This window comes from Paraburkholderia sp. SIMBA_054, from assembly GCF_046534875.1.
Lineage (GTDB): Bacteria > Pseudomonadota > Gammaproteobacteria > Burkholderiales > Burkholderiaceae > Paraburkholderia > Paraburkholderia hospita.
This window is the reverse complement of the sequence record NZ_JAWRXV010000033.1, coordinates 55150-112820: the sequence shown is the minus strand read 5'-3', so window position 1 is coordinate 112820 and position 57671 is coordinate 55150. Positions and strand designations below refer to the sequence as shown.

Annotated in this window: 52 protein-coding genes and 1 tRNA gene (2 of these 53 only partly in view); 23 read left to right on the top strand and 30 right to left on the bottom strand. The window is 62.0% G+C overall.

Annotated features, from left to right (window positions below):
- Positions 1-2523, bottom strand: the 5' portion of a protein-coding gene (locus SB822_RS33340) for an EAL domain-containing protein (protein WP_410856541.1). 312 nt of this gene lie to the left of the window's left edge; the window shows 2523 of its 2835 coding nt (coding positions 1-2523); its start codon is at positions 2521-2523; the stop codon falls past the left edge of the window.
- A gap of 262 nt (positions 2524-2785) precedes the next feature.
- Here SB822_RS33340 and SB822_RS33335 point away from each other — a divergent pair, with 262 nt between their 5' ends.
- Positions 2786-3328 (top strand): cupin, encoded by a 543-nt coding sequence (locus SB822_RS33335; protein WP_410856540.1) that lies wholly within the window; start codon positions 2786-2788, stop codon positions 3326-3328.
- A gap of 39 nt (positions 3329-3367) precedes the next feature.
- Here SB822_RS33335 and SB822_RS33330 read toward each other — a convergent pair whose 3' ends face one another.
- The 4 genes from SB822_RS33330 to SB822_RS33315 all read right to left on the bottom strand — a co-directional run bounded on the left by SB822_RS33330 (position 3368) and on the right by SB822_RS33315 (position 7310).
- Positions 3368-4246, bottom strand: coding sequence for an ABC transporter permease (locus SB822_RS33330; RefSeq protein ID WP_410856539.1), 879 nt, complete (start codon positions 4244-4246; stop codon positions 3368-3370).
- Positions 4243-5079: an ABC transporter ATP-binding protein gene (locus SB822_RS33325; RefSeq protein ID WP_007750326.1), complete on the bottom strand. Its 837-nt coding sequence runs from the start codon at positions 5077-5079 to the stop codon at positions 4243-4245. Before SB822_RS33325 ends, SB822_RS33330 begins: the two co-directional genes overlap by 4 nt.
- A 260-nt stretch (positions 5080-5339) precedes the next feature.
- Complete coding sequence (locus SB822_RS33320; protein WP_079501121.1) at positions 5340-6392, bottom strand: ABC transporter substrate-binding protein; 1053 nt, start codon at positions 6390-6392, stop codon at positions 5340-5342.
- Between the two features lie 45 nt (positions 6393-6437).
- Positions 6438-7310 carry a TauD/TfdA dioxygenase family protein gene (locus SB822_RS33315; RefSeq protein WP_007585267.1) on the bottom strand — a complete coding sequence of 291 codons (873 nt, stop codon included), beginning with the start codon at positions 7308-7310 and terminating at the stop codon, positions 6438-6440.
- A gap of 357 nt (positions 7311-7667) precedes the next feature.
- Here SB822_RS33315 and SB822_RS33310 point away from each other — a divergent pair, with 357 nt between their 5' ends.
- From SB822_RS33310 to SB822_RS33295, 4 genes are all read left to right on the top strand, one after another.
- A complete protein-coding gene (locus SB822_RS33310) occupies positions 7668-8114 on the top strand; it encodes a hypothetical protein (RefSeq protein ID WP_007585265.1) in 447 nt (148 codons plus the stop codon).
- Positions 8115-8380: 266 nt separating this feature from the next.
- Positions 8381-9532 carry a porin gene (locus SB822_RS33305; RefSeq protein WP_007585264.1) on the top strand — a complete coding sequence of 384 codons (1152 nt, stop codon included), beginning with the start codon at positions 8381-8383 and terminating at the stop codon, positions 9530-9532.
- 216 nt (positions 9533-9748) lie between these two features.
- Positions 9749-10048 (top strand): DUF4148 domain-containing protein, encoded by a 300-nt coding sequence (locus SB822_RS33300; protein WP_410856538.1) that lies wholly within the window; start codon positions 9749-9751, stop codon positions 10046-10048.
- A 422-nt stretch (positions 10049-10470) separates the two neighbouring features.
- Entirely contained in the window at positions 10471-10809 is a 339-nt protein-coding gene (locus SB822_RS33295; protein ID WP_007585255.1) for a hypothetical protein, read from the top strand.
- A gap of 17 nt (positions 10810-10826) precedes the next feature.
- Here SB822_RS33295 and SB822_RS33290 read toward each other — a convergent pair whose 3' ends face one another.
- Positions 10827-11651: a DUF72 domain-containing protein gene (locus SB822_RS33290; RefSeq protein WP_007585253.1), complete on the bottom strand. Its 825-nt coding sequence runs from the start codon at positions 11649-11651 to the stop codon at positions 10827-10829.
- Positions 11652-11810: 159 nt separating this feature from the next.
- Positions 11811-12599, bottom strand: coding sequence for an SDR family NAD(P)-dependent oxidoreductase (locus SB822_RS33285; RefSeq protein ID WP_007585252.1), 789 nt, complete (start codon positions 12597-12599; stop codon positions 11811-11813).
- A 321-nt stretch (positions 12600-12920) separates the two neighbouring features.
- Between SB822_RS33285 and SB822_RS33280 the strand changes: the two genes are divergently transcribed.
- Positions 12921-14033 carry a porin gene (locus SB822_RS33280; RefSeq protein WP_410856537.1) on the top strand — a complete coding sequence of 371 codons (1113 nt, stop codon included), beginning with the start codon at positions 12921-12923 and terminating at the stop codon, positions 14031-14033.
- 383 nt (positions 14034-14416) lie between these two features.
- Entirely contained in the window at positions 14417-14596 is a 180-nt protein-coding gene (locus SB822_RS33275; protein ID WP_007750290.1) for a hypothetical protein, read from the top strand.
- Positions 14597-14665: 69 nt separating this feature from the next.
- Here the strand turns inward: SB822_RS33275 and SB822_RS33270 are convergent, their stop codons facing one another.
- From SB822_RS33270 to SB822_RS33235, 8 genes are all read right to left on the bottom strand, one after another.
- On the bottom strand, positions 14666-15694 hold the full coding sequence (locus SB822_RS33270) for a 2-dehydropantoate 2-reductase (RefSeq protein ID WP_007585250.1): 1029 nt from the start codon (positions 15692-15694) through the stop codon (positions 14666-14668).
- Positions 15695-15849: 155 nt separating this feature from the next.
- Entirely contained in the window at positions 15850-16647 is a 798-nt protein-coding gene (locus SB822_RS33265) for a fumarylacetoacetate hydrolase family protein (protein WP_410856536.1), read from the bottom strand.
- Positions 16648-16715: 68 nt separating this feature from the next.
- Positions 16716-17963 carry a formyl-CoA transferase gene (frc, locus tag SB822_RS33260; protein WP_007585247.1) on the bottom strand — a complete coding sequence of 416 codons (1248 nt, stop codon included), beginning with the start codon at positions 17961-17963 and terminating at the stop codon, positions 16716-16718.
- A gap of 1004 nt (positions 17964-18967) precedes the next feature.
- Positions 18968-19204 carry a hypothetical protein gene (locus SB822_RS33255; protein ID WP_007585245.1) on the bottom strand — a complete coding sequence of 79 codons (237 nt, stop codon included), beginning with the start codon at positions 19202-19204 and terminating at the stop codon, positions 18968-18970.
- Positions 19205-19296: 92 nt separating this feature from the next.
- Positions 19297-19728: a PAS sensor domain-containing protein gene (locus SB822_RS33250; RefSeq protein WP_007746136.1), complete on the bottom strand. Its 432-nt coding sequence runs from the start codon at positions 19726-19728 to the stop codon at positions 19297-19299.
- 120 nt (positions 19729-19848) lie between these two features.
- A complete protein-coding gene (frc, locus tag SB822_RS33245; protein ID WP_007585242.1) occupies positions 19849-21099 on the bottom strand; it encodes a formyl-CoA transferase in 1251 nt (416 codons plus the stop codon).
- A 26-nt stretch (positions 21100-21125) separates the two neighbouring features.
- Positions 21126-22865 carry an oxalyl-CoA decarboxylase gene (gene oxc, locus SB822_RS33240; RefSeq protein WP_007585241.1) on the bottom strand — a complete coding sequence of 580 codons (1740 nt, stop codon included), beginning with the start codon at positions 22863-22865 and terminating at the stop codon, positions 21126-21128.
- Positions 22866-23096: 231 nt separating this feature from the next.
- Positions 23097-23816 carry a GntR family transcriptional regulator gene (locus tag SB822_RS33235; protein ID WP_079501116.1) on the bottom strand — a complete coding sequence of 240 codons (720 nt, stop codon included), beginning with the start codon at positions 23814-23816 and terminating at the stop codon, positions 23097-23099.
- A 279-nt stretch (positions 23817-24095) separates the two neighbouring features.
- Between SB822_RS33235 and SB822_RS33230 the strand changes: the two genes are divergently transcribed.
- A complete protein-coding gene (locus SB822_RS33230; protein ID WP_410856535.1) occupies positions 24096-24476 on the top strand; it encodes a hypothetical protein in 381 nt (126 codons plus the stop codon).
- A gap of 228 nt (positions 24477-24704) precedes the next feature.
- On the opposite strand, the gene oxlT is transcribed toward SB822_RS33230, so the two are convergent.
- From oxlT to SB822_RS33215, 3 genes are all read right to left on the bottom strand, one after another.
- Complete coding sequence (gene oxlT, locus SB822_RS33225) at positions 24705-26024, bottom strand: oxalate/formate MFS antiporter (RefSeq protein ID WP_410856534.1); 1320 nt, start codon at positions 26022-26024, stop codon at positions 24705-24707.
- A gap of 430 nt (positions 26025-26454) precedes the next feature.
- Complete coding sequence (locus SB822_RS33220) at positions 26455-27174, bottom strand: GntR family transcriptional regulator (protein WP_007585232.1); 720 nt, start codon at positions 27172-27174, stop codon at positions 26455-26457.
- A 226-nt stretch (positions 27175-27400) separates the two neighbouring features.
- Positions 27401-27700, bottom strand: a complete 300-nt coding sequence (locus tag SB822_RS33215; protein WP_007585231.1) for a hypothetical protein — start codon at positions 27698-27700, stop codon at positions 27401-27403.
- Between the two features lie 647 nt (positions 27701-28347).
- Here SB822_RS33215 and SB822_RS33210 point away from each other — a divergent pair.
- On the top strand, positions 28348-29694 hold the full coding sequence (locus tag SB822_RS33210) for a metallophosphoesterase family protein (RefSeq protein WP_007585230.1): 1347 nt from the start codon (positions 28348-28350) through the stop codon (positions 29692-29694).
- 16 nt (positions 29695-29710) lie between these two features.
- Here the strand turns inward: SB822_RS33210 and SB822_RS33205 are convergent, their stop codons facing one another.
- Positions 29711-30064 (bottom strand): DUF1428 domain-containing protein, encoded by a 354-nt coding sequence (locus SB822_RS33205; RefSeq protein WP_007585228.1) that lies wholly within the window; start codon positions 30062-30064, stop codon positions 29711-29713.
- A 191-nt stretch (positions 30065-30255) separates the two neighbouring features.
- On the opposite strand from SB822_RS33205, the gene SB822_RS33200 reads away from it, so the two are divergent.
- From SB822_RS33200 to SB822_RS33165, 8 genes are all read left to right on the top strand, one after another.
- Complete coding sequence (locus SB822_RS33200; RefSeq protein ID WP_410856533.1) at positions 30256-30642, top strand: DUF2946 domain-containing protein; 387 nt, start codon at positions 30256-30258, stop codon at positions 30640-30642.
- Positions 30643-30755: 113 nt separating this feature from the next.
- The gene (locus tag SB822_RS33195; RefSeq protein ID WP_007585219.1) at positions 30756-31637 is read left to right on the top strand and encodes a hypothetical protein; all 882 of its coding nucleotides are present in this window, start codon (positions 30756-30758) and stop codon (positions 31635-31637) included.
- Positions 31638-31650: 13 nt separating this feature from the next.
- Positions 31651-32010 carry a copper resistance protein CopC gene (locus SB822_RS33190; RefSeq protein WP_410856532.1) on the top strand — a complete coding sequence of 120 codons (360 nt, stop codon included), beginning with the start codon at positions 31651-31653 and terminating at the stop codon, positions 32008-32010.
- A 238-nt stretch (positions 32011-32248) separates the two neighbouring features.
- Positions 32249-33718 (top strand): mechanosensitive ion channel domain-containing protein, encoded by a 1470-nt coding sequence (locus SB822_RS33185; RefSeq protein ID WP_410856531.1) that lies wholly within the window; start codon positions 32249-32251, stop codon positions 33716-33718.
- 907 nt (positions 33719-34625) lie between these two features.
- The gene (locus tag SB822_RS33180; protein ID WP_410856547.1) at positions 34626-35336 is read left to right on the top strand and encodes an ABC transporter ATP-binding protein; all 711 of its coding nucleotides are present in this window, start codon (positions 34626-34628) and stop codon (positions 35334-35336) included.
- Positions 35329-37926: an FtsX-like permease family protein gene (locus SB822_RS33175; protein ID WP_410856530.1), complete on the top strand. Its 2598-nt coding sequence runs from the start codon at positions 35329-35331 to the stop codon at positions 37924-37926. The genes SB822_RS33180 and SB822_RS33175 overlap by 8 nt, the downstream gene beginning before the upstream one ends.
- The gene (locus tag SB822_RS33170; RefSeq protein WP_007737168.1) at positions 37926-39038 is read left to right on the top strand and encodes a lipocalin-like domain-containing protein; all 1113 of its coding nucleotides are present in this window, start codon (positions 37926-37928) and stop codon (positions 39036-39038) included. The genes SB822_RS33175 and SB822_RS33170 overlap by 1 nt, the downstream gene beginning before the upstream one ends.
- A 156-nt stretch (positions 39039-39194) precedes the next feature.
- Entirely contained in the window at positions 39195-39503 is a 309-nt protein-coding gene (locus tag SB822_RS33165) for a DUF4148 domain-containing protein (RefSeq protein WP_009770509.1), read from the top strand.
- 41 nt (positions 39504-39544) lie between these two features.
- Here the strand turns inward: SB822_RS33165 and SB822_RS33160 are convergent, their stop codons facing one another.
- Both SB822_RS33160 and SB822_RS33155 read right to left on the bottom strand, forming a co-directional pair.
- Positions 39545-40873, bottom strand: a complete 1329-nt coding sequence (locus SB822_RS33160) for a PQQ-dependent sugar dehydrogenase (RefSeq protein WP_410856529.1) — start codon at positions 40871-40873, stop codon at positions 39545-39547.
- A gap of 481 nt (positions 40874-41354) precedes the next feature.
- On the bottom strand, positions 41355-42713 hold the full coding sequence (locus SB822_RS33155; protein ID WP_009770507.1) for a TAXI family TRAP transporter solute-binding subunit: 1359 nt from the start codon (positions 42711-42713) through the stop codon (positions 41355-41357).
- A 191-nt stretch (positions 42714-42904) separates the two neighbouring features.
- Here SB822_RS33155 and SB822_RS33150 point away from each other — a divergent pair.
- Positions 42905-42981: transfer RNA gene (locus SB822_RS33150), tRNA-Val, on the top strand.
- Positions 42982-43141: 160 nt separating this feature from the next.
- Here SB822_RS33150 and cyoD read toward each other — a convergent pair.
- From cyoD to SB822_RS33125, 5 genes are all read right to left on the bottom strand, one after another.
- Positions 43142-43483, bottom strand: a complete 342-nt coding sequence (cyoD, locus tag SB822_RS33145) for a cytochrome o ubiquinol oxidase subunit IV (RefSeq protein ID WP_009770506.1) — start codon at positions 43481-43483, stop codon at positions 43142-43144.
- On the bottom strand, positions 43484-44098 hold the full coding sequence (gene cyoC, locus SB822_RS33140) for a cytochrome o ubiquinol oxidase subunit III (protein ID WP_007737175.1): 615 nt from the start codon (positions 44096-44098) through the stop codon (positions 43484-43486).
- Complete coding sequence (cyoB, locus tag SB822_RS33135; RefSeq protein WP_410856528.1) at positions 44098-46110, bottom strand: cytochrome o ubiquinol oxidase subunit I; 2013 nt, start codon at positions 46108-46110, stop codon at positions 44098-44100. The genes cyoC and cyoB overlap by 1 nt, the downstream gene beginning before the upstream one ends.
- Before the next feature lie 3 nt (positions 46111-46113).
- Entirely contained in the window at positions 46114-47013 is a 900-nt protein-coding gene (cyoA, locus tag SB822_RS33130) for a ubiquinol oxidase subunit II (protein ID WP_007737177.1), read from the bottom strand.
- A 304-nt stretch (positions 47014-47317) separates the two neighbouring features.
- Positions 47318-47707 (bottom strand): DUF3597 domain-containing protein, encoded by a 390-nt coding sequence (locus tag SB822_RS33125; RefSeq protein ID WP_079488120.1) that lies wholly within the window; start codon positions 47705-47707, stop codon positions 47318-47320.
- A 301-nt stretch (positions 47708-48008) separates the two neighbouring features.
- Here SB822_RS33125 and SB822_RS33120 point away from each other — a divergent pair, with 301 nt between their 5' ends.
- The 3 genes from SB822_RS33120 (at position 48009) to SB822_RS33110 (ending at position 49594) form a co-directional block, all read left to right on the top strand.
- Positions 48009-48509: an OmpA family protein gene (locus tag SB822_RS33120; protein ID WP_410856527.1), complete on the top strand. Its 501-nt coding sequence runs from the start codon at positions 48009-48011 to the stop codon at positions 48507-48509.
- A gap of 306 nt (positions 48510-48815) precedes the next feature.
- Positions 48816-49205, top strand: a complete 390-nt coding sequence (locus SB822_RS33115; RefSeq protein ID WP_410856526.1) for a septal ring lytic transglycosylase RlpA family protein — start codon at positions 48816-48818, stop codon at positions 49203-49205.
- On the top strand, positions 49202-49594 hold the full coding sequence (locus SB822_RS33110; protein WP_410856525.1) for a hypothetical protein: 393 nt from the start codon (positions 49202-49204) through the stop codon (positions 49592-49594). Before SB822_RS33115 ends, SB822_RS33110 begins: the two co-directional genes overlap by 4 nt.
- Before the next feature lie 23 nt (positions 49595-49617).
- Here SB822_RS33110 and SB822_RS33105 read toward each other — a convergent pair whose 3' ends face one another.
- The gene (locus tag SB822_RS33105) at positions 49618-50760 is read right to left on the bottom strand and encodes a branched-chain amino acid ABC transporter substrate-binding protein (RefSeq protein ID WP_410856546.1); all 1143 of its coding nucleotides are present in this window, start codon (positions 50758-50760) and stop codon (positions 49618-49620) included.
- 309 nt (positions 50761-51069) lie between these two features.
- On the opposite strand from SB822_RS33105, the gene SB822_RS33100 reads away from it, so the two are divergent.
- Positions 51070-51357, top strand: coding sequence for a hypothetical protein (locus tag SB822_RS33100; RefSeq protein ID WP_410856524.1), 288 nt, complete (start codon positions 51070-51072; stop codon positions 51355-51357).
- A gap of 74 nt (positions 51358-51431) precedes the next feature.
- Here the strand turns inward: SB822_RS33100 and ahpF are convergent, their stop codons facing one another.
- Together ahpF and ahpC are read right to left on the bottom strand one after the other, a co-directional pair.
- Positions 51432-53024 (bottom strand): alkyl hydroperoxide reductase subunit F, encoded by a 1593-nt coding sequence (ahpF, locus tag SB822_RS33095; protein ID WP_410856523.1) that lies wholly within the window; start codon positions 53022-53024, stop codon positions 51432-51434.
- A 192-nt stretch (positions 53025-53216) separates the two neighbouring features.
- Positions 53217-53780: an alkyl hydroperoxide reductase subunit C gene (gene ahpC, locus SB822_RS33090; protein ID WP_114221739.1), complete on the bottom strand. Its 564-nt coding sequence runs from the start codon at positions 53778-53780 to the stop codon at positions 53217-53219.
- A 241-nt stretch (positions 53781-54021) separates the two neighbouring features.
- On the opposite strand from ahpC, the gene SB822_RS33085 reads away from it, so the two are divergent.
- Entirely contained in the window at positions 54022-56406 is a 2385-nt protein-coding gene (locus SB822_RS33085) for a DNA polymerase II (protein ID WP_410856522.1), read from the top strand.
- 1079 nt (positions 56407-57485) lie between these two features.
- Here SB822_RS33085 and SB822_RS33080 read toward each other — a convergent pair.
- Positions 57486-57671, bottom strand: the 3' portion of a protein-coding gene (locus SB822_RS33080; protein ID WP_410856521.1) for a S1C family serine protease. Its footprint extends 840 nt past the window's final position; only the last 186 of its 1026 coding nucleotides appear in the window; its start codon lies beyond the right edge, outside the window — the gene reads right to left on this strand; it ends in the stop codon at positions 57486-57488.

The window sequence follows — 57671 nt, the reverse complement described above, 5'->3', positions numbered from 1 at the left end:
ATCGTCGAGCACGACGCACATGCCGTTATCCGCGAGGCTTTGCATCGTCGTGCGCGCAAGGTCCGGCTCGGCAACGAGTGCGCCCTCCGTCAGTTCGAGCGAAATGCGCGAAGGATGCACGCCATAGCGCTTCAACAGTTCGAGCAGTTCGTCCGCGAACTCAGGGCGCGTGATGCTATAGCTCGACAGATTCACCTGCACAGGCGGCCAGTCGACATGCTCCGGCTGCGCGAGAATCTCCGCCACGCGCGTGAGCATGTACATGTCCAGACGACCGATCAGCTTCAGCCCGTCCACCGCAGGCAGGAAACGCCCCGGCGCCCAGACCTCGCCGTTCGGCTGCTGCCAGCGGATCAACGCCTCCAGCGCGACGAGCTGGCCGCTGCCGATATCGACGATAGGCTGGAAATACGGCACCAGCTCGTCATCGCGCTTGAGCGCATTGCGCAGCGCGCCCTCCGTTTCGATCTGATCCGACAGCTCACGACGCATCTGGTGGTTGAACACCGCGAAGCTGTCGCGGCCGCGATTCTTCACGCGGTACATCGCGGCATCGGCGTCGCGCAGCAGGTCGGCGGGCTCGCGGTGATGCGCGCTGTCCGCGCTCACCACACCGACGCTGCATGACGTGAACACCGTCTGCTCGCCGATGTTGAACGGCGTATCGAAGGCCGAAAGAATGCGCTCCGCAAGCGACAGCACCGTTTGCAGGTTCGCGCCCGGCACGACGACGGCGAACTCGTCGCCGCCCAGACGCGCGAGCAGATCGTCGCGCCGCAAGCATTCGCGCAGACGCCCCGCCACGTCGACGAGCAATGCATCGCCGAACAGATGGCCGAGACTGTCGTTGACGACCTTGAAGCGATCGAGGTCGATGAACAGCACGGACAACGGATCGCCGCGCTTGCTGTAGCCATGCCACGCCGCTTCGAGCCGCTCGTACAGATGCGAGCGGTTCGGCAGGCCCGTCAGCGCGTCGTGATAGTTCTCGTGCAACAGCCGCGCGTTGGCCGCGTCGAGTTCCTGCGTGCGCGCCAGCACGCGCGCTTCGAGTTCGAGATTCGCCGCATGCTGCGCTTCCGCGACGCGCCGCCGCGACAGCGCCGTATCGATGTGGCGCGACACGAAGGTCAGCAGTTCCTGATCGCGCCTGTCGTAACGCACGCTCGACGAATAGCTCTGCACGACGAGCACGCCACGCACCACGCTGCCGTCGAAGAGCGGCACGCCAAGCCACGAGCGCAAGCGGATGTTCTCGGTGTCCAGCATGATCTCGCCCGCCTCGACGAGACGCACGGCGTCGCTGGTGTCGAGCAGGCAAGGCACGCGTTTGCGGATCACATACTCGGTCAGCCCGCGCTCGCGACGGCGCGGTACAGGCACATCGTGCTGCGTTTCGTCGATGTAATACGGAAACGACACTTCCGCCGTCGCGGGTTCGAACAACGCGATATAGAAGTTCTTCGCATACAGCAGCCCGCCGACGATCGCATGCAGGCTGCGAAAGAACTTGCCGATATCGACGGATTGACTCGACAGCTCGGCGATCTCAAACAACGCTGCCTGCAGGTGTTGCGCGCGCTCGCGCTCGGCGATTTCCGCGCGCAGCGTGTCGTTCAGCCGCGACAGCTCGGCCGTGCGGCGCGCCACTTCGGCTTCGAGGCCGACGCGGTGCAGAATGCGGTCGAGCGCCATCGCCACGTGCCGCGCTACAACGAGAAACAGCGCGCGGTCCTCGGCGCTATAAATGCGCGACGCATCGTAGACCTGCATCGTCACCATGCCGAACACTTCGTCCGAGGCGTTTTTCAGCGGCGCGCCCATCCAGAACTTCGGACGGTGCCCGACGCAGTAAAAGCGCCCCGTCGCGGCCGCGTCGATGATGCCCTTCTCGTCGATCAGCAACGGCTGGCCCGTGGTCAGGACGTAACCCGTGAGCGACAGGCGTTCGGGGTCGACCATGTCCATGTGATTCGTATCGACGGCTTCGGTGTCGATCAGGTCGATGTAATACGGATACGTGACGGCGCCCGTTTCGCCGTCGTAGAGCGCGAGATAGAAGTTCTCCGCGTCGATCAGCGTGCCGAGACGCTCGTGGATGGCCTGCAGGAACTCGCCGCGCTCGCTGATCGAACTCGCGAGATACGCGATGTCGTACAGCACGCGCTGCACGTTTTGCGCGCGCACCAGCGCATCGGCCTGCATCTGTTCGCCGATCGCGCGCGCGAGCGCGGTAAAGGCGGGATCCGATGCGAACGACGCGGGCGCGAGCAGCCAGCCGAGCGCGAGGTCGCTGCGGCCCGTCGGCCACGCGAACCAGCCGCGCTCGACGCAGGCGTCGTGCAGCATCGCGGGCACGATCGCGCGCGGCCAGTCGAAGCGCGTCGCGCCTTCGCGCACCAGTTCGAGATGCTGTCCCGCGCGATACCACGCCCACGGTACGCCGCGCGCCTCCACCGCGCGCGCCGCCTCGTCGATCGATTGCGACCTCGTCCCGCCTGCCGACAGATCGGCATTCCACATAAATCAGCCCTCGTGCCGTCCCGTGATTGTGTTGCGCCTTGAACCGTTATATCGACGTAAGCAACAGCAAACTTAATGTATCTGGCCCGCAAAAAAAATGCCTCAAGCACACGAAAACGTTTGCTTGAAGATTTTTCGGATGCGGTTTTGCCCTGATTGCTGCGGAAGGGGATTTGCTGTTTAGCTGACGTCCGCGCCGCTCACGCGAGGCGGTCTTTCGATTCGCATGCACAGCGCATCAGCATCAGTTCGAGGAGCAGACATGCAAGCACATACGAAGGGCGCGGTGCACGCGGACGTATTCCGGCTCGGCCCCCGCGACTGGGTGCCGAACAACGCGCATCTCCCCGTCATCCTGTATCGGGACGTGCTGGACGGCGACGGCTCAGCCGACGGCGAGCGGCTCGCCGACGCGTTCGAAGCGATGTTCCAGCGCAACGGCTGGCCGCCGAAATGGCGCAACGGCATCTTCGACTATCACCACTTCCATTCGTCGGCGCATGAAGTGCTCGGCATCGCCGGGGGCGCGGCGGATGTGATACTGGGCGGTCCGGGCGGCCGCGTCGTGCATCTGGAAGCGGGCGACGTGATCCTGTTGCCGGCGGGCACCGGGCATTGCCTCGAATCGTCGAGCGGGCCGCTCAATGTAATCGGCGCGTATCCGCCGGGCCAGCAATGGGACATCCGCCGCGACGCATTGACGGGGAAGGAACGCGCCGCGATGGAAGCCCTGCCGTTTCCGCACAGCGACCCTGTGCGCGGCGCACAGGGTCCGTTGATCGAGCACTGGCTGAACGAGGCGTAAGCGTTGTCAGCGCCGGCGTTGCATCGTCATGGTGCAGCGTCAGTGCTGCACGCCCCAGCGGCGCACGGTCACGCGCTCCAGCGTGTCGAACACCAGATGCTCGACGAGCAGGCCGATCGCGATGACGGCGGCGAGTCCCGCGAACACGCGGTCGGTGTAGAGCTCGTTGCGGTTCTGGAAGATGTACCAGCCAAGTCCGCCGTTGCCGCTGCTCGCGCCGAACACGAGTTCGGCGGCGATCAGCGTGCGCCATGCGAAGGCCCAGCCGACCCGCAGGCCCGCTAGGATGGACGGCAGCGCCGCGGGCACGAGTATCAGCACGACATGGCGCAAGCCCGTCAGCCCATAGTTGCGGCCCGCCATCCGCAAGGTCGCGGGCACGGCGCGAAAACCCGAATATGTGTTCAGCGCGAGCGGCCACAGCACGGCATGCACGAGCACGAACAACAGGCTGCCCGTACCGAGACCGAACCACAGCAGCGCGAGCGGCAGCAAGGCGATCGACGGCAACGGATTGAACATCGCGGTGAGCATCGACAGCAGATCGCGGCCGATGCGCGTCGACACGGCGAGCGATGTCAGCACGAACGCAAGCGCGACGCCGAGCAGGTAGCCGCGCAACAGCACCGACATCGACACGGCTGTTTTCTGCAGCAGTTCGCCCGACGCGATGCCTTGCACGAATGCCAGGAACGTCGCGCCGAAGGTCGGCAGCAGCAGGTCGTTGTCGATTGCGCGCGCAGCGATTTCCCAGATGGCGATCAGCACGATCGCGATGATCGTCTTGCTCAGCCACGACTGGTTCGCAAAGCGCCGCGCGAGCGGCAACGGCGCTTCGACGGCGAGATCGCCGACGGGTTCGAGCGGCCGCTCGTATTCGGCCCGCACGGGCGGCAACAAGGTGGAAGGCGTGCTCATCGGGCGGACTCCGTCTCTTCGAACAGCAGCCGATGGATCTGCGCGACGCGATGCTGGAAGTCGCTGCGGCCCAAGCTGTCCTGCGTGTACTGGTGGCTGTTGAGTTCGGCGCGCACGCGTCCCGGATGCGGCGACAGCAGCAAAATCCGGCTGCCGACAATCAGCGCTTCCTCGATCGAATGCGTGACGAACAGCAGCGTGAAGCGCACTTCTTCCCACAGGCGCAGCAACTCTTCCTGCATCTTGCGGCGCGTGAGCGCATCGAGCGCGGCGAACGGCTCATCCATCAGCAGCACGCGCGGCTGCATCGCGAGCGCGCGCGCAATCGCGACGCGCTGCTTCATGCCGCCCGACAGCGTGTGCGGATACGCATCGGCGAACTGCGCAAGGCCGACCTTGTCGAGATAGTGCTGTGCGCGCTCTTTCGCCTCGGCGCGGCTCAGTTTCTTTGCCGCGCGCAAGGGAAATGCAATGTTCTCCAGCACCGTCTTCCACGGCGGCAACTGATCGAACTCCTGGAACACGACGATGCGATCCGCGCCTGGTTCGCGCACCGTTTCGCCGTCGAGCGTGATCGTGCCCGAGGCCGGCTTGATGAATCCGCCGACGGCTTTCAGCAAGGTCGACTTGCCGCAGCCCGACGGGCCCAGCAGCACGAAACGGTCGCCGCCATACACGTCGAAGCTGACGTCGTGCGTGGCGCGCACCACGCGCTCGCGCGTGCGGTATTCGAGGCTCACGCGATCGACGGCAAGCAGGCGGCTCGAATGCGCCGGCTCGCTTGCCTGCGTCGCGGCCTGTTCAGGGAAAAGCACGGAAGGATTCGCGACCATTAGCGCGCTCCTTTGAGTTGAACTGCGTGCGAAATGACTTTCACAATGACGACACCGCATAAGCAAAACGACAACATACGGTGAGCCTCCGCAAAGACCAACCAATGAATGTAGATATTCAATGCGCTCTGATGCATAAGCGCCGTAAATCGCGCTATGACCGCCGTCGCGTCTTGTTTAGCAGCGTGATTTCACTTGCGCCAGAAACAGAAAAACCCGCTGAAATAGCGGGCTTTTTTGCGTATCGAACGTGGCAGCGGTCAGCTTCCGGCCGCCGTCGCCGGATCGTCGAAGAAGTAATCTTTCCACGACTTCGGTTCGTTGCGAATCGCGCCAACGCGATACATGAACTGCGCAAGCGCGAACGTGTTTTGCGGTGCGACCTTGAATTGCACTTGCGGATTGCGGATCACCGAGAGCAGCAGATTGCGATCCGTCTTCGCCTGATTCACGCGAATGTAGATATCGGCCGCGGCTTCCGGATTCGCGGTGATGAATTGCGCGGCATCGGCAAGTCCATTGACGAATGCGCGATACGTCTTCGGGTTCTCGCTACGGAATTTCTCCGTTGCATAGAGCACGGTCGCCGAACTCGGTCCGCCCAGTACATCGTATGAATTCAGCACGATGTGCGCTTTCGGATTCGCGGCCAGTTCCTGTTCCTGAAACGGCGGATTGCCGAAGTGCCCCGTGATTTCCGTGCCGCCTGCAATGATCGCAGCCGCAGCATCGGGATGCGGCACGGCCTGCGTGAGCTTGTCGAGACGGTTGTATTCCTTGTCGCCCCAACGCTTCGCGGCCGCGAACTGCAACACGCGCGACTGCACCGACACCGTAACGGCCGGCAGCGCGATGCGGTCCTTGTCGGTGAAGTCGGCAATCGTCTTCACGTTCGGGTTGTTCGACACGAGGTAATACGGCAGATTGCCGAGCGATGCGACGCCCTTCACATTCTGTTTGCCGTGCGTGCGATCCCAGATCGTGAGCAACGGGCCGACACCTGCGCCCGCGACGTCGACCGAGCCGGACAGCAGCGCGTCGTTCACGGCCGAACCGCCCGACAGTTTCACCCAGTCGACCTTGATGTCGAGCCCTTCCTTGCGCCCTTCTTTCTCGATGAACTGCTGATCGCGCGCGACGTTCAGCAACAGATAGACAATGCCGAACTGTTCGGCAACACGGATCTGGCCTTCAGCGTGCGCGTCGAGCGACATGCCCAGACTGGCTGCGCCGAGCGACACAGCAAGCATCGTCGAAACGAAACGGCGAGCGAAAGACGGCCGCGCTGCGGCCGGTCGAAATGAAAACGGCATCGGAACTCCGAGTGTCGGAAAACGGAAATGAGGACTGCGCGCGGATCAGAACGGCGCGTTGCCTTCGATCGTCGTGCGGTACAGCTTGCGGCGCAGATGATCGGGCGTGCCTGCGGCGAGATGCATCAGCGAGCGGTTGTCCCAGAACACGAGATCGTGCTCCGACCACTGATGACGATAGATATGTTCGTCACGCACGCTATGCGCAAACAGTGCTTCGAGCAACTCGCGGCTTTCGTCCTCGGGCAAGCCGACGATATGCGTCGTGAAATGCTCGCTGACGAACAGCGCCTTGCGGCCCGTTTCCGGATGCGTACGCACGATGGGATGCACGACGGGCTTCACTTCGGCGACCTGCTCGGCCGACAGATTCGGCCGCCACGGGCTGCGCTTTTGCAGTTCCGCGTATTTGGCGAGGTACGTGTGCTCGGCCGTGCGTCCCTCGACGGCCTTGCGCAAATGCTCGGGCAGCGTGTCCCACGCCAGATGCATGTTCGCGAACAGCGTGTCGCCGCCTTCCGAAGGCAGTTCCTGCGCGTGCAGCAGCGAGCCGAGACTCGGCTTCTCCTTGTACGACAGGTCCGAATGCCAGAAGTGGCCGGCGTCGCCGAGTCCGATCGGCTGGCCGTTCTCGCGAATGTTCGACACGATCAGCACTTCAGGATGACCGGGCAACTGGAACTGGTGCAGCACGTGAATCTGCAGCGGCCCAAAACGGCGGCTGAAGTCGATGTGCTGCGCGGGCGTGATCTGCTGATCGCGAAACACCAGCACGTGATGGTCGAGATGCGCGCGGTGAATGCGCGCGAAATCTTCGGCGGAAAGCGGCTGGTTCAGATCGAGGCCGAGCACTTCGGCGCCGACGGGCGCATTGAACGGAACGATTTCGAGCGGCCGGCGCGCGCCAGCCGATTGCACGCGCGGCGCGGCGTGTAGAGAGGACGAAACAGTGGTTGTCACGCTGAATATTCTTTGTAGGGTTGCAACGATGGAGTCAATCTACGGCCAGCGTACGGGTGCGTCAACGAAGCAAATCCCATACTCATATCTGCTTTAGCGATAAACGGCTGGCTAGCCTGGAGAACCGCACTTTTTGATTTCGTGCAATTTTGTACGGCCGCTTCGCCGTGCGCGCGCAACTTCCAGAGACCGTTGTGCCGCTTGGCCGCGCGGCGGCATCGCTCGCTAGCGCACAGACGTTCGCTGACGAGCGTGACAAGTTCGGGCTACCATCAGGGACCGGCCATTGCCGGCTCAGGGTCTCGCGCCAGTTCCATGACAAAGGATTGCATCCACTCGATTGCCGTGCTGGCCGCCCTGGGAGCGGGACTCTGTTGCACACCCGCGTGTGCGCTCGAACTCGACGAGCAACTCGTCTGCAAGTCCGACGCGCACACCTTCATTCAGCCGCTGCTCGACGATGAATACATCGACCCGAATCCGATGCGGGTCGAATCCAATTCGGTCAACGCATTCCGCCCGAAGCACGGCCGCGATCTCACAGCGTTCGGCTTTCACGTCTACGCCGTGCTCGGCTATCAGCGCGACGACGCGATCTTCCGGCAAGGCACCGGCAAGGCAGAAGCCGATTCGATCTATGGCGTGGTCGTGTCCGGTCCTTCGGAGTCGGTGCGCGTGCGTGTGCAACAGTCGGGCAGCGAAGCGACCGTCAAACAGGTGTTGCCTTTCATCCTGACTGCGATCGTGTGCAGCGCCGGCTGAGACTGTTGTAATTCGCCCAAACGGTGCACGCTGCCATCAAACGGAAATCCCCTTCCAGCTAATCTCATCCGCGCAATTCATGCGTAGCGGGTTGGTCGCGCGCCGCTTCACGGCGAACTTTCCAGCGATTGTTTCGATTTGATGACTCATTCATGCGATGTGACGCAAGAGTCTGCTGCAGCAACACGGCGTTAAATCGGACCCCGCGTTTTCCTATACTCGCCAGGCTGTTTTCACTCATTGTCTGGAATAGCTGGAGCTCAACCATGAAAAGAATTCCCGCCGCAGTTGCGGTGCTCGGCGCATTGGCCGCAACGGGCGCGCACGCGCAAAGCTCGGTCACGCTGTACGGCATCATCGACGCGGGCCTGATGTACACCAACAACGTGCAAAAGAGCGGCACGAGCGGCGCGCTGTTTCAGGCGACGAGCGGCACCATCAACGGCAGCCGCTTCGGCCTGCGCGGCGCTGAAGATCTGGGCGGCGGCTACAAGGCGATCTTCGTGCTCGAAAACGGCTTCAACGTGCAGAACGGCACGCTCGGCCAGCACAGCCGTCTGTTCGGCCGCCAGGCGTATGTGGGCCTCGCCAGCGCCAACTACGGCCAGATCACACTGGGCCGCCAGTACGATTCGCTGGTCGACTTCGTCGCGCCGCTGTCGGGCACGGCAGGCACGTTCGGCGACACGGGCTTCGCTCACCCGTTCGACAACGACAACCTCAACCATTCGATCCGGATGAGCAACGCCGTCAAGTACACGAGCAGCAACTACGCGGGCTTCAAGTTCGGCGCGTTGTACGCGTTCTCGAACAGCACGGACTTCGCGATGAACCGCGCGTACAGCGCGGGCGCGAGCTACCAGTGGGGTCCGTTGAACGTCGCGGCCGGCTATTTGCAGATCAACGGCTCGAACAGCACGACGAACACGGGCGGCGCGGTCGATACGGCTGAATCGGCGGCAAATGGGGTTGGCGGCTTCCAGGTCGGCGCGGGCGTCGAGCGCGTGTTCGGCGCGGGCATCAACTACGCGTTCGGTCCCGCGACGGTCGGCTTCGTCTACACGAACAGCCACTATCAGCAAACCAACGCGTTCGCGATGACGAACGGCTCGATGCACTTCGACAACTATGAACTGAACGCCAAGTATCAGTTCACGCCCGCCATCACGTTCGGTATCACCGACACCTACACCGACGGCCACATCAGCGGCTCGCCGACGTTCGGTTCCGATCCGAAGTTCAACCAGGTCAATGCGCAGGCCATCTACGCATTCTCGAAGCGCACGGACGTGTACGCCGAAGCGATGTATCAGCACGCCATCGGGCAGAACTATGTCGCGTTCATCAACACGTCGGGCGGCGCGTCGACGACGGCCAACCAGGTTGTCGCGACAATCGGCATGCGTCACCGCTTCTAAAGCGTCACGGCTTCAACTATCCGGGATTTGCGTTGCGAAGCCCGCCGCGTTCTGCGCGGCGGGCTTTTTTTGCGTGCGCGTCGCACCGCATCGTTCTGCGAGACGGAAGGCTGCCTTACAGATCCGGCCGTTTTTCTCTGCGCGGGCGATCCGTAGACTTGTTTTGCCGGCTCATGCATCACGGCCGGCATCCTCGGATCGCTATTGGAGAACGTCTTGAAGTCCACAGTTGCCGCCGCTGTCGCCATGTTGACTGCGGCCTTGCTCGCCGCCGCGCCCGCCCTCACGCAGGCCCAGGAATCCAGCACCCGCGTCACGCGCGCGCAGGTCCGTCAGGAACTCGCCGATCTCGCGTCCGTCGGCTACCAGGCTGGAGGCGGCGAAGATCCGACCTATCCGTCGAAGGTGCAGGACGCGATGCAGCGGCTCGCTGCCAAACGCGCGGCCCAATCCGCGTATGGCGCAGGCACGTCGGGTTCCTCGCAGACGGGCGCGGGGCATCCTGCCGCGCAGTGAGGTTTCGATTAGCGCAGTGCCGCGTGATTGCGCGGCATTTTCACGCGTTGCGGGCGCTGCATGACGTGCGCGCCCCGGCATCCTTATTGTACGAACGACCGTGCGCCAATATCGAAGCCGCACGGTCGTCGCTCGCAAGTTCAGCGAAATCTCACTATTTAGCGCGAAATCGCGCACTTCTTCTCGCTTTCGTCTAGCGCTTAACCACGCCACCGCCAACGGATTGACTCGAAAAACAACGATTAGACCGCAAACTCAATCCGGTTTTGTGCATCGCACCATAATTTTGTCTATAGTGGTGGGTGGAGATGTCTTTCGCATCCGCGAAAGCGCTGATTATTGACGGATTAGTCCGCCCGAAGCGGACACCAGCCCGCCGCGGCCCATCAGGCTCGCGGCCGCTCAGGCGAGGAGAAATCACGATGTTCGATGCCGAAATCGCCGCAAAACTGCTGAACCGGTGGACGGTCAGGCCGCCGGCCGCGCATTGCGACAGCTATCTGGATCTGCTTCGCGAGGGGAATCTCAACTTCACCCATCAACTGGGCCGCGCGACGCCGGGCGGCGTCGCTTCAGAGAGTCTCTTCGATCTCGAATCGCTCGTATTCGTCGACGGCTCGCGCGCACTTCGTCTGAAAGCGCCTGGCGCAACGCCCGACTGGACGCAGTGGGCCGCGTTCGAGCCGCCGCTGCGCCCTGTGGCGAGCGTGGCCGCGCCGATTGCCGACGAGTCCTACACGCTTGAGGCGCCCGAACGCTGAGTCATGCCTGTGCGCCGTTACTGCTCCGCCTTGATCCGCTCGATGAGCGCCATCGCGGCGGCGGGATTGTGCGCCTTGTGCCCGCTGATCACGAACAGGTAGACATCGCGCGCCTTCTTCGGCGCGGCGCGGGCATAGGTATCGAGATCGTCGGGCGCGCCGCCCGCGGCCCAGGTCTGGGCGCGCTCGGTCCACTTGTCGAGCGCCTTCTTTGCGTAGCCGTGCGGATTCGCCTCTTCCGTGCCCATGATGCGCGCGTAGACGAACGACGCCGTCGGATCGGCGATCTGCGGATACTTCGAATCGCCCGCTACGACAATCGCGACATCATGCTTGCGCGCAAGCGCGACGAACGCCTCGTCGCAGAAACTCTCGTGACGCACTTCGACGGCATGGCGCAACGTCTGCCCATCGACCTTCGCAGGCAATAATTCGAGGAAGCTGCCGAAGTCATCGGCATCGAACTGTTTGGTTGGCGGGAATTGCCAGTTGATCGGGCCGAGCTTGTTCTTGAGTTCGAGCACGCCGCTCGCGACAAACCGCTCGACGGAATCGCGTGCTTCCGCCAGCACGCGCCGATGCGTCGCGAAACGCGGCGCCTTCAGCGCGAACACGAAATCGTCGGGCGTTTCGTCGTGCCACTTCGCGAACGTCGCAGGCTTTTGCGAGCCGTAGAAGGTGCCGTTGATCTCGATCGCCGTGAGCTGGCGGCTTGCGTATTCCAGCTCGCGTTTCTGCGCGAGCCCTTTCGGATAGAACACGCCGCGCCACGGTTCGAAAGTCCAGCCGCCAATGCCGATATGAATCCGCGTTGCCTTCGCCGTCGTTTTTCGAGTCGTCATGGTTCACGCCTTGGCGCATGCCGCGCGAGAGCAATGATGCACAGAATAGACGATGCAAGCCGGCATTTGCGCAACGGCACATCATCGCATCACGCCAATCGAAGGCGGAGAAGGCACGGCGCGCCCGTTCCTTTGCGCGCCGCGTGAACGAACAGAAGATCAGAACACCGCGCGCACCACGCCGCCATCCGCGCGCAACGCCGCGCCATTGGTCGCCGACGACAGTTCCGAGCACACGAATACGACCATGTTCGCGATTTCCTCGGGCGTCGTGAAGCGCTTGAGGATCGAGCTGGGCCGCGCCTGTTCGAAGAACTGCTTTTCGAATGCCTCGAAGGTCTGTCCGCCCGAGAGCTTGTCGATGAATTCCTCGACGCCATCCGAACTGGTCGGCCCTGGCAACACCGAGTTGACCGTTACGGCCGTGCCCGTGCATGTTTCGGCAAGACCGCGTGCGAGCGCAAGCTGCGCGGTTTTGGTCAAGCCGTAGTGAATCATTTCGGTTGGAATCTGGATGCCGCTTTCGCTGCTGATGAACACGACGCGCCCCCAGTCCTTCTGCTTCATACCGGGTAAATACGCGCGCGACAGCTGCACGCCGGACATCACGTTCACGTTGAAGAAGCGCAGCCACTCTTCATTGGAGATTTCTTCGAACGGCTTCGGATCGAAGATGCCCATGTTGTTGACGAGAATGTCGACCTGCGGAAAACGCTCGACGAGCTGCGCGACTTGCGCTGCGTCCGACACATCGCCGGCGAATCCTTGCACGGTCGCGTCGGGCACTTGCGCGCGCAGCGTCTCGATGGCGTGATCGACCGATTGCTGCGAGCGGCCGTTGACGATCACGTTCACGCCTTCGCGCGCGAGCCCGACGGCGATCGCATGACCGATGCCTTTGGTGGAGCCCGTTACGAGCGCAAGCTTGTTTCTGATCTTGAGATCCATCGTGTTTCCTTTCAATCGTGCGATAAACGGATCGCGGACAAGACGCGCGCAACGCGCTATCGTCCCGCATCGTGACGCTGCATTCGCGAGTGTAGGACCGGGATAAAAATATTGCAGCCGGCGGGACGGATGCCGCGCGGCGCCCGCAATCACTGAGAAGTCGGCGTCTCGGGCGATTGCGAGCACGATTCTTCAAACAGTACTAGCATCCGACTGACATTCGCCGGGCGCACGAGAACACATTCATGCATAACGCGTGACCATCCGGCGCAATGTCCAGATAACGAGTTATCCACGCATCGAGGATACGAAGAGACGCCCATGAGATTACGCACCCGGCTCGCCGCGCTGCTCGCGCTCGCCTCTCCCGTCGCGTTCGCGCAGAACAGCGTGACGCTCTATGGCCGCATCGATGGCGGTGTCCAGTATCTGAATCACATCGCGACGCCTTCGGGCGGCAGCACCTCCAGCTGGACGGCCGAAGGCGGCGACTGGGGCACCAGCATGCTGGGCTTCAAGGGATCGGAAGATCTTGGCGGCGGCATGTCGTCGGTGTTCGATCTGGAAACGGGACTGCAGGTGATGAACGGCACGACGAGCGGCGGCCGGCTGTTCTCGCGCCGCGCGTATGTCGGACTCGCTGACAAACGCTACGGCCAGATTCAGGCGGGCCGAAACCTGTTCATCGATAGCGACGGCGTATGGGAATTCGATCCCTTCGTGCAGCAGGCTTTCTCGTCGGCATCGCTCGTGCGTGGGCGCAACTGGCAACAGACGAGCAATAACATCGAGTATCACAGCCCCGTTTTTTACGGCTTCGATGTCCAAGGGCAATACGCGTTGGGCAATCAGGCGGACGGCTTCAATCGCGGCGCGCCCGGCGAGTTCGGCCGCTCGGACGGCATCATGCTCACGTATCACTCGACACTGTTCGACGTGCGCGGCATCTACGACGAACTGCGCGACGTGAATGGACGCATGACCAACGTCTTCACGAGTTCGCGCGAATACTTTGTCGGCGCGAATGTGCGTGTATCGAAGGTAAAGATTCAGGGCGCCTATACACACCTCGCCGCGCCCGATACGCCAGCGGGCCTCGCCGACAGCGCCGACTACTACTGGCTCGGTGCGACGTGGGAAGCCACGCATCAATTCGCCGTGACGGCGGCTGCCTTCTACGTCCATCTGAGCGAAGGCTCCGGCGACGCGACGCACGATCCCGCCGGACACGCGACGATGTTCGTGCTCGGGTCCACCTACAACCTGAGCCAGCGCACTTTCCTCTACGGCACGGTCGCCTACATGCGCAACAGCAGCCACGCGAACTTCTCGCTGCTCGCGACCTCGCGCGATGCGACGGGCAGCGCGAACACGAACCCGTTGCCCGGCGAATCGCAAACGGGCGCCTACGTCGGCGTGATGCACGTCTTCTGACCGAGGCCGTCAATCGTACGAAGAATAGCAGGCTCATTCCACTTTGGCATCGACCTCATTCCATTGCCGGAATACCTGCCGCTGTCACGCGATTCGAGTAGTACTTCGATATGCGGCGCTTGACCACGCGCAAGGCAACCCGCATTTGCCTACTATTGAATCGCACACTGATTCAACCTGAGACGGAAGCCAGAGATCAACACGCGCATTCGCGTTCACCGCATCTCTCCAGGTCGATTTCGATCACAGCAATCGCGCTCCTGCCGCTGACGGGCTTGCTTCCGGCCCACGTTCAGTTTCGACAACGGCAATGAGAAAAACCGTGTCATGCGCGACACGCCAGCGAATGCTGCCGCAGCGATTTCAACCTTGAAGGAGGTGCCATGAAAAGCCCCATCTATGAAGAGCGTCTCGAACTGCTTGGCTTGATCGCGCGCGAAGCGCTCGGCATCGAGGAACTGAACGAGCATCCGGATGTGCTCGCCGCGCTCGAAGCGGCCTACGACGCCGGGCTGTGGGTCGGCCATAGTGTCGGGCGGGGTGAGGAAGCCTGCGTCGGCTGATGGGAAAGTGGCACGCGGGCTGTGTGACGGCCCGCGCGCGCTTGACTCCTCAATACGAAACCGCGCTACTTATGCAGCCTTCGCGCTCGGCGCAGCGTGTTCCGGCTTCGCCGCTGGCGCGCCATCCTTCTGCTGCGCAATCTGCTCGCGCAGCTTGATCAACGCGAGAACGGTATCGACGGTCGGCGTTTCATGCCCGACCAGCCGGCCCATTTCCTGCACGACGGTCAGCAGCGGATCGATTTCCATCGGACGTCCCGCTTCGAGATCCTGCAGCATCGAGGTCTTGTGCGCGCCCACCGCGCCCGCGCCATCGATACGCCGCTCGACATCCACCCGGAAATGCACGCCGAAACGATCCGCCACGGATTTCGCTTCGAGCATCATCGTCTTCGCGACGGCGCGCGTGCCGACGTGACTCGTGATGACATCGAGGGTCGCGTGCGTCAATGCGCTGATCGGGTTAAAGCACAGATTGCCCCACAGTTTCAGCCAGATTTCATCGCGGATGTTGTCGCGAATGGGCGCGTCGAGTCCTGCTGCGACCATGATCTGCGACAGCGCTTCGACCCGCGGCGAACGCGTGCCGTCCGGCTCGCCGATCGGAAACTTCTTGCCGTACACATGCTTGATCACGCCCGGCTCGACGATCTCCGCGGCGGGATAGACGACACAGCCGATCGCGCGCTCGGGTCCAAGCTTCTGCCATTGCGTGCCACCCGGGTCGATGCTTTCGAGCGTCGTGTTCGCGAACTCGCCGCCATGCTTGTAGAAATACCAGTACGGAATGCCGTTGACGGCCGTCACGATGGCCGTCTCGGGCCCGAGCAGCGGCTGCATTGCGTCGACGACGCCCGGCACCGAATGCGCCTTCAGCGCGATTATCACGTAGTCCTGCGGCCCCAACTCGCGCGGGTCCGACGAACAACGTACGTTGACGACACGCTCGGTATCGTCGATCAGCAGACGCACGCCGTTGCGTTGCATCGCGGCAAGATGCGGGCCGCGTGCGACGAAACTGACATCCGCGCCCGCAAGCGCCAGTTCCGCGCCTACATAGGCGCCAATCGCGCCGGCTCCATAAACACAGATCTTCATCTATCTGCTCCCATTCCAAGAAGTGATCAGTGAGATCGAGCCGGGCGTCTCGCGACGCAGCGCGCGCCGTCATTGTCGATTCATGGTCGACTCATTGGCGATGACGCGTCCGGCTCTCATTGCATGCTCAGTGCGTGTTCCTCAGTGCGCGTTCTTCAGGCCGCCGTCTCGAGCTGCCTTGCGACCGCGAGCTGGTTCGGCAGCGCGCCGATGCCGTCGATCGATACGACGACCGTCGAGCCGTCCTTGATCGAGCCGACGCCGACCGACGTCCCGCATGCGATCACGTCGCCGGGCATCAGCGTCATGTCGTGCGAGATCATGCTGACCTGTTCCGCAGGCGTGAAGATCATGTCGGAGATCGGATAGTTCTGTCGCTCGACATCGTCGAGGCGCGTGACGACATTCGCATTGCGCCAATCGAACTGTGTCTTGATCACGGGCCCGATGCAGCTGAACGTATCAAAGCCTTTCGAGCGGCACCATTGCGCGAAATTCGGGTCTTCGTTCAGCAGGTCGACGGCCGTGACGTCGTTGATGCAGGTGTAGCCGAAGATGTAGCCGTCCGCTTCTTCGGGCGAGACATTGGTGCAGCGCTTGCCGATCACGATGCCGAGTTCGCCTTCATAGGCGATCTTGCCGCTATAGCCTTTGGGGCGGCGAATGGGCGCGCCGGGGCCGATCACCGACATCGGCGGCTTGATCAGAAAGAGCGGATGCGACGGCGCCGCCTTGCCGAGCTTCTGCGACAGCGCATGAAAGTTGTTCCAGAGCGCGACGACCTTGGTCGGCAGGCAGGGGCTCAGCAACTCGACGTCGTCCTGTTGCCACTGCTTTCCCGTCGCTGTTGCGTCGCCGAACATGTCGCCTTCGAATTCGGCGATGTTGCCGTTGTCCAGCACGCCGAAACCGATATGACCTTGCGGCTGCCGGAAGCGTATCCACGATGTCATCGAAACTGTCTCCACAAATTTTTTGTCGACCGACACGGTGAATACGCCCGCGTCACGAGTTTGAATCTTCAGATAGCGCCGACTGTCCGCAGCGCTTCGATCTGTTCACGCGAATAGCCGAGTTCGGCCATCACTTCGTCCGTGTGCTCGCCGAGCAGCGGCGAACGTGTCACGTCCGTCGGGCTGTCCGACAGCTTGATCGGGTTGCCCACCGTCAGATATTTGCCGCGCACCGGGTGATCGACCTCGACGATCGTCCCCGTTTTGCGCAGCGAGTCGTCTTCCGCGATCTCCTTCATCGACAGGATCGGTCCGCACGGAATGTCGTACTTGTTCAGGATCTCCATCGCCTCGAACTTGGTCTTCGTCATCGTCCAGCGTTCGATCTCCGCGAAGATGTCTTTCAGGCGCGGCAGGCGTGCGCTCGGTGTCGCGTACTCGGGGTCGGTAGCCCACTCTTCCTTGCCGATCACGTTGCAGATCTTCACCCACACGGGTGCCTGCGTGATGAAGTAGATGTACGCGTTCGGATCGTGCTCCCAGCCCTTGCACTTCAGGATCCAGCCCGGCTGTCCGCCGCCCGATGCATTGCCCGCGCGCGGTACCGCCTCGCCGAACGTGCCGTTCGGGTACTGCGGGTACTCCTTCATCACGCCCGTGCGTTCGAGCCGCTGCTGGTCGCGCAGCTTCACGCGGCACAGGTTCAGCACGCCGTCCTGCATCGCTGCGAGCACCTTCTGGCCGCGGCCCGTCATCGTGCGCTGATAGAGCGCCGTCACGATGCCCAGCGCCAGATGCAGACCCGTACCGCTGTCGCCGATCTGTGCGCCTGTTACAACCGGCGGGCCGTCATCGAAGCCCGTGGTCGAGGCCGCGCCGCCCACGCACTGCGCGACGTTCTCGTAGACCTTGCAGTCTTCGTACGGCCCGGGACCGAAGCCCTTCACCGACGCGACGATCATCTTCGGGTTCAGCTCCTGGATGCGCTCCCACGTGAACCCCATGCGGTCCAGTGCGCCCGGCGCGAAGTTCTCCACCAGCACGTCGCACTTCTGGATCAGCGCCTCGAGCACGAGCTTGCCTTCGGGATTCTTCGTGTCGATGGTGACCGAGCGCTTGTTGTGGTTGAGCATCGTGAAGTACAGGCTGTCCGCGTCGGGGATATCGCGCAGCTGTTCGCGCGTGATGTCGCCTGCGCCCGCGCGCTCTACCTTGATCACGTCTGCGCCGAACCATGCGAGCAACTGCGTGCAGGTCGGGCCTGATTGCACGTGGGTGAAATCGAGAATGCGCACACCGTCGAGTGCCTTGCCCATGCTACGTCTCCCATCATTGTTGAATGTGTTGCTTGCGCATGTCGGGGGGTTTTTGCCCGGGATTTGAACACGCCTGATATGTGATATATCGTATTTACAGCCCGGTATTTGAGCAAGCTTTTTTGCCAGGTTTTTAGTGGGGATAAACCCCAAGGTCGGGGTTGGCGCTGGCGCTGAGTGATTTTTGTTCGTGGTCCGTGGTTTTTTTGCGTCTGCGGCGCGGGCTTTTTTGGCTGGCATCCGCGTGGCGCCTACGCGGCGCAGGCGTTGCCCCTGTGCGGGGCGGCACCTACTTTTCTTTGCCGCCGCAAAGAAAAGTAGGCAAAAGAAAGCGGCTAACACCGCTAATTCTTGTTATTACCCACGGGCCCCCAACGTCCCGACGCTTCACACGGCAACGAAATAGCCAACGCACGTTGCCAACGTACTTATCAAGCGCCTCCCCCGTTTCACGCACCGACGTCATGACCCACGATATGGAATATCCACGGCCCCATAGCGGCAAACTGTGTGTAGGTCGTGCCTTCGACAAGGCAGCGCTCCTACATGGAGGTATGCGTGCGCTTTCGGTCCGAAGTAAGGCATATGCGGCGCGATGGCCTACACACCGTTTGCCGCTATAGAACGTGGGAAATTTGGTCACGCGCGCGGCGACGCGGGAGCGTGAAGCGGGTGATGCGTATGGAGAGAGCGTTGGCAACTCACGCGAACAGAAATGCTGCCGCGTGAAGTGTGGGGACGTTGGGGGCCCGTGGATAAGAACATGGGCTGGCGGTGTGAGCCGCTTTCTTTTGCCTACTTTTCTTTGCGGCGGCAAAGAAAAGTAGGTGCCGCCCCGCACAGGGGCGACGCGTGAAGCACGAAGGCATAGCGCGGATGCCAGCACCGAGGCAAAAGAACCAACCGCTTGCGCAGCAAACACCGTAACGCGGATGCCAGCGCAAAGGCAAAAAAACCAAACCTCAGGCGCCAACAAAAATCCCCCGCGCCGCACGGCAAAAAGCCTATACGGCCTGCGGCCCAATAACCGCAACAGCTACGCCGCGCGCAGCGGCAATAGCAGCCGCCTCAGTTGCGAACACAGTGTGATCAACAACATGTTGGAAAGGCAAAACATGAACGGGCACATCAGCCCCATCATCCAGTTTGCGCACGGCGGCAAACGCCGCCCACCCACCGTTATGAATAAACTGCATAGCAGACAGCTCGACCTGATAAGGTCCAAAAATTTCCACACGCATCGATGTTCTCCGTACTGAATCGCCGCAACGACGATCGACGTTGATATTGACTGCGCGAGTGCAAGGCGGCGCACACCGCCTTCGAGAACACCTCAGGCGCCAACGCGCGCCTCAAGTTCCGCGATGCGCTTGCGCAGATTGCGGTCTTCCTGGAAGCGCGCGGTTTCATCGCGGATCACCGCAACAATGCCCGTCAATTCGCGCTCGGGTGAATACAACAGTGCAACCGTAAAAGCAATCGACAACGCCCGCCCGTCCTTATGAATCGCAGGCACGCGAAGCAGATCGTTGCCATAGCGCGTCTGTCCCGTCGCCATGGTCTTTTCATAGCCTTCCCAGTGACGCCCGCGCAAACGCTCGGGAATAATCAAATCGAGCGACTGACCCAGCGCGTCTTCCTGCGTAAAACCAAAGATGCGCTCCGCCGCGGGATTCCACAGCGTGATCGCGCCGTGCTGGTCCGAAATCACGACGGCATCGCCGATCGCGTGCACCAGTTGTTCAAAATCGATGGCTGCTTGCATATAGGGGCTCGTGTGTTATGGGCTCGCTGCCGCTCAGTAAAAACAGCGCCACGCGGGCGCTGTTCGTGTGGGCTCCGTCTCTCCTGTCCAACCCGGAGCCCATTGATACGCCGGTGACAATTACACCACTTTCGCTTCCCGCAAGTTCGCGATCTGATCGAAGCTGTAGCCGAGGTCCTTCAGCACTTCTTCCGTGTGCTCGCCGAGCAGCGGCGAACCCGTGATCTCGGGCTTCATGTCCGAGAACTTGATCGGGCTGCCAACCGTCAGGTACTTGCCGCGCGCCTTGTGGTCCACTTCGACGATCGTGCCGCTCGCACGCAGCGACTCGTCGTTGGCGATTTCCTTCATCGACAGAACAGGCGAGCACGGAATGTCGAACTTGCGCAGGATGTCGACAGCTTCGAACTTCGTCTTGTCGGCGAGCCACGCTTCGATCGTGTTGAAGATATCGAAAATGTGCGGCTGACGTGCCTGGGCCGTCTTGTATGCCGGGTCGTCGATCCATTCCGGCTTGCCGATCGCGCGGCAGATCGGATCCCACGCGTGGCCCTGAATCGTGAAGTAGATGTACGCGTTCGGGTCCGTTTCCCAGCCCTTGCACTTGAGCACCCAGCCCGGCTGGCCGCCACCGCCCGCATTGCCGCCGCGCGGCACGACATCGGTGAATTCGCCGTGCGGATACTGCGGATACTCTTCGAGGTAACCGACGCGGTCCAGACGCTGCTGGTCGCGCAGCTTCACGCGGCACAGGTTGATCACGCTGTCCTGCATCGACACGGCCACCTTCTGCCCCTTGCCCGTCTTGTCGCGGCCGATCAGCGCCGTGAGAATGCCGATGGCCAGATGCATGCCCGTGTTGCTGTCGCCGAGCGCCGCTGCGCTGACCGTCGGCGGGCCGTCCCAGAAGCCCGTCGTCGAGGCCGCGCCGCCCGCGCATTGCGCGACGTTTTCATAGACCTTCAGGTCGTCGTAGTGGTGGCCGTCGCTGAAGCCCTTCACGGAAGCCACGATCATCTTCGGGTTCAGTTCGTTGATGCGCTCCCACGTGAAGCCCATGCGGTCCAGCGCGCCCGGTGCGAAGTTTTCGACCAGCACATCCGATTCCTGAATCAGCTTCTCGAGCACTTCCTTGCCGTCCTGCGTCTTCGTGTCGAGTGTCAGCGAACGCTTGTTGCTGTTGAGCATCGTGAAGTACAGCGCGTCGGCTTCCGGAATGTCGCGCAGCTGGTTGCGCGTCACGTCGCCCGAACCGGGGCGCTCGACCTTGATCACATCCGCGCCGAACCAGGCAAGCAACTGGGTGCACGCAGGACCGGCCTGGACGTGCGTGAAGTCAATGATCTTGACGCCTTCGAGTGGTTTGCTCACTTTTGTATCTCCGTGGTTGGCTGATGTCACTTTTTCATTGCCGCGCTTTGCGGGTTCAGATTTGTCAAGCGTCCGCTTTCGGTGCCGGCCGCTTCGTCGATCACTGCGTTGATGAGCGTCGGCTTGCCGGATGCGATCGCTTCCTTCACCGCTTTATCCAGTTCTTCCGGCGTCGTCACGTTGTAGCCGATGCCGCCGAATGCCTCGATCATCTTGTCGTAGCGCGCGTCCTTCACGAACACCGTCGGCGCAACGTCCTTGCCGCCCGTGGGATTCACGTCGGTGCCGCGATACACACCGTTGTTGTTGAAGATGATCGTGCACACGGGCAGGTCGTAACGGCAGATCGTTTCGAGTTCCATACCGCTGAAGCCGAACGCGCTATCGCCTTCGATCGCGAGCACCGGCTTGCCGCTCGTCACGGCTGCACCGATCGCGAAGCCCATGCCGATGCCCATCACGCCCCACGTACCCGAGTCAAAGCGCTTGCGCGGCTGATACATGTCGATGATGGCGCGCGCATAGTCGAGCGTGTTCGCGCCTTCGTTGACGACGTTGATGTCGGGGTTCGCCTTGACGATGTCGCGCAGCACGCGCAGCGCGCTGTGGAAGTTCATCGGCGACGGATTCTTCGCGAGCGTCGCGGCCATCTTCTGGAGGTTCGTGTTCTTCTTCTCGCTGACGGCGTCGAGCCATTCCTTCGGCGGCTGCGGGAAGTTGTCACCAACCTGATCGAGGAGCGACGCGACGCACGAACCGATATCGCCAACGATAGGCGCCGCGATCGCGACGTTGCTATCCATTTCCTGCGCCGAGATATCGATCTGCACGAACTGCTTCGGCTTGCCCCACGTCTTGCCCTTACCGTGCGACAGCAGCCAGTTCAGACGCGCGCCGATCAGCACGACGACGTCCGACTCGGCCAGCACGAACGAACGCGCAGCCGAAGCCGATTGCTCATGCGTGTCGGGCAGCAGGCCCTTGGCCATCGACATCGGCAGATACGGAATGCCCGTCTTTTCGATGAACGCGCGGATCTCCTTGTCGGCCTGCGAGTACGCTGCGCCCTTGCCGAGCAGCACCAGCGGACGCTTTGCGCCCTTCAGCAGATCGATCGCGCGCTTGACGGAATCGGGCGCGGGCAACTGGCGCGGCGCGGCGTCGATCACACGGATGATCGACTGCTTCGCTTTCACGGCGTCGATGGTCTGCGACAGCAGCTTCGCCGGCAGATCCAGATACACGCCGCCCGGACGGCCCGACACGGCAGCGCGAATCGCACGCGCGAGGCCGACGCCGATGTCTTCCGCGTGCAGCACGCGATACGCAGCCTTCGCGTACGGCTTCGCCGCGTTCAACTGGTCCATCTCTTCGTAATCGCCTTGCTGCAGGTCGACGATTTCGCGTTCGCTCGATCCGCTGATCAGGATCATCGGGAAGCAGTTCGTCGTGGCGTTGGCGAGCGCCGTGAGGCCGTTCAGGAAGCCCGGTGCGGACACTGTGAGACAGATGCCGGGCTTTTGCGTCATGTAGCCCGCGATAGCGGCTGCATGACCTGCGTGCTGCTCGTGACGAAAACCGATAAAGCGCATTCCTTCGGCTTGCGCGAGGCGCGCGAGGTCGGTGATAGGAATGCCGACCAGACCAAAAATCGTGTCGATGTCGTTCGCTTTAAGTGCATCAATGACGAGGTGGAAACCGTCCGTCGTTTGTTGTGCGTTCTCTTCAGCGGATTCTTGCGGTCTGATCTCAAGTACATCTGCCATGACGTCTCCTCCTTGGCCGGGTGTTGTGTGGCGTCTCGTGATATACAATATTCCAAACACAATATTAGTCAACGGATTTTTGCAGGTGCTTCAAGTTTCATCCGGTGTTGCTGCAGTGCAAAAGTTGGCTAGCGCTTTGTGTCTGAAGGGTCTGGGCGCCTGAATCGTGCATCGCATCAAGTGCCCGTTCGGGATAGTCCTGGGGTCGCTTTATGTCAGTGGCGGCGGCCCTCAGTCCAGAAAATCGCAATGCGCTTCGACATACAGCGCGAGATCGAGCGAGTGCTGACGCACCAATGTCTCGACGCGTTCGGTATCGCGTGCTTCGAGTGCCTCGATGATGCGCATGTGGTCTTCGATCGAACGCGACGCGCGGTCGCTCTGCGCGATCGTCATGCGGCGTATCGCGCGCACGTGCATGAAGATGTTCTTGATCGTGTCGAGGATGATCTGAGAGCCGGATAGCTCGACGAGCGCCTGGTGAAACGCGATGTTCACCTCGGAGTACTCCTCGATGTGATCGGTTGGCATGGTCGAATGGAAGTCGTCGAACATCGCGCGCAGCCCGGCAATGTCTTCGTTCGAAGCGCGCTGTGTCGCCAGACGCGCCGCCACGCTTTCGAGCGCGGCCCACATGCAGATCATCTCGACGATCTCTTTCTTCGTCTTGCGCAGGATGTAGACGCCGCGGCGCGGCACCGTGCGCAGAAAGCCTTCCTGTTCGAGCAGCGTCATCGCCTCGCGCACTGGCGTGCGGCTCACGCCGAGCGCCTCGGTCAATTCCTTTTCATCCAGCCGCACTTCGGTGCGCGAGTGATAGATGTCGGTGTTCGCGATCGCGTGCTTGAGTCGCGCGTACGCCTGATCCCGCAGCGAAGCTGTCGCGCTGATCGGCGTGAGATTCAGGCTCAACGGGATCGTGCGGACATTTTCTTGCGTGTCGGTGGACATGGTCGACGTGTCTCCTCGGTGTCGAAAACGGTGGTGGCCCGCTCGACGGAAGCGCCGGATCAGGCGCGGTCGTTCGGCCTTTCTGCATGTCTGAAAATACCGCTTTGCATATGTGCAATACTGTATATCACATATCTAGTCGCCACCAATTCTCCTGCACCCTAGGTCTGTAGCAGGCTATCCATAAACGTTAGCGAATAGTTTTCAAAGAAAACTTTAACTATCGTGAATCTATCGACGCGCCTAAGCTGTCTTCACGCAATCGATGAACTGGAGAGCATGATGCGCAACGCACACGATCAACACCGGACTCACTACGAGCGCGCAATCGAGGCGCAGCTGTGCGCGTTCAACAGCGCATTCGCCGACCTCGGTTTGCGCTTCCGCTGGGACGCGCAGACGCTGACGTCGCTTGCGACGATCGACGGCGAGCACGCCCGCGTCGTCGCCTATCTGGAGGCGCATCAGGCGCATTTGCTCAATGCGTACAGCGCCGAGTTCCTGAGCGCGGCGATTCTCGCGAAGAAGAGCGCGCACACGGCCGAGGTGCTGCCGACGCGTATCGAGGCGTCGAGCGATGCGCATCGTTCGAATCGTTCGGGCTTTTCGTTTTCGCAGTACTTTGCCGATGACGGTGTGCCTGCTCTTGCAGGCGCCTGAAGAACGGCAAGCCGCACACGAAGCAGGACGCAAGCAATCTCCCGCGCTGATGAAGCGCGGGACATTTTTTATTGGCTCGTCGATTGTTGAGTTGTTGAGAGAGTGGGGTCGGCGCAAACCCGCGAGATTCAGGCGGACAAAAAAACAAAGCGGCGCGCCGCCCCTTCAGGCCGCGCACCGCTTCAAGATTTCAATGATGAATCCGCAGCGCCGGAACGGCGCCCTGCCTCACTCGCCCGAGCTTGCGCTTAATCGCGACGCGTTGGCCGACGAAGAGGACGCAGACGTCCCCGACTCGATCAACCGTGCGCGCATCGGTGCGAGCACGAACTTGGCCGACACGCCCGCCGCTATCGTAACGACGGCCGAGACGATGAACACCAGGTTCCAGCCGCCCGTGGCCGACAACACCGACGCGAGCGGCACCAGCAGCGCCGCCGTGCCCTTCGCCGTATAGAGCGTGCCAGCATTCGACGCAGCGAACTTGCTGCCGAACGTATCCGCGCAGATGGCCGGGAAGATCGAGAAGATCTCGCCCCAGAACAGGAAGATCAGCGCCGCGAACGTCATGAACGCGTACGGGTTTTGACCGTAGTGCATCATGCCGAGTAACGCGAGCCCTTCGCCGATGAAGATCGCGAACATCGTGTTCTCACGGCCGATCTTGTCCGAGATGAAGCCGCACAGCGGACGCGTGAAGCCGTTGCAGATGTTGTCGATGGACAGCGTCATCGTGAGAAGCGGCAGCGTCATGCCGAACATCGTCATCGGCAGTTTCGCGAGTCCCCAGTCCTTCGCGATCGGGCCGAGCTGGGCCGTCGCCATCAGGCCGCCCGCCGCGACCGCGACGAACGCTGCATAGATCACCCAGAACACGGGCGTCTTGATCATCTGCCCTGGCGTGTAGTCGATCTTGCTCACCGCGAACTTGCGCTTGATGTTCGATACGGCGCGCGTCGACGGCTTGTGCAGCAGCAGCGCCAGCACGAAGATCGCCGCGCCTTGCAGGATGCCGAAGAACAGCAACGTGTGCTCATAACCTGAGCGCGTAATCATGTTTGCAATCGGAATCACAGTCACGGCCGCGCCCGCGCCGAAACCCGCCGCCGTCAGGCCCGCCGCGAGACCGCGCTTGTCCGGGAACCACTTCAGCGCATTGCCGACGCACGTGCCGTACACGCCGCCCGCGCCGATGCCGGCGACGACGGAGCCGATATACAGCTCAGGCAGCGTCGTCGCATGCGCGAACAGCATCCACGCGAGGCCCGCGCAGATCGCGCCGACCGCGACGACGGGACGCGGACCGAAACGGTCGACGAGCCATCCTTCTACAGGTACGAGCCACGTCTCCGTGACAATGAAGATCGAGAACGCAAGCTGAATCGATGCTTCGCCCCAGTGGTGCCGCGCGTTCATCGGCGCGACGAAGAGCGTCCAGGCATATTGAAGGTTGGCGACCAGTGCCATGCACAGCATGCCGATCACCAATTGACACCAACGGTTCGAAAATAGACCGCTTCCCGTCGCCTGTCGGGTGTTTCCATTCATGAGCATCGTCTCCGCATTTCTAGTGTTTTCGATGCAAGCGGCGCGATTCGTGATCGCGCTGCCCGCATCCGCCTTGCTGTTCTCTTCTACCCGGCGCTGGGGACTTTCGACAGACCTGCGTAGTTAACCATTCAAACAGGTTTCAGTCTTTACATTTTTATTCCAGCGGCCTGCGGATTTTCCCCAATGCGTTGCGCTTAAAAACGGTCATTGCACGCGTTAACCCTTAAAACGGAACGCATCTGGGAGAACCCATCGTAAGAGCGCACAGGGGATTGGGAATAATTAAAGAAACTTATCGAATGCATTCGCGATCGTTTATGGATGCGATGGCACGGGGCGCGCAGAGAAGCTCGCCGGTTGGCAATGAGGGAAGATGCGGACATCCGGGAACGGATGTCCGCGGTAGATCAGAGAGAAGCGACTGCTCTCAATCGAGAAAGTCGCAATTTGCCTCGATGAAGGCGGCGAGGTCGAGCGAGTGCTGGCGCACCAGACGCTCGGCGAGTTCGGTGTCGCGCTTTTCCAGTGCCTCGATGATGCGCAGATGATCGACGATCGAACGCGACGCGCGGTCGCTTTGCGAAATCGTCATGCGACGGATCGCGCGCACGTGGATAAAGATGTTCTTGATCGTGTCGAGGATGATCTGCGACTTCGACAACTCGACGATGGCCTGATGGAACGCAATGTTCGCATCCGAGTACTCGGCGATATGTTCGGCCGGCGTCGAATCGCGGAACTGGTCGAACATGTGACGCAGCCGCGCGATTTCTTCGTCCGTTGCGTGCAGCGTGGCAAGACGCGCGGCCATGCTTTCCAGTGCGGCCCACATCTGGATCATCTCGACGATCTCGCGCTTGCTCTTGCGCACGATGTAGATGCCCCGGCGTGGGATCGTGCGTACGAAGCCTTCCTGTTCGAGCAGCGTCATCGCCTCGCGCACTGGCGTACGGCTCACGCCCAGCGATTCGCTCAGCGCGCGGTCGTCGAGGCGTATTTCGTCGCGCGACGCATAGATATCGGCATCGGCGATTGCCGCGCGCAGCATCGCGTATGCGCGATCACGCAGACTGGCGCTCGTCCCGATAGGTTGCAGTGACAGGGTGAACGGCGTAGCCGCTGGCTGACTGTCAAGTTCTGACGACATGCATCGCCTCTGATCCGGTCGGTGCGAATGAGCACCGTAGTTGGCTCGAGCGGCGCACTGTGCCGCTCCCGTACCCGCGCCCGTCTACTGCCCTCATCGTCACGCGGACTGTGAACGTATTTAGTATATCAGCGCGTGAGGTATTGTCGATGAAAGCCGCATCGGTGCTGGCTGCGCAGCTTCGCCACGCGCGTCGCGCAGTGTAGCGTGTGCCCGGCAAAAGAGCCTAAGGATTAGGAACTGTCGATGCGGCGCTCGTCGCGGCTGCCGTCAAAGCCTCGGGCGCCGAGGACGCTTCGCGCGGCGCTTCATGCGCAATCGTGCCGCATTGCAGCTGGCCGGCGTCGCTGGATTCGAGCTCGGCGGCGTTCAGGTTTGCGCAGGCGGCTTCGACGATCGTGCCGATGTCGTGCCGGTTGCGCTCACGCGCGGCGTGCTTCATTTCGCTCTGGAGCCAGCCGCTGAAACTGACGACGGCGAACACGGCAACGGTGAGCAGTACGGACTCGGTCTTGGACAAACGCATCTTGGATAGGGCTTTGCAGGAGGGACGGCCAGACACGTTATCGGCAGCGGCGCGAAAAGCTTGAATGGTTTGAGTGGCTCAGGTGAATCAGCAGGCGCGATAGAAGCCGTCGAACCCGGCGATGGGCGCATCGACGGCGAGCAATCGAGCGATTCAGCATTGGCGAAATCGCCCGCATTTGAATAGGAAAAGCATCCAGAAGTCGCAAGCAATGAGCGCGGCGGCACAGGTTCGCGCGTGAGAAAAAACCGCCAGGTCCAGTCCGCCGGCTCAACCGCATTTGTCAAACCGTCAATATAAATTGGCCATAAAGCCTGGTTAACATCGAATTCGCGGCCGAGTCCAAAGCGGATATAGAAATTCGTCTAATGCAGCAGCACCTGCTCGTGCGGCATGCCCGACATAGCAGCAACGCGCTCGGCAAAACGCCATTGCAGTTCAAAAAATGCCCGGCTATATCGGATCACGCATTGCCCTTCATGCAAATTGTGTTGAGCCAATCGTCTTGGTGTTAGCTGAATTGATCCACTAGCCTGTCGCCTGCTTCAAGCTTCAATACCGCGAACATTACTCCCGGCTTTCGCATTCAATTCGAAAAGCCGCAATATGCAATACGGATTTTGCCAATCCGATCATTGGAGACCGCCATGGCCGTCGAACCCGAGAGCTTCCGCGATCAATTCGTCTCGCTGTTCCAGTCAGCCGTCGATCAGGTCGTGCGCAGTACGACGCCTTCCACGACGCTCGCCTCGCGGCCTGGAGCGAACAACGCGCTCGTCAATGCGGCAGCGACGATTGCGTCGCTGAAGTCGCAAGGCGAATCGGCCTTGCCCGACGTCGCACCGGACGAAGTCGCGCAGGACGCCTGGACCTGCGCGAAGATGGGCTTCGCGCTGATGGAAGCCCGCGCCCGCGGCGACGCGGCCGGCGCCGACAGCATCGAGAACGACCTGCGGTTCAACGTCTGCGATCCGGCGTGGATCAAGGTCATCGAGAGCTACATGCAGTACTTCGGCCCGGACGGCAAGCGCGCGTCGATTCCTTACCGGCGCGCGGCCGCGATCGGCCCAGTGACGGTTCCACTGAAAGCAGGCGCAACAGTCGCGCTGATCGCCGACTGGGGCACCGGGACGGACGTCGCTGTGGATCTGCTGAAGCAGGCCGCGCTGCAAAACCCCGACGTCGTGATTCATCTCGGCGACATCTACTATTCGGGCACCCCGCAGGAATGCGATGCGAACTTCAGGAACATCGTCGACAGCGTGCTTTCGCGCAGCACGAAGGACGTGCCCGTCTACACGCTTTCGGGCAACCACGACATGTACTCGGGCGGCGCCGGCTATTACGGGCTGATCGACACGCTCAACGATCACGCGCGCCTTCAGCCTGCCAGCTTCTTCTGCCTGCGCAACGACGACTGGCAGTTCATCGCGCTGGACACAGGGCTGCACGACTACAACCCGTTCGACGGAACGGAAGTCCTCACGTTTATCGAGCAGGACGAAGAGGACTGGATCGTCGAGCGCATCGCCGAATTCAGCGGCAAGACGATCCTGCTGTCGCATCACCAGCTGTTTTCCGCGCTGTCGCAGATTGGACCGTTGCAGACGGGCGGCAAGCTCGTCGCGCACAACCCGAAGCTGCTCGCGAGCTTCCAGCGTTTCGCACAAGCCGCGAAGCAACCGGTTAGCGCATGGTTCTGGGGCCACGAGCACAACCTGAGCATCTATCAGCCGTACCTCGGATTGAACCGCGGACGCTGCATCGGCCATGGCGCGGTGCCCGTGATCGTCGACGGACCGGAGAACGCGCCGGACACACGTATCGTCAATCCGCCCGCGCTGCAGAACGTGCTGCTGAAAGAGGCGGACAAGATCTATATGCACGGCTTCACGATCATCCGGCTCGGGCAAGGCGCGCAGAGTGGGCAGGCGTCGGCGGAGTACTACGAAAGCAGCGACGGCACGACGCCCATGTTCACGGAAACGCTCTAGCGCCCGCTGAACGCCGTCACACGTCGACGATCACTTCGAAGCCGCCGTAGATCAGCCGCTTGCCGTCGAACGGCATCGTCATCACATCCGGTTGAAGACGCGGATCGGCCATGACCTTGCTCATGCCTTCGTCGCGCTTCGCGCGCGAAGGCCAGACGACCCAAGAGAATACGACCACTTCGTCCGGCTCGCGCTTGACGGCCAGCGGGAACGACGTGAGCTTGCCTTCGGGCACGTCGTCGCCCCAGCATTCGACGACGTTCAGCGCGCCGTACTCCTTGAACACGCCCGCCGCCGTCTCGGCGTGCTTGCGGTAAACCTCGCGATTCTCCGCCTTCACTGCCACCACGAATCCATCCACGTAGTTCATTGCCGCCTCCTGTGCAAAGTCGTCAGATGCCGGGCATAAAAAGCGCCGCTGCCCGGTTCTACACAGACGACGATCGACGCGACAGCAAATCGACAGCTTCGCGAAGATTTTCCTGTCCGAATGCGCGGCGGGCATGCACCGTATGCCGCGCCAATGTCATAATCCGCGCAGCATCTACACACGTTTTCAACATGGCGAGCCGGTTCCATCGGAAGATTGGCTGCATTCTCGGATTGCTTGCGATCCTGATGGCGGCGCTCGCACCTACTGTCTCGCAGGCCATTGCGGCCAGCCGCGGCGCATACGATCCCGCCGCTGCGCTCTGCTCCGCCCAAACGGCCAGTCCCGCCGACACCCAAGAGGACGACACCGGCAATACGCACACGCTCGCCTCGCACTGGCACGCGTGCGGCTATTGCAGCCTGCTCGCGCATATTCCCGTGCTGCCCGCGTCGCCGTCGACGTTCGCGCTGACGGTCGCCGCGATCACGCAGCGCGTGGCGGTTCGGTTCGACAGCGTCGCGCTCATCACGCCGTTCGAAAGCGCGCAGCCGCGCGCGCCGCCCGTGCATCTCTGAGTCGAACCCGCGTACCCGCAACGCCGTCACGGTGTTGCTGTTTTCGCGCACGCCGCGTTGCCGCTTTCAGGCGCGTACGCGGCCGGCGCGCGCTCTCACTCAGGATCACCTACATGAATACCCGACACGCCAGGCGCGGCACGCTGCCGTTCGCCGGCTGCATCCTTGCAGCCCTGCTCGTTCCGTCCATTTCTCATGCGCACGCCATTGCAGGCGACCGCGTCTTCCCCGCCACGATGGCCGTCGACGATCCGGGCGTCAGCGACGAACTCAATCTGGAATATGGCCACCAGCGCGTGCGCGGCGACGATGGCGACCAGAGCGTCAACAGCTTCAGCTTCGAATACGACAAGCTGATTACGCCGCGCCTCGCGGTGTCGATCGGAGGCGCCTATGTCGGGCAGAACAATCCGACCGCGCACGGCTTCGACAACTTCAGCGTCGGGCTCAAGTACCTGCTGTATGTGAACGAAGCGCACGAGTTCATGACGTCTGTCGGTGTGGACGCGGACCTGGGCGGCACGGGCAGCCACGCGATCGGCGAGAGCTTCTCGACCATCTCGCCGACGATCTTCGCCGGCAAGGGCTTCGGCGACCTGCCCGATTCGCTCGCGTATCTGCGCCCCATCGCGATCACAGGCGAAGCAGGACCCGCGCTCACGACGGGCGCGGGCCAGCCGAACGCGTTCAACTACGGCGTGACCGTGCAATACAGCCTGCCCTATTTGCAGCAGCATGTGCGCGACGTCGGCTTGCCGCAGCCGCTCGCGAACCTGATACCGATCGTTGAAATTCCGCTGTCGCGCAGCCAGGGGCAAACCACGGGCACGATCAACCCCGGCGTCATCTGGATCAACCGTTATGGGCAATTCGGCATCGAGGCGCAAATCCCCGTGAATCACGCAAGCGGTTCGCATGTCGGCGTGCTGGTGCAGGCGCATCTGTTCTTCGACGACATCGCGCCCACGACCATCGGCAAACCGCTTTTCCCGTAACGAGGACACCATCATGAACACGACACGACTCGTGGCGGCGCTCGCGCTGTCACTCATGCTGACGCCGCTCGCGGCGCTGGCCCATGTGTTTCCGCAGAAGCAGGAGCCCGGCGCGGGCGCGACCGTCGAAGCGCCTGCCAGGGTGACCATCACCTTCGATGGCCCGCTCGAGCCCGGCTTCAGTTCCTTGACCGTCACGGATGCGGCGGGCAAGCAGGTGAGCACCGCGAAATCGGCGGTCGATGCGCAGCAGCCGAGCGTCGCGTCCGTCGCGCTGCCCGCGCTGGCCGCAGGGAAATACACGGTGCATTGGGTCGCGGTGGCATCGGACGGTCATCGCACGCACGGCGACTACTCGTTCAATGTGAAGTGACGCGTGCAGTAACAGCGGGTGCCGAACCCCACGTCCGCTCTGCTGCATCGCGATTAAAAATGTCGTAAAAAATGGGCCGAATGCGCGACGCGCGGCGTCATGGAACTGGACATGACGCCGCGTTGCACGAGGCCGTGCTACTGTCGCAAACAGCCGTTGCAAACGACCATTGAAACAACGATTGCAAGCGGCTGGCCTGCACGTCGCTTTGACCGTTCAACCCCGCTATGGAGTGTGCGTGAACAATCCGCTGATTTTTGGCTTTGCGCTCGTCGCAGTCGATGTCGTGATCTGGCGTTGCACCACACCCAAAAACGAAGTGGCGCGGCTGCTGGTGCGCCTGTGCATTTACGCGGCGTTCAGCGCGCTGCTATTCGGCTCGGGCCTGAGTCCGTTCTCGCAGGCGCCCTACGCGGATTCGAAGCCGTTGCACGTGCTTGGCCAGGTGCTGGAAATCATCTGGTGGCTGATGGGTGCGCGCCTGCTGAGCCTGGCGCTCGACACGCTGCTGTTGCCGCAGACCTGGCGCCGCCAACGGCTCTTCTCGGACGTGTTCGGCGCGGTGGTGTTTCTCGCGGCGGTCGTCGCGGCGCTCGGCTTCGTGCTCGAGCTGCCGGTGCGCGGGCTGGTGGCGACATCGGGCGCGCTCGCCATCGTGCTTGGCCTTGCGATCCAGAGCACGCTCAGCGACGTGTTCGCCGGCATCGTGATCAACACGACCGAGCCGTATCACATCGGCAACTGGGTGATCATCGACGGCGTCGAGGGCAAGGTGCTGGAGATGAACTGGCGCGCGACGCATCTGCTGACCTCGCAAGGCAATATCGTGATCGTGCCGAATGCCGTTGCGGCGAAGGCGAAGATCACGAACAGCAGCCGGCCGCCGTCGCTGCACGGCGTCACCCTCATGCTGGAAATCACGCCCGAAGCGCGCCCGAGCGTGGTGCTGGCCGCGCTGGAACGAGCGCTTGCGGGCGTGCGAGCGGTGATCGCCGATCCGGCGCCGTATGCGATCGTGAAGCGGACCAGCATCATGTCCGTTACGTACGAGGCGACTGCGTATGTCGACGACATGGGCAAGAAACTCGCCGTCACGAATGAGCTTTTTGACTTGTGTTACCGGCAGTTGCAGGCGGCGGGCGTCGAGTTGAAGCCGCTCGGGGTTGGGTATGCGCCTTCTTCGCCTTCGCTGGCGCAGCAGACCGATCCGCGCGTTGCGCTGCTGAGGCGCGTGGAGATATTCGCCGCGTTGACGGCGGAGGAGTTGCAGCGTCTCGCGCCTATGCTTTCACGTCGCTCGTATGAGCGCGGCGATACAGTGGTCACGCCGGACAAAGTGCTCGACCATTTGACCATTGTCGATTCGGGTGTGCTTTCTGTTGTGGCTGAAGATGCGTCTGGGCCTGTCGAAGTGACTCGTCTTGGTCCTGGTGATGCGTTGGGCGAATTCGGTCTGCTGGCAGGCATGCCGGCGCGTGTGACGATCTCGGCGCTTACGTCGGCGACTGTTTATCAGTTGAAGAAGGAGGACTTGACGCCGCTGCTCAAGGATAAGCCCGATGTCGCCAGGGAGATGTGTCAGATGCTGTCGCGGAGGCAGGATACGTTGGGTAAGCTCGGGACGCCGACGCCTGTTGCTCAGTCGGAGCAGTCGATTTTTCAATGGCTGCTGGATGGGATGAAGAAGTTGCATGATCTGACGTTTTGAGGTTTTTTTGTCTGCGACGCTGGATGGTGGTTTGGGCTTTGTGCTGGCATCCGTGTTTGCGTTTTCTCGGCGCGGGCGGGTTTGGTGTGCCGGTCTTTTCGCTGGCATCCGCGTTTTGTTAGCGTGCTTCAAGCGTCGCCCCTGTGCGGGGCGGCACCTACTTTTCTTTGCCGCCGCAAAGAAAAGTAGGCAAAAGAAAGCGGCTCACACCGCCAGCTCGTGTTCTTGTCCACGGGCCCCCAACGGCCCCACGCTTCACACGGCAACATCTTTGTTTGCGTGCGTTGCCAACGCTTCGAATGAGCGCCTCACCCGCTTCGAATACCCGTGCACGGGCAGGCGGCAGCGAATGGTTTGCGCCGCCCAGGTGGCAAACTGTGTGTAGGTTGTCGCGTCGTATAACCTTGCGCTCTTACAGGGTGGAACGCGTGCGCTATCGGTCCGGAGTGAGGCATGTAAGGCACTATGGCCTACACACAGTTTGCCACCTGGGCGGCGGTGGACTATCTGGCACGGCAGACTGTAATGCAGGTGCGTGAAGTAGGTGAGACGCACAGCAAGAGCGCTGGCAACGAACATCAGTCACGTGATTGCCGTGTGAAGCGTAAGACCCTTTGGGGGCCCTCAGGCAGGGAGAAATGTTGGCGGTGTTAGCCGCTTTCTTTTGCCTACTTTTCTTTGCGGCGGCAAAGAAAAGTAGGTGCCGCCCCGCACAGGGGCGACGCGTGGAGCACGAAGGCATAGCGCGGATGCCAGCGCAAGAGCTAGAACAACCAAACCAGCCGCGCCACGAAGGCAATACGCGGATGCCAGCGCAAAGGCAAAAAAACCAAACCGGATGCCAGCACAAAACCCAAACCACCAACCAGCGTCGCAGACAAAAAAAGCAAACACCTCAAGGACCCAAATGCCGACCCCGGCCCCCCGCCCCGCACTAGAATGCCGCTCACTGAGCAAAGCCTACGCAACAAACCGCGTAGTCCTAGCCAACCTGGACTTCAAACTGGAGGCAGGCGAATTCATCGCCATCATGGGCGACTCCGGCGTCGGCAAATCAACGCTATTGAACCTGATAGCGGGCCTGGACCGCGCCGACAGCGGTGAAGTGCTAATCGACGGCACGCCCGTCTCAACGCTGAACGACGACACCGCCACCCGCCTGCGCCGCGAAAAACTCGGCTTCGTCTTCCAGGCGTTCCACGTGCTGCCACATCTGACGCTCGCGCAAAACGTCGCGCTACCGTTACTGCTGAACGGCATCGCACCACAACGCGCACTCGACATGCTCGCCGCCGTCGGTCTGGACGGACGCGGAAACGACATGCCACGCCAGCTATCAGGCGGCGAACTGCAGCGCGTCGCCATCGCTCGCGCCCTGGTACATCGTCCCACGCTGATCCTCGCCGACGAGCCCACGGGCAATCTCGACCCCGACACCGCGCATGAAGTGCTCGCGCTGCTGCGCGAAGAAACCAAGGCAAACGGCGCAGCGACGATGATGGTCACGCATTCGCAAGCGGCCGCCGCCGTCGCCGACCGCGTGCTCATCCTGAGCGAAGGCAAGCTGCACGCGATGCACGCGACATCTCCCCACGCATCGCGCCAAAACCATGAATGACACAGCGCTAAACGCAACCGCGCACCGCGCGCACCCCACGCGCCACGGCCTGCGCACGCTCACGCGCTGGCTGCTCGCCGCCGAATGGCACAGCCACAAAGGCCGCGCGCTGATCGCGATTGCGACCATCGCGCTCGGTGTCGCACTCGGCTACGCCGTGCAACTGATCAACAGCGCCGCGTTCAACGAATTCTCGGCGGCGACGCGTAGCCTGTCGGGCCAGGCAGACTTGCAGGTGCGCGGCGCGCAGCCCACGTTCGATGAAAGCGCCTATCCGCAACTCGCGACTCAACCCGGCGTCGCGCTCGCCAGCCCCGTGCTCGAACTCGACGTGACCGTGCCGGATCGCACCGCGCCGCTGAAAGTGCTCGGCATCGACATGTTCCGCGCGAGCCGCATCGCACCCGATCTGACGGGCGTAACAGACAGCGACAGCCCGCTCGACGCGCTCGCCGGCGACGCCATCTTCCTCTCGCCCGCCGCGCAGCAGTGGCTCGGCGTGCGCGTCGGCGAAACCGTGACGTTGCGCAGCGGCACGTCCGATGTGCATCTGCGCGTGGCGGGCGGCATCGTCAGGGCGCGGCCCGGCCAACGCATCGCGGTGATGGACATCGCGGCTGCGCAATGGCGCTTCGCGCGCATCGGCAAGCTGTCGCGCGTCGATCTGCAACTCGAACGCGGCGTCGATCGCGAACGGTTCCGGCGTGCGTTGCAGGACCAGCTCGGCAGCCGTTTCGCCGTGGGCGAAACGCGCGATGTCGAAAGCCGCACCGACCGGCTGTCGCGCGCCTACCGGATCAATATGAACGTGCTCGCGCTCGTCGCGCTGTTCACGGGCGCGTTTCTCGTGTTCTCGACGCAGGCGCTCGGCGTGGTGCGCCGGCGCGCGCAGTTCGCGATGCTGCGCGTGCTCGGCCTCACGCGTGCGCAGTTGCTGCGGCAGATTCTGCTCGAAGGCGCCTTGCTCGGCACGCTCGGCTCGGTGGCGGGCATCGCGCTCGGCTTCGCGCTCGCGTATGTCGTGCTGCGCTTTTTCGGCAGCGATCTGGGCGGCGGCTATTTCCCCGGCGTTCAACCGACGGTCGGTTTCGAGCCCATTGCCAGCGCGATTTTCGTCGTGCTCGGCATCGGCGTGTCGCTGCTCGGCAGTCTCGTGCCCGCGCTCGAAGCGGCGCGCGCGCATCCCGCGCCCGCGCTGAAGGCAGGCGGCGAGGAAACCGCGCTCGGCAAGCTGTCGACACCGTGGCCCGCGCTCATCTGCATCGCCCTCGGCGTGGCGCTGACGCAGACACCACCCGTGTTCGACGTGCCGATTGCGGGCTATCTCGCCGTCGCGCTGCTGCTGATCGGCGGCATTGCGCTGATGCCGCGCGTCACGTCGCTGCTGTTTCGCGCGCTGAGCCGTACGCTCGATGGGAACAAAAGACAGCGGCCCGCCACGCCCGTCATCGCGCTTGCGCTCGCGCGCCTTGCAAACGCGCCGGGTCAGGCATCGATTGCGATGGGCGGCGTGCTGTCGAGCTTCACGCTGATCGTCGCGATGGCGATCATGGTGTCGAGCTTTCGCGTGTCGGTCGAAGACTGGCTCGCGCACCTGTTGTCCGCCGACGTCTATGTGCGCGTCGCGCCGAACGGCGACACGGGCGGGCTGAACCCGCAGCAACAGACGATGCTCACTGCCACGCGCGGCATCCGGCACGCGGCGTTCGCGCGTACCTCGCAACTGGCGCTCGACGCATCGCGGCCGTCCGTCGCCCTGCTCGCGCGCGAAATCGATGCCGCCGATCCCGGCGCGAACCTGCAGATCACCGGCGACATCCTGCCGCCGTCCGCGTTGCGCGCTGGCGAAACGCCCGTGTGGGCGTCGGAAGCGATGGTCGATCTGTATGGCTATCGCGTCGGTCAACGGCTGACGCTGCCGATCGGCGAGCACGGCGCAGTGTTCGTCGTCGCGGGCATTTGGCGCGATTACGTGCGGCAAACGGGCGCGCTGCAAATCCGTCTCGCCGACTACCGGCGCCTCACGGGCGACACCGGCGCCACCGACGCCGCCCTCACGCTGGAGCGCGGCGTAAGCGCGGCACAGGCCATCGCCGCGATGCGCGCGTTGCCGTTCGCGAGCGCGCTCGACTTCGCGCAACCCGGCGAGATCCGCGCGCGCACGCTGACCATCTTCGATCGCAGCTTCGCCGTCACGTATCTGCTGGAAGCCGTCGCAATCGTGATCGGATTGTTCGGCGTCGCGGCGACGTTTTCGGCGCAGACCCTGTCGCGCTCGCGCGAGTTCGGCATGCTGCGACACGTGGGCGTGACGCGCGGACAGATTCTCGCGCTGCTCGCGACGGAAGGCGGACTGCTCACCGCGCTCGGCATCGCGATGGGCTGCGTGCTCGGCTTCGCGATCAGCCTGATCCTCGTGTTCGTCGTCAATCCGCAGTCGTTTCACTGGAGCATGTCGCTGCATGTGCCGTGGATGCTGCTATCCGTGCTGGCGCTCGTGATGCTCGCGTCGTCGTGTACGACGGCCGTCGCGGCGGGCCGCCGCGCGGTCTCCGTCGATGCCGTGCGCGCGGTCAGGGAGGACTGGTGATGCGTGCCGCCCGTATTCTGTTGCTCATGTTTGCGTGCCTGCTTCGCGCATCGTTTGTGTTCGCGGCCGAACCGCAGTTCGCGGCAGTCTTGCCGGGCAAGTCGATTGAACTGCCGCGCGATACGGGCGCGCATCCCGCGTTTCGCACCGAATGGTGGTATGCGACGGGCTGGCTGGAGACGCCCGATCATCAGCCGCTCGGCTTCCAGATCACCTTCTTCCGCTCGGCGACGGGCCATCCGGCCAGCGATCCAAGCGCGTTCGCGCCGACGCAGTTGATCATCGCGCACGCCGCGCTCAGCGATCCGAAGCTAGGCCGGCTCGTGCACGACCAGAAGATCGCGCGGCAAGGCTTCGGCCTCGCTTACGCGAAGCCCGACAACACCGACGTTCGGCTCGATACCTGGCGCATGGTCCGCGCGCCGGACGGCCACTACGACGTGAGCGCCGACGCTGCCGGCTTCGCGCTGCATCTGACGTTCACGCCGACGCAGGCGCCGCTGCTTCAGGGCGACAACGGCTACTCGCGCAAAGGACCACTGCCGGAACAGGCGAGCTACTACTACAGCGAGCCCCAACTGCGCGTGACGGGTAGCGTCACACGCCCATCCGCCGATGGTGCGAGCCACGCGCCGACGCCAACGCCCGTCACGGGCAGCGCGTGGCTCGATCACGAATGGTCGAGCACATTGCTCGCATCCGATGCAGTCGGCTGGGACTGGCTCGGCGCGAACCTGACTGACGGCGCCGCGCTGATGGCCTTCAAGGTACGCGCCGCCGATGGGCGCGCGGTCTGGGCGCACGCCGCGCTGCGCACGGCCGACGGACACGTCACGCAATACGGCCCCGGCGACGTCGACTTTTCGCCGACCCGCCAATGGCGTTCGCCACGCACGAACACGCAATACCCGGTGGCGACCGTCGTCCGCACGGGCGATATCCGCTGGCAACTGACGCCCTTGCTCGACGATCAGGAACTCGATTCGAGCGAATCGACGGGCGCGCTCTATTGGGAAGGCGCGGTCACCATCCGCCGTGATGGGCAGCCTGCGGGGCACGGCTACCTCGAACTCACCGGCTATGGAAAAAAGCTGAAGCTCGAACGGCGCTGATGCCCGTCCAGCGGGCGTCTAGGTGTAAACCCTTAAATTTGGAAAAGTCACTTCCACTGGATGGTCTTAATCTTAAACGGCTACTTACCTACACTTGCTTCAACTGATTGCGAACAGGGCTGTTCGCAAAGTCGAAAACAAAGTTGGAGGTTCATCATGAAGTCGCTGATCAAGGCTGTTGCCATCGCTGCTGTGCTCGCTATCCCCGCTGTGTCGTTCGCTCAGTCGAACCAGCCTGTTACTCGCGCTCAGGTCCGCGCCGAACTGGTTCAGCTGGAAAAGGCCGGCTATCGCCCGGGCGCAGGCACGGAAGCGCACTACCCCGATGAGATCCAGGCCGCGCAAGCGCGTGTGGACGCGCAGAACGGCGCAGCGAGTGGCTACGGCGGTGTCGCGAACGCATCGCAGTCGGGCCGTCCTAGCGTGTCGGCTGCGGACTGGAATGCGATGTACAACCGTCCGTAAGTCGCTTTGATGCCCGCTTCAGTCTGACGTCTGTCTAGCGTCTACTTCGCGCCCGCCGTGCCTGTCGCGGGCGCGATTCGCCACACCGCGTTGCCGACATCGTCGGCAACCAGCAGCGCGCCGCGCGCATCCAGCGTGACACCGACGGGCCGCCCAACCGCGTGCCCGTCCGGCGTCAGGAATCCCGTCAGAAAATCTTCCGGTCCGCCCGACGGCTTGCCATTCTCGAACGGCACGAAGATCACCTTGTAGCCCGCAAACGGCTTTCTGTTCCACGAGCCATGCTGGCCAACGAACGCGCCGCCACGGTAACGGTCCGGGAACAGCTTGCCGTCATAGAACGCCAACCCGAGCGATGCCGTGTGATTGCCGAGCGCATAGTCCGGCGCGATGGCTCGCGCGACCATGTCCGGGTTCTGCGGCTTTACGCGCGAGTCGACGTGTTGTCCGTAGTAGCTGAACGGGAAGCCGTAGAACGCGCCGTCCTTCACCGACGTCATGTAGTCGGGCACGAGGTTGTTGCCCAGTTCGTCGCGTTCGTTCACGGTCGTCCACAGCATGCCCGTTTGAGGTTGCCACGCCATGCCGTTCGGATTGCGCAGGCCGGTTGCGTAAGGCCGCATCGTGCCGCTCGCGATATCGAATTCGACGATCCGCGCGCGGTCCGCTTCCGCTTCGACGCCGTTCTCCGCTGCGTTGCTGTTCGAACCGATCGTGATGTAGAGCCGCTTGCCGTCGCGGCTCGCAAGGATATTTTTCGTCCAGTGATGGTTGATCGGGCCGGCGGGCAGATCGGCGACCTTCACGCCCTGCGATGCAATCTTCGTTTCGCCCGTGACGTAATCGAAGCGCAGCAGCGCGTCGGTATCGGCGACATAGAGCTGGTTGCCGATCAGCGCCATGCCGAACGGCGAATGCAGCTTGTCGATGAACACGCTTTGCGTTTCGGCGCTGCCGTCGCCGTCTGCGTCGCGCAGCAGCACGATCCGGTCGGGGCTCGGCACGCCCGCGCCTGCGCGCTTCTGAAACTGCTTCGTGATCCACCCGACCACGCCGCCGCCTTCGTCGTGCGGCTGCGGCGTGTTGGTCTCGGCGACCAGCACGTCGCCGTTCGGCAGCGTGTAGAGCCAGCGCGGATGCTGGAGATTCTCGGCGAACGGCGTCACCGCGAAACCGGGTGGCGCGGTGGGATGCGTGCCGGCGGCACGCGTTTCGACAGGCGCGATGTGGACTGTCGGTACGAGTGATTTCGTGGGCGCGGGCAGTGTCGGCGAAGGGCCGAAACTCGCTTCTTCCGGCGTCGTGGATGGCGCCGCGCAAGCGGCAAGCGGAACGACGACACTCGCGATCAGAAAGGGACGAACGCGCATGGAACCTCCAGCGTCAGTGCAACCGGGAGCGGCGCAATTGATGACTGCGCAGCAAATGTCTTGCCCGATGCTGACGATTTGTGGCTGGTGAGGTTTGGAGATGGTAGCTCGGACTTCTCCACAGATTTCGTTCATAAGGCTGTGGGTAACCTGGGCAAGACTAGCGCAAGTCATTGACGCCATTCAGGTTGCACACGCTGCATCCGCCTCGCGTCACTCGCGCACGCTTCTTCTACGCGTGGACACGCCGCGAGGTTGTCCACAGTTTCCGTGCACAAGCCTGTGAGTATCCTGCGCAAGACTCACGCAACTCATTGATGCGACTCAGATTGCACGCGATGCATCGGCTATCGCTCAATACACGCCCTCGATGTTATCCACAGTTTTTGGTGACAACCCTGTGGACAACACCCGGACTCGCGCCTTATCCCACTGACGCATCACGGCTTTTCCTTGCGACGCGCTCACGCAGCACATCCCGCTACTGCCGCGCATGCACGCGCTCCCGAACACCTTCCAGCCGCTCGCGCACAAATCGCACATGCTCGCGCAGCACATAGAACCCATCGGCATAAGCAAGCGGCATCCGCAGCGTATTCAGTGACGCCTCGATGCCATCCAGCTCCGCAAGCAGCTTCGCGCGTTCTTCATCCGATGAACTGCGCATCGCGTCGCGTTCGATCGCGATCAGCGCGCCGTAGTACCGGTAAATCCGCGAGCGCACGCGCCAGCTGAACAGCGCGGGAATCAGCCGCAACGCGGGAATCAGCAGCACGGCGATCGGCAGCAGCAACACCAGCAAACGGTCGACCACCGTCGCGAGCCAGAACGGCAGCGTCCGGTACAGAAAGCTCTTGCCAGACTTGTAGTAGCGCGTCGCATCCTCGCTGATGCGGAATTCGCGCGCGACGGAATTGGGAAACTGCCCAGCCTTCTGCAACAGCCCCGCCGGACCATTCACTTCCTGCGCGGCTTCGATCAACAGGTCGGATATCGCTGGATGCAGGTTCGAGCGCGCCACCATTTCGACGGTCGGGCTGATCAGATGAAGCGGCTCGGGCGGAATGCGGCGCCTCAGATCGAGCAGACCAATGGGCAGATCGAGGTTGTCGAGATAAGGAAAGATCCGCGTATAGGCATCCGCTTCGGTGAAATTCATCACCGACACGCCAGGAATGGTCAGCAGACGCAGGATCATCGCGCGCGTGGTCGAGTCGCCGCTCAGCAGCGCCGCGTCGACCTCGCCAGTCACGAGCGCTTTCGCGGCGTCGAGCCCATCGAGCGGCAAGAGTGTCGTATCGCCGTCCGGCACGATGCCGTTCGCCCCGAGCAGTTCGAGCGACAGCATCCGCGTGCCGCTGCCTTCGCGGCCGATGGCAACCCGCTTGCCTTCCAGATCTGACAATTGCGACAGTCCCTTGCCGCGATACACGACGATCAGCGGCACGTACGACACCGTGCCGAGCGACATCAGCGACGTCGTATCCCGGCCAGCCGAGACGCCCCCCTGCACGAGCGCGACATCCACCCTTTGCTTCCGGTCGAGCAGCCGGTCGAGATTCTGCACGGAGCCATCGGACTCCAGCACGTTGAGCGTCACGCCATTGCGCCCGAGTATCTTTCGATATTCCTGCGCGTACTGCATGAACGAGCTGTCGTGCGGACCGGCGCTGATCGTAATCGTGCGCGGCGGCGCGGGATCGACCAGCCATATCACGAGCCAGGCGAGCACGGCGAACAGCACCACGAACGGCAGAAACGACACGGCGAGATCGCGCCACATCGCATGCGTGTGGTCGCGAACGACTCGCGGAGAATGCTGACGAACATTTTTCTTCATGGCCCGGCTCGCCTCCGAGATGCATCATCGCCCATCGTAGCCGTCTCGCGCCGCTCTGTGGAGCACCTTGCGCGCGCCCGTCCAAACCCGTTTCTCCGCACCCGCCAACCGACGATTCCGTCATCGACAACAAAATCGCCGCGAGCACTTGCGCGATCGAAAGTGTGTCTCTATAATTCGCGCTCTTCGCTAGGCTCGTAGCTCAGCTGGTTAGAGCACCACCTTGACATGGTGGGGGTCGTTGGTTCGAGTCCAATCGAGCCTACCAACGAATATACGCAGTAAATGGAAGCGGCAAGCATCGTATGCTTGCCGCTTTTTTTTGCGTTCCGCGCCAACGAAAAAAGCCGAAGAACAAACCTGTCCTTCGGCTTCCGTTCACCGGGCATCGCGCTGACGCGCAATGCCCGGATGCATATGCAACGGCTTCAGCGCGACATCATGTTCATGCTGACGTTGTGCATCACCCACACCGTCCCGAACACCAGGAACATTGCGGCCAGCACCGTATAGGCGAGCGCAAGCGTGTTCCAGCGCTGCCCGGACGTCGACACGCTCATGTGCAGGAAGAACACCAGGTGCACGACGATCTGCACGACAGCGAGCGCCGCCAGCGCGAACGGCGCCGAGGCAGCCGGCAGCCAGCCTTGCAGCACGATGCCGAACGCCGCCGCCGTCAACACCACGGCCAGCACGAACCCAATCACATATCCGCCGATACCGCCGTGCCCCGCTTCGCCATGAAGCGCATGGGAATTCGAGTGAGCCATTTAGATCGCGCTCCCGAGATAGACAAAAGTGAACACGCAAATCCACACGACATCGAGGAAGTGCCAGAAAAGACTCAGGCACGTCAGCCGCGTGATTTCACGCTGCGTCAGTTGCGGCGCGCGCGCCACCTGCACGGCGAGCACGGCCATCCAGATCAGCCCCATCGCGACGTGCAAACCGTGCGTGCCGACCAGCACGAAGAACGACGACAGGAACGCGCTGCGCGACGGGCCTGCGCCTTCCGCGAGCAGATGCGAGAACTCGCCCAGTTCGAGCTTCAGGAACACGAGGCCAAGCACGAACGTGACGGCTAGCCAGCCGAGCACCGCACGCGTATTCTGCCGGCGTGCGGCGACCATCGCGAAGCCGTACGTGATGCTGCTCAACAGCAGCGCAGCCGTTTCGACGGCGACGCCGGGAATGTCGAACAGATCCTTCCCCGTCGGCCCGGCGTTGAACTGATGCGCCATCACGGCAAACACCGCGAATAGCGACGCGAACAGCACGCAGTCGGTCATCAGGTACAGCCAGAAGCCGAACACCGAATGCGATTCGCCATGATGGCCGTGACCATCGGCCCCGTTCAGGGTTGCGGTATGGACTTTCTGCAACATCACTCGACCTCCGCGAGCACCGGCGACACTTCCACATGCTTCGGAAGCGGCGTACGGCCTTTGTTTTCGATTGCCCGCACGACGTCGGACGGGATGAAATAGCCGTCGTCGCGGCCGAAGCTGCGGCCGATCACGATCGCCGCAATAGACACCAGCGAGACGATCGCGAGCCACCAGATGTGCCACACGGCCGCGAAACCGAACGCGAGGCTGAACACGCCGATGAAGAAGCCCGCGCTCGTATTCGAAGGCATGTGGATGTCCTGATACGCCGCCTGAATGCCGAGGCCCCTGCCCGTTTCCTTCATGTGCGCGAACGCATCCAGTTCTTCGACGACGGGAATCGTCGCGAAGTTATAGACGGGCGGCGGCGACGAGATCGACCATTCGAGCGTGCGGCCGCCCCACGGATCGCCCGTGACGTCGCGGTACTCCGGCTTGTTGCGATTGATGATGCTGACCACCACCTGCGCGACCTGGAACACGACGCCGACCGCGATCAGCGCGACGCCGCAAGCCGCGACGATCATGTACGGCTGCCAGGCGGGATTGTCGTAGTGGTTCAGACGACGCGTCGCGCCCATGAAGCCGAGCACGTACAGCGGGGTGAACGCCACAAAGAAACCGACGAACCAGCACCAGAACGCGCTCTTGCCGAGCTTGTCGTTGAGCTTGAAGCCAAACACCTTCGGGAACCAGTAGCTGAACCCGGCCAGATAACCGAACACCACGCCGCCGATAATCGTGTTGTGGAAGTGCGCGACGAGGAACAGCGAGTTATGCAGCACGAAGTCCGCGCCCGGGATCGCGAGCATCACGCCCGTCATGCCGCCGATCGTAAAGGTGATCATGAAGCCGATCGTCCATAGCACGGGCGCCGTGAATTCGAGGCGGCCGCGATAGATCGTGAACAGCCAGTTGAAAATCTTCACGCCCGTCGGAATGGCGATGATCATCGTCGCGATACCGAAGAACGCGTTGACGTCGGCGCCCGAGCCCATCGTGAAGAAGTGGTGCGCCCACACGAGGAACGCCAGCACCATGATCGCGCAGGACGCGTACACCATCGTCTTGTAGCCGAACAGCGGCTTCTTCGCGAACGTCGAGATCACTTCCGAGTAGATGCCGAACGCGGGCAGAACCAGGATGTAGACCTCCGGGTGTCCCCAGGCCCAGATCAGGTTCAGGTAAAGCATGGCGTTGCCGCCGGCTTCGTTGGTGAAGAAGTGCATGTCCGCGTAGCGGTCGAGGCCGAGCAGCGCGAGCGCCACCGTCAAGATCGGGAACGTCGCCATGATCAGCACGTTCGAGCACAGCGCCGTCCATGTGAACACGGGCATCTTCATCAGCGTCATGCCGGGCGCGCGCATCTTGATGATCGTCACGAAGAAGTTGATCGCCGTGATCAGCGTGCCGACGCCGGACAGTTCCAGCGCCCAGATGTAGTAATCGACACCCGAGCCCGGACTGAACTGCAACTCGGACAGCGGCGGATACGCGAGCCAGCCGACCTGCGCGAACTCGCCGATCACCAGCGAGATGTTCATCAGGATCGCGCTGATCGCCGTCATCCAGAACGACAGCGAGTTCAGGAACGGGAACGCGACATCGCGCGCGCCGATCTGCAAAGGCACGACGATATTGAAGAGCCCCACCATCAGCGCCATCGCCATGAAGAAGATCATGATGACGCCATGCGCGGTGAAGATCTGGTCATAGTGATGCGGCGGCAGATAGCCGGTCGCGCCGCCGCTCGCGAGCGCGAGTTGCAGGCGCATCATCACAGCGTCGGCGAAACCGCGCAGCAGCATCAGGACGGCGACGACGATATACATCACGCCGATCCGCTTGTGATCGACGGACGTGAGCCATTCCCTCCACAGCCAGCGCCATTTTTTCAGGCGCGTCACGAGCACGACGACGGCCAGTACGATCAGCCCCATCAGGGCGGCCGCGCCCATGATGATCGGCTGATCGAACGGAATCGCCTCTAAAGTCAGATTGCCGAACATGGGTTACTCCTTCGAAGTGTTCGTGATGCAGTTGGCGTCACGGAAATCGACGACATGCCCGCTGTTGTATTTCGCGATGACGTTGCGGAACAGCTTCGGGTCGACCGCGGAGAAATAGCGCACCGGGTCTTTCTCGCTCGGCTTCGCGACCGCGTAGTACCCGTCCATATCGAGCCGTTCCGGCGATGCCTTCACCTTCTGCACCCAGGTATTGAAATCGGCGGCGCTCACGGCGAGCGTGCGGAACTTCATGTCCGAAAAGCCCTTGCCGCTGAAATTCGCCGATACGCCCGCGTAGTCGCCCGGTTCATCCGCGATCAGATGTACGCGCGTCTGCATGCCCGCCATCGCGTAGACCTGCGTGCCGAGTTGCGGGATGAAGAACGAGTTCATCACCGAATCCGACGTGATGTGGAAATTCACGGGCGTACCGACGGGCATCGCCAGCTGGTTCACCGACGCAATGCCGAGATCGGGATAAATGAACAGCCACTTCCAGTCGAGCGCGACGACTTCGACGTCGATCGGCTTCACGTTCGATTCGAGCGGCTTGTATGGATCGAGTTCGTGCGTGGTTCGCCACGTCAGGATGCCTAGGAACAGGATGATCAGCGCGGGGATCGTCCATACGACCACTTCGATTGCGGTTGAGTGCGCCCACTTCGGCGCGTAGACCGCGCTTTTGTTCGACGCGCGGTAGCGCCACGCAAAAAACAACGTCAACAGAATGACGGGCACGACGACGAGCAGCATCGTCCACGTCGCTGTCGCGATCAGCGACTTCTCGGCGACGCCGACGCTGCCCTTCGGATCGAGCACTTCAAGTTGACATCCCGTGAGAAACGCGGTCAGACCAATGCTGACCGGTAAGAGGCAAGCTCTTAAGGTTTTTCTGGCTAACATGTTTGCCCAATAATCGTTGAACCACGCTGAACACGTGTGGGGTTTGCAAGGCAAAGCGCACAAGGTCCTATGTGCCCCGCGATTCTATGGACGCGCTGCGTTTGAAGTCCTGATCCGCGTCAAGGACACGACGCTAAGGTATGTGATGGATGTGCGACCGGATGTCACACGACCGAAGGATGGCGGGTGTTTTTGTTTTTTCTTGTGTTCGCCCGCTCGACTTTGATGCACGAAAGCTGTCAGGCGAGTGTGTCGACAAGCCGCCCGATTGTCGAATGGATGCGGGCGGCCATGTGAAGTGCGCTTAGCTCGCCAGATCGGCGGGCAGCTTGCCGCCATTCGCGGCGAGCGCCGTCATCAGCTGCTTGTGCAGCCAGATGTTCATCGACGCCGAATCGTTCGTGTCGCCGCCGTACTTCAGTTCGCCCGCCAGCTGCTTGCGATGCTCGAGGCTGCTGTCGACGTCGAGCAGCTTCATCAGATCGACGATCGAACGACGCCAGTCGAGCTTTTGCGGGTTCGCCGCGGCAAGCTGGTCCATCACGGCCGCGACATCGACATCCGCGAGCGCCGTCGAGACAGGTGCGCCTGCCGACGCTTCCGCAGGCGCCGGCGCGATGGGTTCGGCGGGCAGCGTCTGAGCCGGCTTGGCCTTGCCGAAAATCTTGCTGACGATGGTTCCAAAGATGCTCATGGTGTGGCTCCTTCCTTTTCAAGTGGATAACGAGAGACTGCGCAACATCGTCCGCCTTCCGGTTGTCTGGATTCACGGCGACGCTGCTTGCGACTAACGCCATTTGATCCGAACCGTTGACCTTTGCGTGTGGTCGGTCGCAAGTTTCACGTTTGTTCGCACTTCGGTGCGTCCACGCGACACCTCCGTGTCAAATTTTGAAAAACTTTGCATGCCTTAGCAAAATTTCTCTTCGTTTGATGAAAAATCCTGGTCTGACGCGACTTTTCCTTCCCCTCTCTCCCACAACGCCATCACAACCATGAAAAAACTGTTGACCATCGCAGCCTGCGCCCTTTCCCTGTCGGTGCTCGCCGCGTGCAGCGGCCTCGATCGCAGCAAGGAAGAAGCGCTGAACCAGCAAGCCGGGATCGAAGTAACGCAGACCAAGGAAGGCGTACAGGTTCGTCTGCCGGAGAAGGTCCTGTTTAACTTCAACGAATCGAGCTTGCGTCCTGACGCGGGCCCTGCGATTGCCCGCGTGGTGGTCGTACTGAGCCGCACGCAAAAGCCAATGATCGTCGAAGGCCATACGGATAACGTCGGCACGCGCGAGTACAACCAGCAGTTGTCCGAAGCGCGCGCGAAGTCGGTCGCGGATGAACTCGAGCGCCGCGGCATCAGCGCGTCGCGCATCACGCTGGTCGGCTATGCGTTCGATCGCCCCGTGGCGGACAACGACACGCCCGATGGCCGCGCACGAAACCGGCGTACGGAGATCGTCGTGAAGGGCGAATCCCTCGAAGCCGTGATGGGCAAGTAATCGCTCGTCGTACTCAGTCAGGCGCCGTTCGATGGCGCCTGACTGTGGCCCGATCGGTTTCGCGAGCACGTAAAGATCTGTCAAGACGTCGCTGTAACTATCGCATGCCGTCAACGCGAAAATTTTGAGACCGTTAGACCCGCTTCTCTTGCTGATTCGTGATCTGCCGTGTCAACCATTCGTCTTTTTGGATTACTAGGAATTTTCGGATTATTTGCCGGTTGCGCGCAGATTCCATCTGAGCATCAGGCGTCGAGCACGATAGGAATCGTATCGACGCCAATCACGCCCCCCAACCCGGATAGCGTGTCGGATAACGAGAAGGTTCAATCTGAAGTCATCGCACTCCGGCCGGCTGGCGCCACGCTGCAAACGGGCCACGCATCATGGTATGCGCGCAAGTTCGAGGGACGCCGCACTGCAAATGGAGAGCGTTACAACGGCCACGCGATGACGGCTGCGCATCGCTCGCTGCCGTTCGGCACGTATGTGCGCGTGACGTCGCTGTCCACTACGAGGTCGGTGGTGGTTCGCATCAACGATCGCGGCCCGTTCGTCAAGGGACGCGTCATCGATTTGTCTTATGCAGCGGCAAGTGCACTCGGCCTGACTCGAGCGCCGTCGATGGGCGTGCAGATTGAACGCGTCGAAGAGCAAGCAGACACTCGAACGGCATCCAGTGGATCAGAATCTTGAACCGCAAGACGGCGATATCTCATGCACACCCGGCGAGACCAAAGAAAATCAGCGTAGTAGCGCGGCATGTCGCAGTTGCCGCGTGCATCGTCGCCTGGTGTGCGTCCGACGCGTTCGCCGCACGCCGTACGCCCGAGGCACTCGAAACAGATAGCGCGGCGCGCAGCCCGGCGACGCACGCCCTCAAAAAGCCCAAAGCCGACAAGAAGGCGTCAAAGGCCTCACGAAAAAACCACCGTAAATCCAAAGCGGCTCGTCGTTCAGACGTGTTTTACCGCTGGTCCGACGAACAGCTGACGTTGGGCGGCGTCAGCCCATCGCAAATCGGCAAGCACGACGAGGACGCAAACGGTAAGCAGACAAGCAAAGGCGCAGCCTCCGCAAAATAGACGCCGCGCCCCGTCATCCAGTCTTAAATAGACCCGCCGCTGTACCTTACGACATCCAGCAGCGTCTTCTTCCTGTCCTGATAGTGATATAGGGTGATCGCGCCTTCCTTCATGTCGCCGTGCGCGTCGAAGGCGATATGTCCGATCACACCGTTGTAGTCGGACATGGGCATCGCGGCGAGCACCTTTGCGGCGTCGGTGGTGTTGGCCCGCTTCATTGCATCGACGACCACGTACACGGCGTCGTAGGCGAACGGCGCGTTGAAGAGAATCGGACCGTTGAAACGCGCCTCGAAGCGCTTTTCGAACTCGGCACCCTGCGGCATGCGCGATACCGCAAGACTTGCTTCGGAACAAACGAGATTGTTCACAGCATCGCCCGCAAGCGCCGCCACCTTTTCCGTGCACGCGCCGTCGCCGCTCAGAACTTTCGCACTCAAACCAAGCGCCGCCGCCTGACGAATGAACGGACCGACCGTCGAATCCATCCCGCCGAACATGATGACATCCGGATGCGCGCTCTTGATGGTGGTGAGAATGGCGCGGAAGTCGGTGGACTTGTCGGTCGTGGCCTCGCGCGCGACGACGCGCCCGCCGCCCGCCTGCGCCGCCTTCGCGAACTCGTCGGCGAGGCCTTTGCCGTAGGCCGTTGCGTCGTCGACGACGGCAATGGTCATCGCATTCAACGACTTCAGCGCGTAATCGCCGAGCGCGGGCCCTTGCTGCGCATCCGTCGCGACCACGCGATACGCGCTTTTGTAGCCCTGCTTCGTGTAATCGGGATTGGTCGACGACGGCGAAATCTCTGCGATACTCGCATCGTTATAGATGCGCGACGCGGGAATCGACACGCCCGAATTCAGGTGGCCGATCACCGCGACAACATGCTCGTCGACGAACTTCTGCGCGATCTGCGTGCCTGTCTTCGGATCGGCCGCGTCGTCTTCGCCGTCGAGTTCGAGGCGCACTTTCTGTCCGGCGATCACGAGCCCCGTCTTGTTGATTTCTTCGACGGCAAGCCGCGCGCCGTTCTCGTTGTCCTTGCCGAGATGGCTGCTGCCGCCTGTGAGCGGACCCGCGTGGCCGATCGTCACCACCTGCTCGGCTGGACCGCCATTGCCTTGCGCGGCCTCGTGCGATGGGGGCTCTTTCTTGTTGCAACCCATCAGCGTCAAGCTGGTCAGCGAGATGCCGACCACTGTCAGTTTTACCAGATTGTTCACAGCTTTCTCCTCCATGATTGTTTGAATTTTCGATCTACCGTGATTCAATTCGCATTCCGAATAGATATTCAAAAACGGTAGCACAGAGGAAAAACTGGGACTGTAAAGATTGGTCAAGCGAATTCAACAACTGATCGCGCTTTCCTTGACATACTTTGACGCATCTCACGCGCCTTCCAACGGACAATCAGATGCGCACGTGCGGCGCACTGCGTCCAGCGCGAAGCGCATTGAACTTACCAATCAACCGGAATGAAAACAACCATGAACAGGATTTCTGCCGCTTTGCTCGTTTCGCTGCTGGCCGTTGCAGGCGTCGCCTCGGCGCAAACTTCCAGCGATGGCATCGTGATGACTCGCGATAGCAACGTCGCCGCCCAGATCGAGCAGCACGCTCGCGACATCCAGGCTCAGCCTGCCGCCCAGCACAACGTCGACGCTGCTGCCGGAAAGGCCGGGCAAAAACCCGCACATCAGCAACACGGCCACCAGAAGGTAGCAAAATCGAAGAAGGCGCATACGCCTGTCGCCAGCCAGTAAGCGCGGCGCACAACGAAAAACGGGCTAGCCGAAGCTAGCCCGTTTGCTTTTGCAGCGTGGACGACACCCGTCGATCAGGCCTCAACCAGTTCCGCTGCCTGCGCGTCTTCCAGATCTTCGACGCTCGAACGGATCAGATGATCGAACGCGGCCAGCGATGCCTTCGCGCCCTCCCCCACGGCGATCACGATCTGCTTGAACGGCACCGTCGTCACGTCGCCGGCTGCGAACACACCCGGCACCGACGTCGCGCCCTTCGCATCGACAACGATCTCGCCGTGCTTTGACAACTCGACCGTGCCCTTCAACCATTCGGTGTTCGGCACCAGACCGATCTGCACGAACACGCCTTCGAGTTCGACATGCTTCGACTCGCCCGACGCACGGTCCGTGTAGGTCAGACCGTTGACCTTCTTGCCGTCGCCCGTGATTTCCGTCGTCTGTGCCTGGGTGATGACCGTCACGTTCGCGAGGCTGCGCAGCTTGCGTTGCAGCACTTCGTCGGCGCGCAGTTGTGCGCCGAATTCGATCAGCGTCACATGGCTCACGACACCCGCCAGGTCGATCGCCGCTTCGACGCCCGAGTTACCACCGCCGACCACCGCGACGCGCTTGCCCTTGAACAGCGGACCATCGCAGTGCGGGCAATACGCAACACCATGATTGCGGTACTCGCGCTCGCCCGGCACGTTGATCTCGCGCCAGCGCGCGCCCGTCGCCAGCACGATCGTCTTCGCCTTCAGCACCGCGCCGCTCGCGAGGCGCACTTCGTTGATCTTGCCGGGGATCAGCGCTTCGGCGCGCTGTACGTCCATCACATCGACTTCATAGCTCTTCACGTGCTGCTCAAGCGCCGTGGCGAACTTCGGCCCTTCCGTTTCCTGCACCGACACGAAGTTTTCGATCGCCAGCGTGTCGAGCACCTGGCCGCCGAAGCGTTCCGCGACGACGCCCGTCGCAATGCCCTTGCGCGCCGCGTAGATCGCGGCCGCCGCGCCAGCAGGACCGCCGCCGACGATCAGCACGTCGAACACCGACTTGTTCTCCAGTTCCTTCGCGGCGCGCGCGCCGGCGTTGGTGTCGAGCTTCGCGAGGATTTCCTTCACGCCGCTGCGGCCCTGGCCGAACACTTCGCCGTTCAGGAACATCGTCGGCACGGCCATGATCTGGCGCGACTCGACTTCGTTCTGGAACAGCGCACCATCGATCGCCACGTGCTGGATGCGCGGGTTGATCAGCGCCATGATGTTGAGCGCCTGCACGACTTCCGGGCAGTTCTGGCACGACAGCGAGAAATACGTCTCGAACGCGAAGTCGCCGTCGAGTTCGCGGATCTGCTGGATCACGGCGTCGTCGAGTTTGATCGGGTGGCCGCCCGTTTGCAGCAGTGCCAGCACCAGCGACGTGAACTCGTGACCCATCGGAATGCCGGCGAAGCGGATGCCCGCGGCCTTGCCCGGCTCGCCGATCGAAAACGACGGCTTCCGTTCGTCGTCGCCGCGGCGCTCGATCACGCTGACGCGCTCCGACAGCGTCGCGATGTCGTTCAGCAGCGCGAGCATTTCCTGAGACTTCGCGCTGTCGTCGACGGAGGCGACGATCTCGATGGGACGGCTGACTTTCTCGAGGTAGGCTTTGAGTTGGGTCTTCAGATTCGCGTCGAGCATGGTTTTTCGAGTCCGTGGCGAGATGGGAATGAGAGGTTCGATCGCGCCAATGCGTTACGACGAACGCGGCGCGTAAGGCAGTTCGCAAGGCTTGTGACCTTGCGGACTGCCTCACAACGGCGCCGCGCGAGGCGGCGCCGCTCAAGGCAGGGTTTGCAGCGGGTAGCGTGTGGCTTCTAGCGAGCCGGCAACTTAGATCTTGCCGATCAGGTCCAGCGACGGCGTCAGCGTTTCAGCGCCCGGCGTCCACTTGGCGGGGCAAACTTCACCCGGGTGCGCCGCGATGTATTGCGCAGCCTGCACCTTGCGCAGCAGTTCGCCAGCATCACGGCCGATGCCGTTGTCGTGGACTTCGCACAGCTTGATCTCGCCTTCCGGGTTGATCACGAACGTGCCGCGCAGCGCCAGACCTTCTTCTTCGATCAGAACGTCGAAGCTGCGCGAGATTGCCAGCGTCGGGTCAGCGATCATCGGGTACTTGATCTTTTGGATCGTGTCCGACGTGTCGTGCCATGCCTTGTGCGTGAAGTGCGTATCCGTCGACACGCTGTAGATTTCAACGCCGATTTTCTTGAATTCTGCGTAACGGTCGGCCAGATCGCCCAATTCCGTCGGACACACGAACGTGAAGTCGGCCGGATAGAACACGACGACGGACCACTTGCCCTTCAAGCTTTCGTCGGTGACGGTCACGAAATCGCCATTGTGGTATGCGGTGGCCTTGAACGGTTTGACCTGGCTGTTGATGATCGGCATCTGATGCGTCCTCTTGGTTGAGTGGGTTTGGGTACTGCGATGGATTGAAGTATGAAGAAGTCGCAGAATTTGATAAATTTGATTGTTGCGATGCACCCTATTTAAATTTCCTATCGACAAGCCCAAACCCTTGCCCGACAAGGGAAAGCGCCCCGGGCGCGCCGCTTCGGGCGCGCGTAGAATTGCCGAAAAAAGTGTCGGGGCAAGTGTCCTGGCAGGCGTTTTCAGCAGAGGTTTTCGTTTGAGTGAGCTTCAACAGGGGTTTCTTCTCACCCGTCATTGGCGCGATACGGCCGCCGGAACGGAGGTCGAGTTCTGGCTCGCGACCGACGACGGTCCGCGCCACATTCGCCTGCGCCCGCAGCCGAACGTCGCGTTCATTCCCGCCGCGCACCGCGAGCGCGCGGAGGACGTGCTGCATCGGGAGAAGACCGCCCAGTCGCGCGGCGTCGAACTGCGCCCGCTCGATTTGTGCGACTTCCAGCATCGGCCGGTGCTGGGGTTGTATTGCCCGCAGTACCGGCAGCTGACCGGGATCGAAAAGCGTCTGAAACAGGGCGGCGTCGACGTCTACGAAGCCGACGTGTTCCCGCCCGAGCGCTACATGATGGAGCGTTTCATCACCGCGCCCGTGCTGTTCGGCGGCGAGACGAATCCCGTCGGCGGGCCGTTGCTGAACGCCGACATGAAGCCCGCGAGCGGCTATCGTCCGAAGCTCAAGCTGGTTTCGCTCGATATCGAAACCAGCGCGCACGCCGAACTGTATTCGATCGCTCTCGAAGGCTGCGGACAGCGTCAGGTGTACATGCTCGGTCCGCAGAACGGCGACGCGTCGGACCTCGACTTCGCGCTCGAGTATTGCGACACGCGGGCGCAACTGATCGAGCGGCTGATCGGATGGCTGGAGACGCACGATCCCGACGCGATCATCGGCTGGAACGTCGTGCAGTTCGATTTGAAAGTGCTGCATGAAACCGCGCAGAAGTGCGGCGTGCCGCTGCGCATCGGGCGCGGCGGCGCGGTGATGGAATGGCGCGAGCATGGCCTGAAGCAGAACCATTTCTTTGCGGGCGCGGCGGGGCGGCTGATCATCGACGGCATCGAGGCGCTGCGCTCGGCCACGTGGAGCTTTCCGTCGTTCAGCCTCGAATACGTCGCGCAGTCCGTGCTCGGCGAAGGCAAGTCGATCGACAATCCGTATCAGCGGATGGACGAAATCCAGCGGCGTTTCGACGAAGACAAGCCCGCGCTCGCCCGCTACAACCTGAAAGATTGCGAACTCGTCACGCGCATCTTTGCCAAAACGGACCTGCTGCCGTTCCTGCTCGAACGCGCGACTGTCACGGGACTGCCTGCCGACCGCAGCGGCGGATCGGTGGCGGCGTTCACGCATCTATATATGCCGCGCATGCACCGGCTCGGCTACGTCGCGCCGAATCTCGGCGACGTAGCGGGCGCGGCCAGCCCTGGCGGCTTCGTGATGGACTCGAAGCCCGGCCTTTATGATTCCGTGCTCGTGCTCGACTACAAGAGCCTGTATCCGTCGATCATCCGCACGTTTCTGATCGATCCCGTGGGCCTGGTCGACGGCGCGCGTCATCCCGACGACGAGCATTCCGTGCCCGGCTTCCTTGGCGCGCGTTTCTCGCGGGCGCACCACTGCCTGCCGTCGATCGTCGCGCAGGTGTGGGAAGGACGCGAAGCCGCGAAGCGCGAGCAGAACAAGCCGTTATCGCAGGCGCTGAAAATCATCATGAACGCGTTCTATGGCGTGCTTGGCTCGACGGGCTGCCGGTTCTTCGATCCGCGCCTTGCGTCGTCGATCACGATGCGCGGCCACGAGATCATGCACCGCACGCGTGAGTTGATCGAAGCGCGCGGGTATGCGGTGATCTACGGTGACACCGATTCGACTTTTGTGTGGCTGCGCCACGCGCATGACGAGGAAGACGCGGCGCGCATCGGACGAGAGCTGGTTAGCGGGATCAACGCATGGTGGCGTGAGCATTTGCGCGAGCGCTTCGGGCTGGAGAGCGCGCTGGAGTTGCAGTTCGAGCGGCATTACAAGCGCTTTTTCATGCCGACCGTGCGCGGCGCGGAGGAAGGCAGCAAGAAGCGCTACGCCGGATTGACTGTGCTTGCCGATGGCAGTGAAGAAGTGGTCTACAAGGGTCTGGAGACGGTGCGCACCGATTGGACACCGCTTGCGCAGCGGTTCCAGCAGGAACTGTATCTGCGCATTTTCAAACAGCAGCCGTATCGGGATTACGTGCGCGATTATGTGCGGCGCACGCTGGCGGGTGAGTTCGATGATCTGCTTGTGTATCGCAAGCGGCTGCGTCGGGCGCTGTCCGACTATGAGCGCAATGTGCCGCCGCATGTGCGTGCTGCGCGTTCCGCCGATGAGTTCAACCGGCAGCGCGGTCGGCCGCTTCAATATCAGAATGGTGGATGGATCAGTTATGTGATGACCGGCAGCGGGCCTGAACCGCTCGAAACGCTGCGCTCGGAAATCGACTATGAGCATTATCTGACGCGGCAGCTTCAGCCTGTGGCGGATGCGATTTTGCCTTTGCTGAAGGATGATTTTGCTACGCTGGCTTCGGGGCAGAAGCAGTTGTTTTGAGGGGTTTTTCTGTCTGCGACGCTGGGTGGGTTTTTGACTCTGCGCTGGCTTCCGCGAGGCGATGTTTGCTGCGCAAGCGGTTTGGTTTGTTTGCCTCTGCGCTGGCATCCGCGTTTGCGTTTTCTCGGCGCGGCCGGGTTGGGTGTGTTGGTCTTTTCACTGGCATCCGCGTTTTGTCTTCGTGCTTCAAGCGTCGCCCCTGTGCGGGGCGGAATGTCTTTTCGCTGGCTTCCGCGTTTGCGCTTTCTCGGCGCGGGTGGGTTGGTTGTTCTAGCCTTTTCGCTGGCATCCGCGCTATGCCTTCGTGCTCCACGCGTCGCCCCTGTGCGGGGCGGCACCTACTTTTCTTTGCCGCCGCAAAGAAAAGTAGGCAAAAGAAAGCGGCTCACACCGTCAGCTCTTGTTATTGCCTGAGGGCCCTCAAAGGGTCTTACGCTTCACACGGCAATCACGTGACCCATGTTCGTTGCCAACGCTCTTGCGGTGCGCCTCACCCGCTTCGCGCGCCCGCGTCGCAGCGTGCCGCGCCGGATATTCCTCCGCCGCCCAAGTGGCAAACTGTGTGTAGGCCATCGCGCCACACACGCCTCACTCCGGACCGATAGCGCACGCGTCCCACCCTGTAAGGGCGCCAAGCTATACCACGCGACAACCTACACACAGTTTGCCACCTGGGCGGCGCAAGCCATTCGCTGCCGCTAGCTCTTGTTCGGGTGTTTGAAGTGGGTGAGGCGCTCATTCGAAGCGTTGGCAACGAACGCGAACAGAAATGCTGCCGTGTGAAGCGTAAGACCCTTTGGGGGCCCTCAGGCAAGAAGAAATGTTGGCGGTGTGAGCCGCTTTCTTTTGCCTACTTTTCTTTGCGGCGGCAAAGAAAAGTAGGTGCCGCCCCGCACAGGGGCGACGCGTGGAGCACGAAGGCATAGCGCGGATGCCAGCGAAAAGGCTAGAACAACCAAACCGGCCGCGCCGAGAAAACGCAAACGCGGATGCCAGTGCAGAGGCCAGAACAACCAAACCGGATGCCAGCGAAAAAACAAAATCACCACCCAGCGTCGCAGACAAAACCAAACCCAAACCTAATCACTCTGCTCAACAGGCACAACAACCACCTCAACCCGCTGCGCCCCGCGCAAAACACTCACACTCACAGAGCGCCCAATCCTGGACCCATCCAGCACGCGCTGCAGCGCATCGACCCCCTCAACAACCTGCCCATCAACCGCAACGATCGTATCATCCGTGCGCAGCCCGCCGAGCGCGGC

Bases quoted from the DNA above. Each gene is read 5' to 3' on its own strand.
- SB822_RS33335 (WP_410856540.1), top strand. From the start codon at position 2,786: ATGCAAGCACATACGAAGGGCGCGGTGCACGCGGACGTATTCCGGCTC.
- SB822_RS33330 (WP_410856539.1), bottom strand. From the start codon at position 4,246: ATGAGCACGCCTTCCACCTTGTTGCCGCCCGTGCGGGCCGAATACGAG.
- SB822_RS33325 (WP_007750326.1), bottom strand. From the start codon at position 5,079: ATGGTCGCGAATCCTTCCGTGCTTTTCCCTGAACAGGCCGCGACGCAG.
- SB822_RS33320 (WP_079501121.1), bottom strand. From the start codon at position 6,392: ATGCCGTTTTCATTTCGACCGGCCGCAGCGCGGCCGTCTTTCGCTCGC.
- SB822_RS33310 (WP_007585265.1), top strand. From the start codon at position 7,668: ATGACAAAGGATTGCATCCACTCGATTGCCGTGCTGGCCGCCCTGGGA.
- SB822_RS33305 (WP_007585264.1), top strand. From the start codon at position 8,381: ATGAAAAGAATTCCCGCCGCAGTTGCGGTGCTCGGCGCATTGGCCGCA.
- SB822_RS33295 (WP_007585255.1), top strand. From the start codon at position 10,471: ATGTTCGATGCCGAAATCGCCGCAAAACTGCTGAACCGGTGGACGGTC.
- SB822_RS33290 (WP_007585253.1), bottom strand. From the start codon at position 11,651: ATGACGACTCGAAAAACGACGGCGAAGGCAACGCGGATTCATATCGGC.
- SB822_RS33285 (WP_007585252.1), bottom strand. From the start codon at position 12,599: ATGGATCTCAAGATCAGAAACAAGCTTGCGCTCGTAACGGGCTCCACC.
- SB822_RS33280 (WP_410856537.1), top strand. From the start codon at position 12,921: ATGAGATTACGCACCCGGCTCGCCGCGCTGCTCGCGCTCGCCTCTCCC.
- SB822_RS33275 (WP_007750290.1), top strand. From the start codon at position 14,417: ATGAAAAGCCCCATCTATGAAGAGCGTCTCGAACTGCTTGGCTTGATC.
- SB822_RS33270 (WP_007585250.1), bottom strand. From the start codon at position 15,694: ATGAAGATCTGTGTTTATGGAGCCGGCGCGATTGGCGCCTATGTAGGC.
- SB822_RS33265 (WP_410856536.1), bottom strand. From the start codon at position 16,647: ATGACATCGTGGATACGCTTCCGGCAGCCGCAAGGTCATATCGGTTTC.
- frc (WP_007585247.1), bottom strand. From the start codon at position 17,963: ATGGGCAAGGCACTCGACGGTGTGCGCATTCTCGATTTCACCCACGTG.
- SB822_RS33255 (WP_007585245.1), bottom strand. From the start codon at position 19,204: ATGCGTGTGGAAATTTTTGGACCTTATCAGGTCGAGCTGTCTGCTATG.
- SB822_RS33250 (WP_007746136.1), bottom strand. From the start codon at position 19,728: ATGCAAGCAGCCATCGATTTTGAACAACTGGTGCACGCGATCGGCGAT.
- oxc (WP_007585241.1), bottom strand. From the start codon at position 22,865: ATGGCAGATGTACTTGAGATCAGACCGCAAGAATCCGCTGAAGAGAAC.
- SB822_RS33235 (WP_079501116.1), bottom strand. From the start codon at position 23,816: ATGTCCACCGACACGCAAGAAAATGTCCGCACGATCCCGTTGAGCCTG.
- SB822_RS33230 (WP_410856535.1), top strand. From the start codon at position 24,096: ATGATGCGCAACGCACACGATCAACACCGGACTCACTACGAGCGCGCA.
- oxlT (WP_410856534.1), bottom strand. From the start codon at position 26,024: ATGAATGGAAACACCCGACAGGCGACGGGAAGCGGTCTATTTTCGAAC.
- SB822_RS33220 (WP_007585232.1), bottom strand. From the start codon at position 27,174: ATGTCGTCAGAACTTGACAGTCAGCCAGCGGCTACGCCGTTCACCCTG.
- SB822_RS33215 (WP_007585231.1), bottom strand. From the start codon at position 27,700: ATGCGTTTGTCCAAGACCGAGTCCGTACTGCTCACCGTTGCCGTGTTC.
- SB822_RS33210 (WP_007585230.1), top strand. From the start codon at position 28,348: ATGGCCGTCGAACCCGAGAGCTTCCGCGATCAATTCGTCTCGCTGTTC.
- SB822_RS33205 (WP_007585228.1), bottom strand. From the start codon at position 30,064: ATGAACTACGTGGATGGATTCGTGGTGGCAGTGAAGGCGGAGAATCGC.
- SB822_RS33200 (WP_410856533.1), top strand. From the start codon at position 30,256: ATGGCGAGCCGGTTCCATCGGAAGATTGGCTGCATTCTCGGATTGCTT.
- SB822_RS33195 (WP_007585219.1), top strand. From the start codon at position 30,756: ATGAATACCCGACACGCCAGGCGCGGCACGCTGCCGTTCGCCGGCTGC.
- SB822_RS33190 (WP_410856532.1), top strand. From the start codon at position 31,651: ATGAACACGACACGACTCGTGGCGGCGCTCGCGCTGTCACTCATGCTG.
- SB822_RS33180 (WP_410856547.1), top strand. From the start codon at position 34,626: ATGCCGACCCCGGCCCCCCGCCCCGCACTAGAATGCCGCTCACTGAGC.
- SB822_RS33175 (WP_410856530.1), top strand. From the start codon at position 35,329: ATGAATGACACAGCGCTAAACGCAACCGCGCACCGCGCGCACCCCACG.
- SB822_RS33170 (WP_007737168.1), top strand. From the start codon at position 37,926: ATGCGTGCCGCCCGTATTCTGTTGCTCATGTTTGCGTGCCTGCTTCGC.
- SB822_RS33165 (WP_009770509.1), top strand. From the start codon at position 39,195: ATGAAGTCGCTGATCAAGGCTGTTGCCATCGCTGCTGTGCTCGCTATC.
- SB822_RS33160 (WP_410856529.1), bottom strand. From the start codon at position 40,873: ATGCGCGTTCGTCCCTTTCTGATCGCGAGTGTCGTCGTTCCGCTTGCC.
- SB822_RS33155 (WP_009770507.1), bottom strand. From the start codon at position 42,713: ATGAAGAAAAATGTTCGTCAGCATTCTCCGCGAGTCGTTCGCGACCAC.
- cyoD (WP_009770506.1), bottom strand. From the start codon at position 43,483: ATGGCTCACTCGAATTCCCATGCGCTTCATGGCGAAGCGGGGCACGGC.
- cyoC (WP_007737175.1), bottom strand. From the start codon at position 44,098: ATGTTGCAGAAAGTCCATACCGCAACCCTGAACGGGGCCGATGGTCAC.
- cyoB (WP_410856528.1), bottom strand. From the start codon at position 46,110: ATGTTCGGCAATCTGACTTTAGAGGCGATTCCGTTCGATCAGCCGATC.
- cyoA (WP_007737177.1), bottom strand. From the start codon at position 47,013: ATGTTAGCCAGAAAAACCTTAAGAGCTTGCCTCTTACCGGTCAGCATT.
- SB822_RS33125 (WP_079488120.1), bottom strand. From the start codon at position 47,707: ATGAGCATCTTTGGAACCATCGTCAGCAAGATTTTCGGCAAGGCCAAG.
- SB822_RS33120 (WP_410856527.1), top strand. From the start codon at position 48,009: ATGAAAAAACTGTTGACCATCGCAGCCTGCGCCCTTTCCCTGTCGGTG.
- SB822_RS33105 (WP_410856546.1), bottom strand. From the start codon at position 50,760: ATGGGTTGCAACAAGAAAGAGCCCCCATCGCACGAGGCCGCGCAAGGC.
- SB822_RS33100 (WP_410856524.1), top strand. From the start codon at position 51,070: ATGAAAACAACCATGAACAGGATTTCTGCCGCTTTGCTCGTTTCGCTG.
- ahpF (WP_410856523.1), bottom strand. From the start codon at position 53,024: ATGCTCGACGCGAATCTGAAGACCCAACTCAAAGCCTACCTCGAGAAA.
- ahpC (WP_114221739.1), bottom strand. From the start codon at position 53,780: ATGCCGATCATCAACAGCCAGGTCAAACCGTTCAAGGCCACCGCATAC.